The 43,480-nt window shown below is 40.6% G+C and carries 35 protein-coding genes; 22 read left to right on the top strand and 13 right to left on the bottom strand.

Annotation, left to right across the window (positions count from 1 at the left end):
- The coding region (locus EWM59_RS21385; RefSeq protein WP_130023295.1) for a beta strand repeat-containing protein at nt 1-4,729 on the bottom strand (4,729 nt) is incomplete at its 3' end.
- A 126-nt stretch (nt 4,730-4,855) separates the two neighbouring features.
- Nucleotides 4,856-5,224, bottom strand: coding sequence for a LytR/AlgR family response regulator transcription factor (locus EWM59_RS21380; RefSeq protein ID WP_165372261.1), 369 nt, complete (start codon nt 5,222-5,224; stop codon nt 4,856-4,858).
- Between the two features lie 414 nt (nt 5,225-5,638).
- Here EWM59_RS21380 and EWM59_RS21375 point away from each other — a divergent pair, with 414 nt between their 5' ends.
- The 7 genes from EWM59_RS21375 (at nt 5,639) to EWM59_RS21350 (ending at nt 9,740) form a co-directional block, all read left to right on the top strand.
- Nucleotides 5,639-6,091, top strand: coding sequence for a hypothetical protein (locus tag EWM59_RS21375; RefSeq protein WP_130023293.1), 453 nt, complete (start codon nt 5,639-5,641; stop codon nt 6,089-6,091).
- A complete protein-coding gene (locus EWM59_RS27765) occupies nt 6,082-6,243 on the top strand; it encodes a hypothetical protein (protein ID WP_165372260.1) in 162 nt (53 codons plus the stop codon). Before EWM59_RS21375 ends, EWM59_RS27765 begins: the two co-directional genes overlap by 10 nt.
- A 99-nt stretch (nt 6,244-6,342) precedes the next feature.
- Complete coding sequence (locus EWM59_RS21370) at nt 6,343-6,915, top strand: Crp/Fnr family transcriptional regulator (protein WP_130023292.1); 573 nt, start codon at nt 6,343-6,345, stop codon at nt 6,913-6,915.
- Between the two features lie 107 nt (nt 6,916-7,022).
- Nucleotides 7,023-7,652 (top strand): hypothetical protein, encoded by a 630-nt coding sequence (locus tag EWM59_RS21365; RefSeq protein ID WP_130023291.1) that lies wholly within the window; start codon nt 7,023-7,025, stop codon nt 7,650-7,652.
- A gap of 10 nt (nt 7,653-7,662) precedes the next feature.
- Entirely contained in the window at nt 7,663-8,094 is a 432-nt protein-coding gene (locus EWM59_RS21360; protein ID WP_130023290.1) for a DUF6326 family protein, read from the top strand.
- Between the two features lie 260 nt (nt 8,095-8,354).
- Nucleotides 8,355-8,744, top strand: coding sequence for a hypothetical protein (locus EWM59_RS21355; RefSeq protein ID WP_130023289.1), 390 nt, complete (start codon nt 8,355-8,357; stop codon nt 8,742-8,744).
- A gap of 105 nt (nt 8,745-8,849) precedes the next feature.
- Complete coding sequence (locus EWM59_RS21350) at nt 8,850-9,740, top strand: CPBP family intramembrane glutamic endopeptidase (protein WP_165372259.1); 891 nt, start codon at nt 8,850-8,852, stop codon at nt 9,738-9,740.
- A gap of 254 nt (nt 9,741-9,994) precedes the next feature.
- Here the strand turns inward: EWM59_RS21350 and EWM59_RS21345 are convergent, their stop codons facing one another.
- A complete protein-coding gene (locus tag EWM59_RS21345; protein ID WP_130023287.1) occupies nt 9,995-10,432 on the bottom strand; it encodes an energy transducer TonB in 438 nt (145 codons plus the stop codon).
- A gap of 199 nt (nt 10,433-10,631) precedes the next feature.
- On the opposite strand from EWM59_RS21345, the gene EWM59_RS21340 reads away from it, so the two are divergent.
- The 7 genes from EWM59_RS21340 to EWM59_RS21315 all read left to right on the top strand — a co-directional run bounded on the left by EWM59_RS21340 (nt 10,632) and on the right by EWM59_RS21315 (nt 19,745).
- Nucleotides 10,632-11,714, top strand: coding sequence for a tail fiber domain-containing protein (locus EWM59_RS21340; protein WP_130023286.1), 1,083 nt, complete (start codon nt 10,632-10,634; stop codon nt 11,712-11,714).
- Between the two features lie 130 nt (nt 11,715-11,844).
- Nucleotides 11,845-12,219, top strand: coding sequence for a glyoxalase superfamily protein (locus EWM59_RS21335; protein ID WP_130023285.1), 375 nt, complete (start codon nt 11,845-11,847; stop codon nt 12,217-12,219).
- A gap of 116 nt (nt 12,220-12,335) precedes the next feature.
- A complete protein-coding gene (locus EWM59_RS21330) occupies nt 12,336-12,701 on the top strand; it encodes a DUF6331 family protein (RefSeq protein WP_130023284.1) in 366 nt (121 codons plus the stop codon).
- A gap of 299 nt (nt 12,702-13,000) precedes the next feature.
- Nucleotides 13,001-17,212 (top strand): YCF48-related protein, encoded by a 4,212-nt coding sequence (locus tag EWM59_RS21325; protein ID WP_130023283.1) that lies wholly within the window; start codon nt 13,001-13,003, stop codon nt 17,210-17,212.
- A 450-nt stretch (nt 17,213-17,662) separates the two neighbouring features.
- Nucleotides 17,663-18,709 (top strand): vWA domain-containing protein, encoded by a 1,047-nt coding sequence (locus EWM59_RS21320; RefSeq protein WP_130023282.1) that lies wholly within the window; start codon nt 17,663-17,665, stop codon nt 18,707-18,709.
- A 328-nt stretch (nt 18,710-19,037) separates the two neighbouring features.
- Nucleotides 19,038-19,178, top strand: a complete 141-nt coding sequence (locus tag EWM59_RS27760) for a hypothetical protein (protein ID WP_165372258.1) — start codon at nt 19,038-19,040, stop codon at nt 19,176-19,178.
- Nucleotides 19,179-19,343: 165 nt separating this feature from the next.
- Nucleotides 19,344-19,745: a hypothetical protein gene (locus EWM59_RS21315; protein ID WP_130023281.1), complete on the top strand. Its 402-nt coding sequence runs from the start codon at nt 19,344-19,346 to the stop codon at nt 19,743-19,745.
- A 133-nt stretch (nt 19,746-19,878) separates the two neighbouring features.
- On the opposite strand, the gene EWM59_RS21310 is transcribed toward EWM59_RS21315, so the two are convergent.
- The 9 genes from EWM59_RS21310 to EWM59_RS21270 form a co-directional block, all read right to left on the bottom strand.
- Complete coding sequence (locus EWM59_RS21310) at nt 19,879-20,262, bottom strand: hypothetical protein (protein WP_130023280.1); 384 nt, start codon at nt 20,260-20,262, stop codon at nt 19,879-19,881.
- Nucleotides 20,259-20,750, bottom strand: a complete 492-nt coding sequence (locus EWM59_RS21305) for a phage holin family protein (RefSeq protein ID WP_165372257.1) — start codon at nt 20,748-20,750, stop codon at nt 20,259-20,261. Before EWM59_RS21305 ends, EWM59_RS21310 begins: the two co-directional genes overlap by 4 nt.
- Before the next feature lie 65 nt (nt 20,751-20,815).
- On the bottom strand, nt 20,816-21,346 hold the full coding sequence (locus EWM59_RS21300; protein ID WP_130023278.1) for an N-acetylmuramoyl-L-alanine amidase: 531 nt from the start codon (nt 21,344-21,346) through the stop codon (nt 20,816-20,818).
- A gap of 97 nt (nt 21,347-21,443) precedes the next feature.
- Nucleotides 21,444-23,909: a beta-galactosidase gene (locus tag EWM59_RS21295; RefSeq protein ID WP_165372256.1), complete on the bottom strand. Its 2,466-nt coding sequence runs from the start codon at nt 23,907-23,909 to the stop codon at nt 21,444-21,446.
- A gap of 26 nt (nt 23,910-23,935) precedes the next feature.
- Nucleotides 23,936-24,337: a hypothetical protein gene (locus tag EWM59_RS21290; RefSeq protein ID WP_130023276.1), complete on the bottom strand. Its 402-nt coding sequence runs from the start codon at nt 24,335-24,337 to the stop codon at nt 23,936-23,938.
- A gap of 27 nt (nt 24,338-24,364) precedes the next feature.
- The gene (locus tag EWM59_RS21285; protein ID WP_130023275.1) at nt 24,365-29,617 is read right to left on the bottom strand and encodes a phage tail protein; all 5,253 of its coding nucleotides are present in this window, start codon (nt 29,615-29,617) and stop codon (nt 24,365-24,367) included.
- Nucleotides 29,602-30,288, bottom strand: a complete 687-nt coding sequence (locus EWM59_RS21280; RefSeq protein WP_130023274.1) for a phage tail domain-containing protein — start codon at nt 30,286-30,288, stop codon at nt 29,602-29,604. Before EWM59_RS21280 ends, EWM59_RS21285 begins: the two co-directional genes overlap by 16 nt.
- A 253-nt stretch (nt 30,289-30,541) precedes the next feature.
- Nucleotides 30,542-31,144 carry a DUF416 family protein gene (locus EWM59_RS21275; protein WP_130023273.1) on the bottom strand — a complete coding sequence of 201 codons (603 nt, stop codon included), beginning with the start codon at nt 31,142-31,144 and terminating at the stop codon, nt 30,542-30,544.
- Between the two features lie 163 nt (nt 31,145-31,307).
- Nucleotides 31,308-31,550, bottom strand: coding sequence for a hypothetical protein (locus tag EWM59_RS21270; RefSeq protein WP_130023272.1), 243 nt, complete (start codon nt 31,548-31,550; stop codon nt 31,308-31,310).
- Nucleotides 31,551-32,023: 473 nt separating this feature from the next.
- On the opposite strand from EWM59_RS21270, the gene EWM59_RS21265 reads away from it, so the two are divergent.
- From EWM59_RS21265 to EWM59_RS21245, 5 genes are all read left to right on the top strand, one after another.
- Nucleotides 32,024-32,266: a hypothetical protein gene (locus tag EWM59_RS21265; protein WP_130023271.1), complete on the top strand. Its 243-nt coding sequence runs from the start codon at nt 32,024-32,026 to the stop codon at nt 32,264-32,266.
- Between the two features lie 205 nt (nt 32,267-32,471).
- Nucleotides 32,472-32,708 (top strand): hypothetical protein, encoded by a 237-nt coding sequence (locus EWM59_RS21260; protein WP_130023270.1) that lies wholly within the window; start codon nt 32,472-32,474, stop codon nt 32,706-32,708.
- A gap of 249 nt (nt 32,709-32,957) precedes the next feature.
- A complete protein-coding gene (locus EWM59_RS21255; protein ID WP_130023269.1) occupies nt 32,958-33,350 on the top strand; it encodes a response regulator in 393 nt (130 codons plus the stop codon).
- A 132-nt stretch (nt 33,351-33,482) separates the two neighbouring features.
- Entirely contained in the window at nt 33,483-37,295 is a 3,813-nt protein-coding gene (locus tag EWM59_RS21250; RefSeq protein ID WP_130023268.1) for a PAS domain S-box protein, read from the top strand.
- A 321-nt stretch (nt 37,296-37,616) separates the two neighbouring features.
- Nucleotides 37,617-41,234 (top strand): family 78 glycoside hydrolase catalytic domain, encoded by a 3,618-nt coding sequence (locus tag EWM59_RS21245; protein ID WP_229239407.1) that lies wholly within the window; start codon nt 37,617-37,619, stop codon nt 41,232-41,234.
- A 279-nt stretch (nt 41,235-41,513) separates the two neighbouring features.
- Here EWM59_RS21245 and EWM59_RS27755 read toward each other — a convergent pair whose 3' ends face one another.
- The gene (locus EWM59_RS27755; protein ID WP_165372255.1) at nt 41,514-41,663 is read right to left on the bottom strand and encodes a hypothetical protein; all 150 of its coding nucleotides are present in this window, start codon (nt 41,661-41,663) and stop codon (nt 41,514-41,516) included.
- Nucleotides 41,664-41,718: 55 nt separating this feature from the next.
- Between EWM59_RS27755 and EWM59_RS21240 the strand changes: the two genes are divergently transcribed.
- The 3 genes from EWM59_RS21240 to EWM59_RS21230 form a co-directional block, all read left to right on the top strand.
- On the top strand, nt 41,719-42,234 hold the full coding sequence (locus tag EWM59_RS21240; protein WP_130023267.1) for a hypothetical protein: 516 nt from the start codon (nt 41,719-41,721) through the stop codon (nt 42,232-42,234).
- 47 nt (nt 42,235-42,281) lie between these two features.
- Complete coding sequence (locus tag EWM59_RS21235; RefSeq protein WP_130023266.1) at nt 42,282-43,031, top strand: imm11 family protein; 750 nt, start codon at nt 42,282-42,284, stop codon at nt 43,029-43,031.
- A 64-nt stretch (nt 43,032-43,095) separates the two neighbouring features.
- A partial coding sequence (locus tag EWM59_RS21230; protein ID WP_207220044.1) for a hypothetical protein occupies nt 43,096-43,480 on the top strand: 385 nt, incomplete at its 3' end.

Here is a 43,480-nt window from a genome sequence, read left to right as displayed (position 1 = left end):
GTAACCCTGTTACTGTTGAACTGGCCGGACTGGTGCAACTACCTACTGTACAAGTAGCAGAAATACTATATGTACCCACACTTGAAAGCGTCAGACTCGTACCTGATGAACCATTCGACCAATTGACTGTCCCTGCACAACCGCTGGCCGTTAAGGTTAAAGTACTTGGTGCACACACCACTAAAGAACCCGGAGGAGTAATGGTTGGGGCTGTTGGTTGAGCTACAATTTGTAACCCTATTACTGTTGAACTGGCTGGACTTGTACAAGACCCAACTGTACAAGTAGCAGAAATACTATACGTGCCAACACTTGATAAAACTATACTTGTGCCTGATGAACCATTCGACCAGTTGACTGTCCCTGCACAACCACTTGCCGTTAAGGTTAAAGTACTCGGTGCACACACCACTAAAGAACCCGGAGGGGTAATGGTTGGGGCGGCTGGTTGAGCTACAATTTGTAGTCCTGTTACTGCTACACTGGCCGGAGAAATACAAGACCCAACTGTACAGGTGGCTGTAATGGTATAGGTACCTACACTTGATAAAACTATACTTGTGCCTGATGAGCCATTTGACCAGTTGACTGTGCCTGCACAACCACTGGCCGTTAAAGTAAGCGTGCTTGGCGAACAAACTACTTTCATAGCCGGGGCTGTAATCGTTGGAGCAGAAGGCTGACTGACAATCTGTAAGCCTGTGACTGCTGGACTTGGAGGACTGGTACAAGAGCCAACCGTACAAGTCGCAGTTATTGAATAAGTGCCTACACTTGATAAAACTATACTTGTACCTGATGAACCATTCGACCAGTTGACTGTTCCACCACATCCACTTGCTGTTAATGTAAGCGTACTCGGTGCACAGACTACTTTGGTAGCCGGGGCTGTAATCGTTGGTGCAGTTGGTTGAGCTACAATCTGCAAACCTGTAACTGCTGCACTGGCCGGAGAAATACAAGACCCAACTGTACAGGTCGCTGTGATACTATATGTGCCTACACTTGAAAGTGTCAGACTACTACCTGATGAACCATTCGACCAGTTTACTGTCCCACCACATCCACTTGCGGTCAGCGTTAAGGTACTTGGTGCACAAACTACTTTGGTAGCCGGGGCTGTAATCGTTGGTGCAGTTGGTTGAGCTACAATCTGTAAGCCTGCGACTGCTGCACTGGCCGGAGAAATACAAGACCCAACTGTACAGGTAGCTGTAATGCTGTAAGTGCCTACACTTGATAAAACTACACTTGTGCCTGATGAACCATTTGACCAGTTCACTATTCCATCACAACCACTTGCCGTTAATGTAAGCGTGCTTGGTGAACAGACTACTTTGGTAGCCGGGGCTGTAATCGTTGGTGCAGAGGGTTGAGCTACAATCTGTAATCCTGTGACTGCTGCACTTGGCACACTTGTACAAGAACCAACTGTACAAGTCGCTGTAATACTATAAGTTCCCACAATTGAAAGTGTCAAACTCGTACCTGATGAACCATTCGACCAGTTGACTGTCCCACCACATCCACTTGCGGTCAGCGTTAAGGTACTTGGTGCACAGACTACTTTTGGATTTGGTGCATTGATTGTCGGTGCTGATGGTTGGGCTACAATTTGTAGTCCTGTTACTGCTACACTTGCCGGAGAAATACAGCTACCCACGGTACAAGTAGCAGAAATACTATAAGTGCCTACACTTGAAAGCGTTAAGCTACTACCTGATGAACCATTCGACCAGTTGACTGTGCCTGCACAACCACTGCCCGTTAAGGTTAAAGTATTTGGCGAACACACCACTTTTGGATTCGGTGCATTGATAGTTGGGGCTGCTGGTTGAGCTACAATTTGTAACCCTGTGACTGCTGCACTGGCCGGACTGGTGCAAGAGCCGTCTGTACAAGTAGCAGAAATGGCATATGTACCTACCGTTGAGAGAGTTAAACTCGTGCCTGACGAGCCATTCGACCAGGTAATTGTGCCTGTGCAGTCGCTGGTTGTTAAAGTAAGCGTGCCTGGTGCGCAAACTACTTTTGGATTTGGCGCATTGATGATTGGGGCTGGAGGTACACTATTAACAGTTACTAAACTGGTTGCTACTCTGCCACTTTCACAATTACTACTTTTGCAGGATGCGTAATAAGTAGTAGCAGTAGTAGGGCTTTGATTCAAAGGAGAACCTGTACCAATCGTGCTTCCACCAGTTGCCTGCTTGTACCAGGTAATTGTTCCTGTATTGCATGAAGCTGTTAAAGATACTGAGTTACCTAAGCAAATAGCTGTTTGACTCACTAAAACAGAAGCAGGCTTTGCATTATCAAATATAAATGGTACGACAAATGTACAAGTGCCGTTGTTTACTTGGGTATATAAAGTTTGCGTACCTGATGGAATGGTATTATTTGCCACAAATATATTGCTGCCCGAAGTATAAGTACCTGCCTGAATTGTTGCCGCCACATTCGTATAAATACCATTTACAGTATAATTATTTGCTAAGGCACGTGTAAATATGGCGCAGGTATTGGTAATAATCATTCTGTTATTCGTAATTCCTGTCACACTATTGGCTTTCAGTACGCCATTATTAGTGAACGTACCGGTATTAGCAAAATCATACTCATCAGGCATTTGAATGAGGCCTGCATTGGTTGTGGTTGATCCATCATTGTCATAATTACCAGCTGTCATGATAATCTTACCACAGGCATTATTAGTAATGCCTGATCCGTTTAAGTTTGATATCCCAAAACCATTGGTAATAGTAATAGTTCCATCATTAATCAGCGTACCCTCATTCAAACTCAGAGCGTAGGATAATCCTGAGTAATTAATAGCTCCGTGATTCGTAATAGTAGACAAATTTCCGACAATATATCTTAATCCATATCCATCAGTGAGATTGATAATTCCTGTACTTTCATTGGTTATCGTAGCATTTGCATTAACATTAGCAACTATTCCGGAAATACTATTATTCAAATTCATTGTTCCACGGTTAGTAATATCTCCAGCAAAAATACTCATTCCGATACCAGATACAGCTGTACTGATAGTACCCTCATTGATGATAGATCCTCCATACGAAGTAATGGATGCTAATGATGAACTTGATACGCTTAAGGTAGCACCATTACTTACTGTAAGTATAGCACCTGCATTGACGTACAATTCCTTAATAGCAGGCACTGCACCTGAAATGACGGGTTGATTGCTCTGCAAACTAATAGCTACTGCGCTATTCGTATTATCTGGCACCCAGGCAGGGTTCCAGTTGCAGGGGTTATTCCAATCGGCACTTATAGCTCCTGTCCAGTAAATCGTTACATTGCCGGGAGATGTGCTAAGTGGCGTACAAGGTGTATAAGTAACAGAAACAGTGGTACTTGGGTCGCTTATACAGGTATTCGTACCTGTACATCGGGCAAAGAATGTTTTATTGGCTGCAATGGTGGGTGTATTGTCAGGTAGAGCAATGGTACTATTGGCTGTATCGTACCAACTGATTGTGGCCGGAGAATCGCAGCCGCTTGCTGTGAGCGTGGTTGTACCTGATACTATAAAATTTGATGGTATTGCTGTTGGGCTTGTTGGCGCCGATGGCGCAGTACTAAGGGTTACAGCATCAGTGCTTGCTCTGCTACTTACACAGTTTTCGCTTTCACAAGAAGTGTAATAAGTAGTATTAACAGCAGGGCTATGGCTCAATGATGAACCAGTACCAATGGCACTTCCACCAGTTGCCTGATTGTACCAGGTAATTGTTCCTGATGCACAAGTAGCCGTTAGCAAAACTGAACTACCTGGGCAAACGGTAGTATTATTAACCGAAATTCCTGTGGGAGCCAGACAATTGATTACCTGCGAAAGGGTATCAGAAGTGCTGGGTTCAACCGTACCATCTCCATTATATGTTGCGGTGATACTATGCGTACCAACTGTTAGGGTATTGGTTGAAAATGTGGCTATTCCTCCACTTAAAGCAACTGTGCTTAGTGTGGTGCTTCCATCCTTAAAAGTAACTGTACCAGTAGCCGAACTGGGTAAAACAGTTGCAGTAAATAGTACATTCTCTCCTTCATCAGCAGGATTGTTATCAGAGGTAAGCGTAGTTCCTTCGTTTGTGCCTAACCTATAACAAATAGTTCCACTAAAGTTTCTGTAGCGAAAATTTGTAGAAAAAGGATAGGCTTTACCAACCCCTCCTAAAACCATCAGATTTATATCAGTAGCTAATGTATCACCAGATGCGGCTGTGGTTACATAATTTACGCCACCACTAACCGTATTTGTTATATAAAAAGCATAGGTTTCGCCTGCAGGTATTACCACATCAACTAATATTGGAATACGGGTAGGTAGACCGGCGCCTTCCGATACAATATTATTCACAGAATCAATGCGTGTCCAACTGCCAGGCGTATCTTCAGTACCCAAATACGAGCCGGGATGATACCAGATTTCATAAGTGGCAGTACCAGCATATAGATTTGCGTCAAAGTATTTAATTGTAAGGGTATTGGTGGCTTTCACATCAAACATAATACCTCTTGAGCCATTATTCGTTGTATAGGTTGTTACCAGACTTAGGCCATCGCAAACAGCAGCGTCTGCAGTTGTTGGTAGGTAAGTGTTTATTTTTTTGGAAACAAAATCAGGGTCGTCTGAATGTACCTGGCTAAATCCTTTATAAGTACTAAGAATGAGTAGGAGGAATAAAAATTTTTTCATATGTGGTTGGTGATTCAAATTGTTATTGTGTTTGTCTGAAATAAAGCAGTAGTGTAAGAGAGGAGAGAAATCGTTGAAGGTAAAAATCTTTAAGAAATCCCCATTTCTTTCTAACACGAAAGTTCTTTAATGCTCATCGTTGATTGTTCTGGATTTTTTCAGAAAGCCTTTTATTCGTCTTCTCGAAATAATAATTGATTCATTATTGCCCATTCTGATAGTGGCAACTTCTTTCTGATAACTAACCATATAATTCAGGTTGATAATAACAGAGCGGTTCGGTCTGAAGAATGATTGATTGAACAAGCGTTGTTCAAAGGTTCTGAGTGTTCGGGAAGATAAAACAGAGCGGCCATCTTCCATTAAGATGTTTGTGTAATTAATGCAGGCTTTGAGCATTAATATCTCACTATACTTAATAGTCAAATGTCTGTCAATAGTCAGGAGCAATTCGTTGTTCATCGGGTAGAGGTCAATGGTAAATTTGAGAGGCAAAACTAAAGTATAATTTCAGGTGAGTGTTATCTCATTTTGGACATTCTTTTGCTCATTTTGAACATTGTATGTAAAAAAGCTATTTTTTTTAAGTTTTTGAGGCAAAAAGCTACTCTATACTTTTGCTGCACCTGTTGAGATATAAAGACCCTCAAGAGTTTTTCATTAGCTGAAATACGCCACCCTGAATCTTCTTTTTTGATTCTTTTTGTCATTTAAAAAGATCTTGACGGTTATTTACTCTGATAAAAATAGCAGGAGCTTTAGTGTAGTTGTTTAATCTATTACAAATATGAACATTCATTCCCTTATTTATCATTTCGTTAAGAGAACAAAAAATATTTAAATATCAGGTACTTAGCAGTAAAACCTTCGTTTCTTTTAGTATTTTTAGTCTGTCAAAACAACACTTCTATGATACTTTTGCAGGCTACTTTATTTTTAGGATTTTTATTGATACCACTTCCTCTCGTTACTTTTGCCCATGTATGTGGTTTACATGTATTTGTGCGGGCCATGCTCAAAAAGCAGGAGGATTTCAATACTGCTCAACGTGTAGGCGTCGGGGTGATTTTTCTGATTTTAGTTTACCTCGCCAAATATGCCATTGCTTTCTGGTCTTTATTATTTGCTCCGTTTGGGCTCATTGGCCTTAAATTTCCTGTGCTGGCTATTGTTATAGGTGTATTGAGCCTGATAGCATTACTCGTATTTGAAGCACAGAATATATACGAACAGTTTTTTAAAACCAACCAAACCCGTTTTTCAGCTAAATATTACGTGCTTTCAATGGCTATGAGCATAGTAGTGTTTGCCTGCACTATGGGCGGACTATACTGGTTTTTAGAAGATATACAATGGGATTGATAGCAAAGATGGCTATCAACTACAAACTATTAGCGCATTTGCTTTTAATCTATTCTTTGCGTTCGGCATTGAGTTCTTTTTTAGAAACAGGCACAAAAGATATATTGCTTGTCAGGAGCAGCTATGTCTTATACAAAAAAGAAAAGGACTGAACAGAAAATCAAAAGCAAAGAGTAGCTTTACTATGTTCCGAACCCTTGTTTTTTTCATACCTTTGTTTTTTGTAAATGCAGGATTTTGATTATTGAAAAATGGAAAAAATACTATTCGACTTTATCTCTAAATACATTTCACTTACAGATGATGAAAGGAACGTTTTACTTTCGTTAAACTTGTTTCACTCAGTAAAGAAAGGAACTGTTTTACTCAAAGAAGGACAAAAATCGAAAGACAGCTACTTTGTTCTAAAAGGCTGCATTCGGTCTTATTATTTTGTAGATGGTGAAGAAAGAACCACTGCTTTCTACACCGAAATGGAAGCCTTGACACCTGCTTGTGCCCTAAGTAAAACTCCGTCCGGATATTATATAAGTTGCTCAGAAGACACTCTACTTATTATTTCAAATGCGGATATGGAAGAAGAAGTAAACAGTAAATTTCCGAAGTTTGACATAATGTGTAGAATGTTTTCAGCGGAACTTTTAGCCAAACAACGAATAGACTTTGACGAGTTTAAAACTTCTTCGCCCGAACAACGATACCTGAACTTACTACAAAAAAGACCAGACTTACTTCAACGTGTTCCACAACATCAGTTAGCAAGTTATCTGGGCATCACGCCTCAATCACTTAGCAGATTAAGAAGTCGGCTTGTGAAGAAATAACACCTGTCCTTCTAAACTTATATGGCGAAGTCATTTATTAACTTTAGTTAACGAGTTATAGCATCCGGCTAATCTAATTTTGCAGTATCATTATAATAGTAAAAGATATGCAAAAGAAAGTTTTATGGATTGTACTTGCCGCAGTGCTGGCAAGCAGTTTACAGGTAAATGCACAATATGCCAAAACAGACAGCACCTATCATAAATGGTTTGTCGGGACTTCTTTATTTGTGTTATTCGGGAATTTTGACACAAAAAACCCTCCCAATTTTGTTCAAATAGATATTGGGTATCGGCTTACAGGTAAAGACGTAATTAGAATTTCTCCTAAAACCTGGAAATACGCATGGCCCAATGGTATCCACCCATTTTTAAATAAGGCTTACAAAAAACCGGAAGAAAAATTTCCCGGCTATGTACGTGAGTATGGGGTAACAGTTTCTTACGCCCGATTTTTATGGAAGGGTTTCTATGCCCAACTTGATGTGATGCCTACCTATCAGATTTTTGCGAATGAGAATGGAAATAAAATAGATAATGGTTTTCAGATTTTCAATTCGTACCGAATGGGCTATCACATCAAACTCTTCAAGGACAAGTTTTTCTTTCAACCGTCAGTTTGTATGACCCATCGGGCATATCACACCCAACTGCCTGATGGGTTTAAACAGTTGGATGACAAATGGTCTAAATTCATTTTTCCTGAGCCTGGACTTAATGTCGGATTTAACTTTTAGTAGAAAACTTATGAATACAGATAAAATACCACAAAACGCATTGCAAGACTTCAAAGTCAGCGTGAAACTAAAGATTGCTACACTATGGGCGAGTTTTATGTTTCTATATGCCTACGTTGATTATTTCCATTTATATATGCCCGGCTCCATAAAAGATATATTGGCAGGGAAAGTATTTGTATTTGATATTTCATACATCTTTCTACTGATAGCAATGATTTTGGTAACTATACCAACCCTTATGATTTTCCTTTCTATTGCCCTGCCGGCTAAAATAAATCGCTTGACAAACATAATCGTGGCAGCCGTATTGATTCCTTATATGTTGTTTAATTTGGCTGGCGAGGCTTGGTTGCATATGTATTTTGCTGCTGTGGTAGAAGTAGTTCTTCTATGTTTGATTATCTGTTCTGCGTGGAAATGGCCTCATATTGAAGCATAAAAAACCAGTAACGAAACTTTCCAATTGTTGGGGCAACTGGTTTTAGTAGTGAATGCAACCATATGCAGCCAAAGCAACTGAAATTGTTCTAATTCTGTATACCACTTATTTCAAAGAAGGGATTGCTTTAAACAAAAAGCAACGTAACATTCAAAAAGCAGAACCGATATTCAAAAGGTAGTAATCATTAAAAAAGTAGAAATGAAATTGAGAAAGTCATTATAAAAGAGTAAAATTTAAAAATTAACAGTATAAGGGTCATGAAAAAATTAGCTATTACATTAATTACAGTTCTTACCGTTTTTACCTCTTGCAGTAAAGATGACACTAACGTAACAAACAACTCATCACGCACGATTCGATATGAGCTAACAGGAAATTTTACAGGAAACAATATCATTACAGCCTACACCACGGCAAGTGGTGGAACCATTACTGAACAGATAGCATCGCTTCCCTGGACTAAAGAAATTACTTTCGATGCTGGTGTATCAGGAGCGAACATTACAATATCAGGTGCTGGTGGTATGGCGGGGCAACAAGCTACGCTTGTTATAAAAAGAGGCGGAAATCCTGTAGGGTCTCCTACTACCGCTACAGCAGATGCTGGGGGAACACTTATCATAGCAGCTCCTGTAATAGTTTTCTAAAAGAAAAAAATAAATAAGTATCCTTAATAACTGTGAAATCCTACTAAGGAACCTGTTAGTGGCAATTTTGACAAACTCCCTAAATTAATAATGAGACAAGAAATTATGAAAACAAAAAAACAAGTTTCCATCTACATTGCACTTTTACTGATTGTTAGCTGGTTAATTCAAATTTTAGCAATTTCTATTACAGGAGACATTAATAGTGATGCTGCAAGAATTTGGCTTGTAGGAGCAATGCTGTCACCGCTTATTGTAACAATATTTTTTCTCAACAGAAACATGAATTTAAGACAAAAACTTTTATGGAAGCCAAACTCAAAAATTTTTATCACTTCATTTTTCGCCATTCTAATTCCTATATTTATTGCATTTGCAGTTTTAATAATCATTCAACAATTCAACTACGGACAATCAGAATGGTTTAGTTTTTCAATTTCAAGTGTAAATATTACAGGGGGACCTTTTTTTTTAGGAAAAGGAATTCAATCTTGGTTAGTATTTGTAGCAAACATATTTGTTACTGGGGCAGCATTTGCCCTGCTGAATGCCTTGGTAGCTACAGGAGAAGAATTTGCTTGGCGTGGTTTGTTACAACCCTTACTTACAGACCAATTTGGTTTGGTTAAGGGCGTAACAATTTTAGGTTTTATTTGGTCAATGTGGCATTTGCCTGCTTTGCTCAATGGTTATAACTACCCAGACAATCCTGTTATTGGAAGTTTTATACTTTTTCCGATTAGGCTTATTGCGACATCATATTTTTATGCTTGGCTTACCCTAAAAAGTAACAGCTTTATACCTGCTTCAATTGCACATGGAGCATTGAATGGAATTCAGACAGCAATTGTTGCAAATATAAAAATGAATGCAAGTCAAATCTATGAAAATATGATAACAATAACATTGACAGTCATAATTGGATTAATATTTCTTGCTTTAACACATAGACAAATTTTAATAAAAAAAAAGAAAGTGTATAAAAACTGCCACTAACATTGTATTGGCAATAGTGGGGCGACAATTAAAAAAGCTTTTGCTATTCTATTGAGCCATTTGGTTTTATTTTCCCGTGCTTTTTTTACACCAATATTAAGCGCAACGTAATCATTTTCGCTCAGTTTAAAAGTATATTCAAATTGCATAGCTCATTCTTACACCCCTATTTGTCAGGCAAATATCAGTTTTTTGTTTCAGGATAGGTTTTCAGATTAATTAAATACAAGCATGAGTGATAGCCGGATAACTACTCAGCGAAGCGGTTCGTTTGCTTTGGTCATTAATCGGTTATTGTTTTTTATATAGTCCAGTTCATAATACACTTCTGTACTGACAGGCACTTTGTTGCTTATTTGTCCGGGAAGCCATTTGAAAGGATTGCTTGTTATCAGTTTATGTGCATACTCATCATAACCCTGCCCGATGCCTCTCCATATTTTAGGGTTTAGTATATTCCCCTCTTTGTCAACAACAAATACGAGGGTTACTCTTGTAGTTTTCTTTGTACTGGCCGGAGCAGCTTTACCAATCTTTTCGTTATGTGTAGCAAGCCATTCGGTAAATTCTGTAGTGGGCGATGGTTTAACTTTCAGCTCGCCACTTTCGCAGGAATAAACTTTAGTTTCCTGTACAGAGGCGCCCATCATACTTACAAGCAGGCAGAGAATAATAGTCAGGTTTTTCAGCATTTTTTAAAACTTTTTTGGTCAATAATCAACAAAAACACAGGTTATTAGTTTCATTCAATAATACTTCACAATAATAAAACATTCGGAGTAAATCTGCAACTTATCACGGCTTTCCGTAATTGACTACACGGTTTTCGGGTGATAATTTTACTACCAGAAACATAGCTCATTGTAACACTAATTTTCAAAATTATCAATCATGAAAAAACTCCTATTCTTCTCTTTGCTCATTAGCTTAAACACATGGGGTCAAACCAAAATTGAGGCTTATATTGACTCCTCTGAAACAGGCACTAAATCCGTCATTATAGGCTATAACAGAAAAACGAGTGATAACGGTGATGCACTCAGAGGTATCACGCTCACTAAATATGGCAGTGGAGTAGTTGGCGTAGGCTATGGATTTTTCGGAAAAGGCGTGTATGGCATTGCTGATTCGGGGACGGGTGCTGATAACGGCATTGGGGTATATGGCTTTTCACAGGTGTTTGAAGGGGTACATGGGTTGAGCAATGGCCCGTTCGGGATAGGTGTTTCGGGTGAGTGTTATAGTTATTATGGCGTATTAGGTACCACAGCTTACGGCAACGGGGTACGTGGCATTGCTACCCATGCCGGTATTGGCGGTTATTTTTCATCAACTTCCGGGCATGCCCTTATTACAAACAGTGGCAATGTAGGCATTGGTATCAGTGCACCAATTAATATTTTAGAAGTAAACGGAAGAGCAAGATTAAGACATACAGGCAATACGGCTGGTATCTGGATGAATAATTCTGCCAATAGCGCAAGTGTGGCTGACGGTGCTTTTTATGGCATGAAAAACGATACAGAAGCCGGAATCTGGATTGGCAATAACTGGCGTTTCTGGGTAAATAGTGCAGGCAATGGTTACCTTAACGGCAACCTGATTCAAACGTCTGATAAAAGGCTAAAAAAGGATTTTTCTCCTTTGCATAATTCCTTACAAACTATTGCTCAACTGAATGGCTATCATTACAAATGGTTGGAAGAAAGCCGTAGCAAAGACCTGCAAACAGGCTTAATAGCACAAGAAGTACAAAAGATTTTCCCTGAATTGGTACAAACAGACGAAAAAGGCTTCTTATCTGTCAACTATATCGGATTAGTACCTCACCTGATTGAAGCAGTAAAAGAACTCCGCAATGAAAATAATGCACTGAAAGGCAAAAACCAATCTTTAGAAAGCAGACTGGATAAAATAGAAGCCCTGCTGACAGCTCAACTACAACAGCTTGTGGATGGTGCGAAGAGTAAATAAGGGTTCATTATAGTCTTATCTAAACAAACCTTAGCTATTTATATATAGTTAAGGTTTGTTTTGTTATATTTACTTATCAAAACTCAACCTTAGTTTTGTCATTTCAGCTATTTAATTACCTACAAAAGACATGAAAATTATCCCGCTCTTTAAATGCCATCATATGCAGGAGGCAATAGATTTCTATACACAGGTATTGGATTTCAGGCAGAAATATCCTGAAGAAACAGCCAATGATGCCGTAGTAGATTTAATCAATGAAGAGGCCGAATTACAGCTTACCCAATATGAAAGCGATACCCTTTACGGGAGTGTGGTAAATATAGTAGTAACCGACATTGATGAAAGATTTCAACGCTATCTCGACAGAGGTCTGGATATTTCAGGCAAAACCAACTCGCCCGTACATCAGGAGCCAATAGACCAGACATGGGGTAGCAGAGAATTTTATGTAACCGACCCAAGCGGCAATACCCTGAGATTCAGACAATGGCAAAGGGAATAAGCATCAAAAAAATAGGACAAAATGATGTTTTGGTTTTAAGTTTGCTGATTCATAAGTGACTTTATGCTTTTTTTGCTTCTTAATAAACATAGCCTTATAAAAACCAAACATGCCAAATGAAAGAAGGAATCAGTATCAGTAAGACCGAATGGATTAAATGGGTCGATTTTGAAGAACCAAGAACAAAATCTTTAAATATTGATGGATTAATGGGTTCTGTGAAAGACTTATTGAATCGACTGGAGGTACATTGTGCAGCAGATTGCTGTGGGGTTGATGCCTTTAGTTTCTGGAAAGAAGATATAAAATCTGTTGCCTCAAAAATGGATAAAGGAAGTATTTTATCTGACCTGAAAAAACTAAAAGCCATCATTCCGGTTTTAGACAGCAACGAACTGGAAAGTATCCGGCTGAATACTGTTTTCCCAAAACCTGTTTTTACCCAATTAGTTGACCACATGATTGTTTCAATAGAAGGGTAGCCTCCTCCCTATCTGCTATTAATCTGTCAGCCATCAGAGCCTTGTTAAATTTATAATATTTCCTATAGCAGGGTTCCTGTTTGCATCTTTAATTTCCCTATCTTTGCCTCATTCTAAACATATCCAAAGGCTGTCTGATTGAAAAAGTATTCGCTGCATATCTTTTCCTGTTGCCATTTGAGTTTTATGCGTATTTGTATGCCATCTTAAAGATAGCAGGCAAACTATTGTGCTGTTCAGAAAAGATATTGTTTGATACTGATAATTGAAGGACATGGCTTGATACATACCTTGGTACCATGAAAAGGTTTTTTAGCCTGATTACTGTTTTTTTTGTTTTTGTACAAAGTGCTTTGCTTGCACAGACTTCGCCGCCTGTTATTACAGGTAGCTCTACTAATTTTTGTCCTCTTATAAGTACCACGCCTGTTACCCTTACTGCCACAGGTTGTGCCGGAAGTATCCGATGGAGTATCGGTACAACAGGCAGCGTTATTACTGTTTCTGTTGGTGGTACTTATGCTGCCAGTTGTATCACCAATAATGGTACAAGCACAAGCCTGCCCTACCATATCGAGTCTGGCAGTTCGGGCGTTTTAAGTCAGGTTGGTAATAGTTGCGCCAATAGTTCAGTGGTGTTGCAAACTTCTCTGCCGTTGAATACTTATCCTGAGTACAGCAGAGACGGAAATTTTCTTCCACATATCAATAGTTATACTTATAAGGCATTAGATGCCGGAAACTACACCTTTACGGCAGTACAAAAAGACATCACCATTTCAGGCAATCAGGCAACTAATTCTACCTTAAAAATTAACGATGTATTCTTTATCAATGCTAATAAAGGCTGGGCTGTGGGCAGAGGAACTTTTATACTTTCTACTACCAATGGCGGACAAACCTGGAATAAAACCTCTATCGGCCTTGATGTTGAGTTGAAAGACGTATTTTTTGTGAATGAACTAACCGGATGGGCAGCGGGCTATGGCAGTAAACTCTATAAAACAACCGATGGCGGTGCTTCGTGGGCACTACAGACCGTGAATGAAATTTTCAGTTATGATATTATTAATGCTGTATTTTTTACCGATATCAATAATGGCTTTGTGGCTGTAAGTAACCGATGGTATTACAGAACAACAAATGGCGGTGCTTCGTGGACACTGGCAGGTGGCGGAGGCAATACTGAAATGGTTGACTTATTTTTTGCCAACCAATATAATGGCTGGGTACTGACAGATGGCAGTATAAGAAGAACTACAGATGGCGGATGGAGTTGGGAGAGTATTTTTATTCAGAACCTTATAGCGTTACATACTTCTGATATTTTCTTTATTAATGCCTATGAAGGATGGATTGTGGGCGATAATGGCTATATTACACATACAACCGACGGCGGACAAACCTGGCAACCTCAGCAGTCAAATACCAATCTTAAGCTGAACAGAATTGTGTTTACCAATGCGAAAGAAGGATGGATTGTGGGTGAAAAAGGACTGCTTCTCTATACTAACGATGGGGGCAATTTCTGGATACGGAAAAACCTCGGTTCAGATAAAAATTTTACCGGGCTGTTTTTTACCGATGCCAAAACCGGATGGGTAAGTGGTGAAGAGGGTGTTATTAAGAAAATAACGGCTAATCTTATCAGATACTGCCCGTCAAACGCCATTGTGCTTAAACCGAGTCCGGCTGCGCCGCAGGTCTCAAAAGCCGCCTGTAATGCTACTCAGGTAGTCCTAACTGCTACCGGATGCACCGGGGTTGTGAGTTGGAGCAATGGGGCAACGGGGAGTGCGGTTACCGTTAATAGCAGTGGCACTTATACAGCGGCCTGTGTAGTAAATGGCTGTCGGAGCATAGATAGCAAGCCCGAGACTGTAAACATTGGCCCAAGCGGAACACTTATAGCCGACAATGGCAATACCTGCCTGAACGCAAGCCCAAGACTTTCAATGACTGGGCTTGGTTCTAACTACGGCTTTGAATGGCGTAAAGATGGAGTTCCGTTTGATAACGGCAACCGCACAGATTTTAATCCGACAGCTACAGGAACGTATGAAGTTGTTCCCTACCTGAAAGGAGAAAAATTCTGGGAATGGCAAGCACCTGACGTACCCAATTTTGCTGTTTTTGCCACGTCTATGTCGGCACCCAATAAGGCATGGGCAGTTGGCGAAAAAGGGTATATTATGTATTCGGAAGACGGCGGCACCAACTGGAAGTATATTCTGATTGATGCAACGCTGAGTTTTGATGATATACAATTTGTGAATGAGCAAACCGGATTTGTTGTGGGCTCAAAAGATCATGACCATTATATCATTAAAACAACTGATGGAGGTAAGCACTGGCAGAAAATATTTCTCAATAACTCGATTAATAGTTTATTGAAGATATTTTTTCTCGACGAAAATACAGGTTGGGCCGTAGGTACATCAAGAACTATCATGAAAACCACCAATGGCGGGTTGAACTGGTTTGCGCAATCGCATGACCCGTATAGCCAAGAGCACCTGCTTTCGGTTTTTTTTGTGAATAGTAACCACGGGTGGGCAACAGGTTCATTGGGGGTTATTCTGAATACCACAGACGGAGGTAACAGTTGGCATAACCAGACTTCACCTGATGTTTTTTCAGGTTTTTTTGATGTGGTGTTTCTTAACCAACAGAAAGGGATTATTGTGGGTGAAGACGGAGCCATTGTAAGAACCAACGATGGTGGTAATACCTGGAAACTTGATAGTGCGGCCAGAAGTAATTTTCGGCAAGACTATAACCGTATAGTATTTATTAATGAAACCACCGGATGGATTTTCGGAACAGGCTGTGTTTTAAACACTATCGACGGCGGAACTACCTGGGGAATCAGCAGAGTCGCCATGAATTCGAGTTATAAATTAGGCGGTGATTTTTATGATGCCCAACACGGCATGATGGGAGGCTCGGGCGGAACCATTATTGTTACTCATAACGGAGGACACTCATGGAATGCCATCTACCCTCCTGTGGTAGAAGCATACAAGGAGGTTTATTTCAGTGATGCCTACAATGGGCGAGTGCTTGGCGATGTTAATATAGGCACTACCAACAACGGAGGCAGAACCTGGACATTTACACAGCCTGTACCGCTGATTAATGATTTGCTGATTGACATTCATTACCTCAATAATAAGGTCTGGTTAATAACCAGTAAAAAAATCTATTATTCATCTGACGGAGGTCTTAACTGGACGGAGCAATATACGCAACCCAACTCTAAAACATTCAGCAGTGTATTTTTTAAAGACCAGAATAATGGTTGGGTAACAGGCAGTAGAGAACTCCTGTTAAAAACAACTAATGGAGGTACCACCTGGGCGGTCGTTCCTTTACCTACTGATAATGTTGTGCTTACCGATATTCATTTTATGCAGAACAAAGGTTGGCTCATAGGCGAACAAGGGCGTATGTACTATTCCGACGATTCGGGTGCTACCTGGACTTTACAGGAGAATATGACAGAGAGTTATATGGCCGATGTTTTCTTTCTCAATGCCAACGTGGGCTGGATTGGTACTGGTAATGAACTTTTCAGAACCACTAATGATGGAGTTTCATGGCAACGCATCAGTTATTATTCTTTTCCTTTCAGCAAGATTCATTTTGCTACGCCAGCCAAAGGGTGGGCATTATTAGGCGGGAAATTGGCGACCAGTTACGATGGAGGTATTTCATGGGCAATAGAAGCCCAATCTCCGGGTTTTAATGCAAGTATTTTTGCTTTAAACGAAGAAGCGGTTATGATAGTCGGAGGGGGTTATAACGGGATTCAGAAATTTTACAATGCACCCACTTTTTACTGTCCGACCAACAGCATTGTTATGAGTAATCCTAACCCTCCTACCCTGAGTTCGTTTACCACTGTGCTTTGCGCCAATAAAACCCTTACACTCACAGCATCTAATTGTTCGGGAACGGTTACCTGGAGTAACGGACAAACAGGGTCTGTGATTACTGTAAATGCCGCCGGAACTTACAGGGCTACCTGCACCACCAATAGCTGCGCAAGCAATGCCAGTAATGCCATTCAGATTACCCAGTCTGCCAATTGCTATGCCATTACTATTGCACCCGGCAATGTCTATGCCTGTCCGAATAAACCCATTACGCTAACCGCCAACGGGTGTCCGGGTAATAATGTAGTGTGGTCTAACAATATGTCAGGCAATACCATACAGGTAAGTTTAGCTACTGCCACCACCATTGAAGCCTTTTGCCGGAATGGTGGAAGCCAGACCGTGAGCATCAGTGTGGCTGTTGATGACCTGAACCTGACCACCAATCTGCAAGGAGGCGAACATTTTTATCAGGTAAATAAAAGTATCCAGTCGAGCAGTAGAATCAATACTAATGGCACATCGCCTGCTAAAGTTGATTATGTAAGCGGAAAATCTATTCTCTTGAAGCCTGGTTTTGAAGCCTCACAGCAGAATCTTTTTAAAGCAGAAATACGAACCTGTCAGAATTAAGCAGGCTTTATACAAAAAATACCTCCACCAGAAGCAGAGGTATTTCCTTAATCAAACAATTAACAATTTAACTGCTCTATGGAACAGCCTTAAAAGCGTATGCTATTAAGTTTTTTTATAAATGGCAGGGCTTGGCAGCCCTGTTTTTTATTTCTCTCAAATACCTGCCTGAAAGCGTATTATCCGTCACAGAATCTGTTACACTTTGTCAAACTTATTCAATCAAGCCGAAAGTACCAATTAAAAAATTATTAAGAGACGTTTTTACTACCCGTCAGTGGTAAAGTTTTATACCAGAAAGTTAGGCTGATAACTACCGTTAAATTTATTATTACCCCCCTACCATCACATTTGGCGTTTTTTTTCGTTAGAAATGCAGAGACCAAACACAAGAAATACTTAATTTGCAAGACTTTTACGTGCTTATACTAAATAAAACCTATTTTCACCATGACAAAGAAGTTTTTCCTTGGCGGTTTACTCATGCTCTGTGCGATTCTTTTTAACTCCTGCGAACCAGACAACAACCGCAATTGCCCCGATATTTTTTACGACGACCTGAAAATTACGGCTATTTCTGAGCCTAAAATTGTGCCGGGTACCAGCAAGCTGAGTATGATATTGAAAGTCAATATCAATTCAAGTAGTTTTCTTCCGGTGTCAGGTTTAACTACAGGTAACTTTAAGGTATATGAACAAGGCACCAACGACGAATGTGCCAATGCCATTTCGGAAAGCGAGGCCAACAAACAGTTTTCGCCAAGTCCGCAGAAATTCAGACATAATACCATGATAGTGCTCGATTTAAGTGCCAGTGTTACTTCTACGGCCTTAACACAGTTGAAAAGCTCTACTATCAGTTTTATCAATAATATTATCACTACTTCGGGCGACGATTCTTATCTGGTGAGTATTGCGTGGTTTGATGGAGAAGATAAGCTGAATACCCTTGTTGACTTTACGTCTGATAAAAACAAACTGACCAATGCAGTCCAGAACCTGAGTGCCAGTCTCTCGAAAGACCCATCGACTGATTTGTATGGCGCAGTTATCAAATCGGTTGATAAAGCAGAACAACGACTGAAAGATTTGCAGAAAGAAAGCTATATATCAGCCTATTCGATTGTGATATTTACCGACGGAACCGACCAGGCCGCCCGTTATTCGAAACAGGTTGCGCTTAATAAAGTAAATGGTGCCAACTCTAAAATCTCTTTATTTACCATTGGTCTGGGTACTGAAATCGACAAATCGGTTCTGACCACTATCGGTAAAAACGGGGCGGTTTTCCCACAGAACAAAAATGAATTGGAAGCTAAATTCATCGAACTGGCAAGGGTAGTAAGAGGCGAAGCCAACAGTTATTACCTGTTTGAATACTGCTCACCCAAAAGAGCCGGAAAAGTTGGTTTGGTGCTTGTAGTAGCCTACGACGCCAAAAAAGGCACCTACACGACCAAATTTGATGCAACCGGTTTGACGGGGAATTGTTTTTAGGCAATAAAAATTCTCCACTTGTGGCGCGAGCATCCTGCTCGCAGTTAGTTGACCGGGAATTGTTTTTAAGGGATAGAATTTTAGGTAAAACCCCTCTTCTGTTTTTGACTTGGAGAGGGGTTTTGTGTTAACTGTTAATTATAGGCTTTTATTAGATATACAGTTCTGTACCTATACAATTTCGTATATATACAAAACTGTATAGGTAAATCCCAAATCTACTCAAACAAAACAAATCGCCATTTGTTATATACATTATTCATTCACACAAAATCAGTAAGACAATGAACCCCACACTGGCAATAAAAAAGATGCGAATGGCAAAGAGATGGTTGTTATCACGTTTGAAGATGGCAAAGAGGTGATTACGGCGGTAACACCCGACGGTGACATAAAACTGATGGTTTTTAATGCTACTTTTGAGGTAAAACACAATGGTACCGAGAGTATGCTGCTGAAACTGAAATGAAAGGGCCTTTCTTCGTATATACAATTACAGTGAAGGCCATATAAGTAGTAAACTTTTGCAATATCAACAAAAGCTGTATAACTGGGTAATATCTGCTACAATAATTGACCAAGAGTTTGCTTGGTACGATTTTTTAGTAATTATATAGTAAATAATTCTACAATCATGAAAATTGCGCTTTCTGAAAAAAGAGCGTCGAATGCGATTCTCTTATCCTATCTTATCTGTGCACTTTGCACTATTTGTGCCTATTTTACTTTTGAAGGCAGATTCTTTGTTGTATCGCTACAAATTTCGATTCTGGTTTTTGTTTGTACCTGTATTGCTACAGCCGTAAAAGCATCGTCGGTAGATAATTTTTATTTACCTCCGGTTGAAGTACATATTTCTAACAAACGCTGGGAAAAATGTATTGACTGGTGGAACAATTTACCGGAAGACGAACTGGCTTACAATATCCGCAGACTGAATGAAATGAATACACGCAATGCCTATATTTTATTGAGAGCTTTTGAACACCTTGAACTGTTTGAAAAGTGTTCTATCATTAAAAGAGCCATTAGCTGAAGGGTTTAAGGGATAAAAAAAGAACTAACCCAATAGATTAGTTCTTTAGCTAAACCCAAAAAGTAAAATGTAGAATGTACCTACTCAGTCTATTTACGGTAAATATCCTTAAAAGGTTGCCTGTGAGGCTATTCTACAAAAACTTCCGTTTCTTTCTGGCTCGTTCGAGGTCTTTCCGGAGTTCTAATACCTTCGCTTCGAGCGTAGCTCTGTCTTTATTTATCTGAATGACGCTGTCTCGCATTACTACAATAACCGACTGAAAAGAGGTTGCCATACCCTGGGTGAGGGCATATAATTCGGTGGCATTCTTGGTATCTATCAGACTTTTGGCCAACCATGTTTTATGCAATTGTAGCGAATCCTGCAAGGTTTTTCTTTCGGCTTTCAACAGTTTGTTTTCCTGCACCAGTATCTTGCGCTCTTTTAATTTACTGAATGTAGTCTGCACCCAGATAGTTGCGGCAATGCCGCCTGCCAGGGCAAGGCCTGTCAGAATAAGGCTTAATCGGTTCATGTAGTTTCAGAATTAGTGTCTATTAATTTTTTGGCATCTGCGCCACCTGTATTGATGAAATTTTCTACTTTATCTATTACAGCATGAGGCGTATGGATACCAAATATGAGTGTAACATTGGTTTTGATAGACAGGAATTCGATTCCTGCAAAAAAAAGCATGGTGGTCATCATGGGTATATTCAGATAATAACTGTTGATGAATGGCACCCCGTCTTTGATATTCATCAGGAAGAGCATCATCGTAAATGTCCAGAGAGCTATCAGAAAAATAACATAGCCCAATACCTTTCGGGTAGCTTTTTCTTTCAGTACTTTATAATTGTACTGATTCTTTTGTTTGGCTAAACGTACACCTGTATAGGTATCAATGGCGATGAGCAAAAACAGGAAGATAAATAATATACCATCAACCTGCCACGACTCTATCACAAACTTCAGTAAAGTGGCTAATAAGGCAAAAAATGAAATCATATAGGGATGATTCATGATTTGCTGTTTAAAATTGAACATCATTGTTTTCATGCGGATACCGCTTTTATTGTGTGGAAATTTTACTCTATTTTTTGAGCTAACACTCGGGCAATTCCCTCTGCCAACAGGCCAAAGAAAGTATCATACTGCTGCCTATCATAGTTGTTTGAGAGAAAGCAGATTTCTATCAGCACATTTCGTCCGGCAGGGCGCATCATTCCCAGGCGTTTATGCTGACTGTCATGCTCTTTTTTCACTCCCCTGTTTCTGATTAGCAGGGTTGAGGCAATAGTGTTTACCAATTCAGTTGCCAGATTCAGTTCGGCAGCATTGGCATTATCAGCTACAAAAACCTCGCACCCGCTGGCGGTAGCTGCTCCGGCATTGAAGTGTAAATCGCAGATGATATCATCAGGTTTCGAGCGTTTGGTAATTTCGTTGATAGTCCGGTTTAAATCCCAGTCATCAGCGTCTGTCCAAACTTTCAATCCTTTATCGGTCAATAGTCTGGCGATAGCATTCCGAAGCCGGACGGTTTCATCAGCTTCCTTTCGCCCATTGTAAGTAGCACCGGCATCTTTTTTATGGTGTCCGGCTGTTAAAAATAACATGGCATTCTTTCTTTATGAATTATTTTTTAGTCATTGCAAAACCGTGTGGCAAATCTGCCAGTCCGAACACATTGACGATTACATTGCGTCGGAAAAATCAATTTCTATTACAATTCAATTTCACCTGCGGAATCGTAGTATTAGGAATGTTAGACACATCTAACACATAAGACTGTTCGCCATCTGCGGCAGATATAATCTGGTCTTTCAGATTGATTGAGTTTTGTCCATTGCCCGGGTCTAATATATCTATCAGGAACTGCAAACTAACCGTACCTGTATTGGTCATATAAATCGTATAAGGCCCGTCAGATTTAGGCAGATAAAAAACAGAGTCTTCCCCTTCTACGCCTGGATACCGCCTATCAGGGTGATTATTGTTTTCTTTCGGTTGATACCCCGTAAAAGGGTCTGGAGCTACACGCCGATAACCCGCCTTTTGTACGTTACTTACATACACAGTACCCGAATTACCCACAATCCGCCAGTTAGACTTGGCTAAATCTCCTGTACTGGGGTAAGTGATTGTATGAGTTGGCGAGAGGAATCTGAAATAATTCTGATTATAATTATTCAAAACTGCCTGATTCCCTGCCGCCACAGCATCAGTATAGCCAAAAGATTTGATAGCAGGTGAATGCAGACAGAACGTATGCAATGCCCCGTAAATACTTATCGGATACGCACAACCGCTTGTATTCTCCCCAAACCCAAAATCAGAACTCTGAATCATCTTGATTCGGGTAGTATTGCTCCCGCCTGCGGCTTTCCAGGCATTCAGCAGAAAATTCGGATTTTCTAATTGCTGTCCTACAGAATATTCTAACTCAATGCCCGGATTAGGCACCGGATTCGTATAAGTATCCATATACTGCTTTATTGCCGTTATTACTTGCAACATGGTAGGGTAATACTCATTATGGTTAGGTATTACCATCATATGCGTAGCGCCATTCTGAATGGCGCCATATGCCATTTGTAACAGTTTGTCTTTTACCTGTTCGGCATTGGCTGCACCATATTGTGTTGCTGCATCGTCGTCGCTTAGTTCTGTACCAAACTTACCTCCATACACCGAGCGGAACACATCTACCGTAATAGCCAAATCAGGGTGCGAGTTCATAATACCTAACTGAGCTTTCAGCATATCACTATATCCTCCCAATCCTCCCATTTCATTCACCAACAGCGACTGTCGAAGCGGTGAATAAATATCCGTAACAGACCCGAATTCCAGCACAAATTTTACTTTGCTCTCCGAATTATCCAGTATAATCTGACGCACGTCAGATAGATAGTTCTTTAGCTGTCTGTTATTGAATCGCCACCAGTCTTTACCCTTATTAGTGGCAAAAACAGCACACAACAGTTCAGGTGGTGTTTGAGGATTTGGAGTAGTGACGCCTGATTTAGGCGGCTGAATCACCGCAAAAGAGGCATTTGATTCACCCCATGAGGCGTTTAATTCCTCAATCGTCTCATATTCATTTTCCATGAAAGCACGGAAAGCAGCAATACTTGGCGGCGAGTAGTCATAAATAGTCGGGTGCAATACTTTTGTATTTCCCGAATATTTGTAAGGCTGATTCGTGAAAGTTCCTACACTGGCAGTTGTGGCCATTTCGGTATCTGACCCAATAGTAGTAACTATCAATCGTTCGCCGTTGATAACAATAGGGTTATTTTCATTGAATGTAGTCAGAAAAGTAGTGCCTGCGCCTATCAGGTTAGTATTGCCTGAGCCTGCTTCTGTCGAAACCACCCCCGGTCCTTGTTCATAGATATAAGGCTGATTTTCGTAATTATAGGCCGCTTCATTCTGTCCGGTCATCCCGTCAGCTGCCCATAAAACCCGTCCGTCTGTTCTGTCCCAATAACGGGCTATCAGTTTGCCTACAAATTCCTTGCACTTATCCAAACCTGCTTCATAAGATAACGACACATGGCCACTACCATACTGAATACGGGAAGGGTAGTTCATCTCGTCCTGCATCTGGTGCGTCCACAAATCATAATACCCATTTTCACCATAAAAAATAGCATCATCCAAATCAGTACAGATTCTAAAAGATACAGTTGTATCATCGGCAATACCCATTACATGGTCTACCAATTCATCGATGTCTGCCCATGAAGAATTATCATTGGCCACTAACTCAGCATAGGTAGGAAATATCAGCCCCATTTCTACCTTAATCAGATAGTCTCTGATGCCGTAATCATATACCTGTGAATAACGGGTTTTAGTATTTTCAATTCCTGTATCAACTACGTGCTGCTGGTAGTAGGTTATAAACTTTCTGGTGGCAAAAGTATCAATATCGCCACCCCCATACCCGTCAGGCCAGTTTAGTTCATCTATTGCCGTTTCCAAGTCATCAAAATACCCGTTCACGGCATTTCCACGGCTGACGGGGTTTGTGCCGACATTAATATGCGTACCGCTGGCATCTGTTCTGAGATAATAGTATCTGGTATCATAGGTGCCATTTGTATCATCTTTGCTTTTCACCCGATACAGACCCACATAATTTCCTTCTCCGTCAGAGAGGATAAAATTCATGAAAAAGGGTTTTGAATAAGGCATAATTAAATTAAATTAATTTTTCTGAAATAGGTAAGAGAAGACCTGAAAACACTATTGCCTTGTTCGTCCTTTTTGGCATCAATGTATTTGCTGTCAGTAGGAAATCTATTCAGGTCAAGTTTTGAGAACTCGCCTTCAAACTTTTGGTTTTTGAAGCTATCCCAAAGGACATTTGCTTCTTGCTGTTCTTTTGAAATCTTATCGTCCTTGTCAGAGCTCTCTGATTCCTGGATAGACTTTACTTTTTTATTCATCACCTCTGTAATGGCATTACGTTTTTCTCTGATATAGTCAGCCTTTTTACTTTCATCAACCAACTCAAGACTGTAAGACAAGGATACGCCGAGCATTTCTGCCAGAATATCAAGATTATTGCTCACTACCAATGCTTCAAGATTTGTCATATTGTTTTTATTTTTGGTTTTACAATTTTAATCTACTACTAAAGTCAATTTATGGTAATCCCCTGAAATGCTCACAGCGAAACGGGCATATCCACCTACTAATAAGTTGACCCCTTGCAGGTCGATAATTACATTATCCAAAACTATTGCTTTATCGTCGTTACCTGTACCCCCCGGGCGTTTACTTGAGCCTAAGAATATTCCTTCCCTTGCAGTCATGTTGAATTTATGGGTTTGAACATATAATCCTCTTTCGCCATTAGTTTGTGCCTTATATCCATAGATACGTGCATCAAAATCAAACGTCGAGACCTTGCCCCAATACAGATTCACATAAGAATCCATATTAATATCGTTGGTAATTTGTCCACCATTCCAGGTTAAATTACTCAGGTCGCTGGTGGTCAATATCCGGTGTTTGGTCAAATCATCTTTCAGATGATACAGATACCCGTCTTTGTACATTTCAAGTCCGAATGTCTTGGTAACGGTATCTTCCTGTCTGTAAGCGTGGATACCTAAAACGCCCTCATCAGGATTGACAAAGAAAAAGGCTTCTTTGTGTCGTTTGGCGTTATCATCTTCAATACCATACAAGAAAAAACCTCTTTCTCCTACGTTACTTTCAAGTAATACCGCATTTAAAGGGTCAATAAAGTCGCCTGTGTCGTCAAGTCTCAAATAGATACTATCAGCTAAGGTTTCTGTCAGGTAAACCGAATTATCGTAGGTAATTACCCCTGCTGTTGACTTTACAAGTCCCGTACCGTCGTCGAGTAGTGGTTGATAAGTTGCTGCGGCTGTTACTGCTGTAATGGCATCTGTTATGCCATACCCGGCTAAAGTCGTTGGATTAGTTCCGGCAGTTACACGTCCGTAAGTATCTACCGTTACTTTAGTATAATCTCCGGCAGTTACGCCGGAGGCAATCAGGTCAACCGTCCATGTACGGTTGCCACCTAAATCCTGCGCACCACCAGTAACAGAAACACGTCCGCTGGTGCCGTTAATGGTGATGGTTCTTGAAGTGCCTACTACATATCCCTGTGTGGCGTGATTATCCCAACTATAAGCTGTATTCCAGTTTGCAATATGTGTTGGGTCAAGATTGTTTGCAGTGGCAAAAGCTGAGAAAACCGGGTCGGTTTCTGCGCCAAAATCAACATCGTAAGTAATGGAAGTACTACCCAATGTGATGGCGGAGGTATTGGTATTGATGTAACGATAATTGGCATAAGTGCCAAACAAAATATAATGATAGGCTCCCCTGATTTCTGTGTCTGAATCTGCAGTCGTTGAACGTGTCCATGCACCCACAGAAGCAATGTACACCCCATTTTGTGAGGGTGTATTTTGGCCTGCTACCAATACAGGTTCAGCATTGCCCACAGCATACCCATTGATGGTTTGCAAGCCTGAAAGAGTGATATTCGATGTAGCAATAGTATAGACATTATCCCCTCTCTTAACCAAAGCCAGACTATCTACATACGCCTTATTCACGAGGTGATTAGCAGAAGTTGGCGCAATCGGGCATGAGGCAATCGCATCAAACTGTGAAGCTCCGGCCACTCTGAAAGTGCCATTCACATCTAACTGATAAGTCGGTGAAGGCTGATTAATACCTATTTTCCCATCAGCCAGAATTGCCAGACGGCTCACGGAATTAGTCTGCAAGTGTATGAACCCAGTCGCTGCGGTATTAGTAATGTACAGATTACTAACCTCATTGATAATAGAACCTTGGGTAGTGCCTGACAAACGATAGGCCGCAATAGCTCCTGATTGCACGAGTGCAGAGGCATTACTTGCATCATAGATATGTAGTTTCCTTACTGCGTTCCCTATTCCCAGGCCTACATTACCGTCTCTGTTAATTGCAATCGCATTGATGGCCGTTCCTGCACTATTCTTTGATTGAAAAACATATCCTGAACTGGCTTGCCCGGGTGTAAACAATAAGTCGGCCATACTGCCCGAAATCGTTGCTACAATAGAATTTTGAAAATACCCGATGGTGCTATCTAACACCAAAGGCGTAATACCCTTGGCATAGATAGATCCGTTCACAGTTAAGGTATGAGTCAGATTGCCGCTAAGGGTATTAATCCCTACTCTGTTAGTGCTGAAATTGCCTGAGATAAGAGGCCCTATGCCCGTCATACCGATATTCAGTCGGTTACTTACGTTTGTGGTCTCATAGTTCCCTGCACTCTTGCCAAGAAAAAGGTTATTGATGCCGGAGGTTATATTTGAATTACTCCCTGCGCCCGGACCGATAATTACATTAGAACCGCCATAATTCCCGGTCAGTCCTGCATTATGGCCAATGAAAATACTTTCACTTGTGCCTGTTGTAGCCTTGGCGGCATTACTGCCAATGAAAACATTAGAGCCGCCGATATTAGCATAAGCAGCCTGGTTGCCGATGGCGATATTGTCCGAGCCAGTAGTATTGGCATACAGAGCTTGTACGCCCATTGCCAGATTTCTGCTTCCGGTTGTGTTGGCATATAATGCTTGCACACCCAACCCAATCAATCCATTGCCTGAGGTATTGGTATATACTGAAGAATCACCAAGGGCAATGTTGCTATTGGCTGTATTGTTGAGCATAGCACGCCTGCCAATGGCAATGTTATACGAACCTGCATTGTTCTGCAATACTTCCAAACCTAATCCAATATTATAAGAACCGATATTCAATTCGCCTGCATGTGTACCAATATAGGTATTGATTCCACCTTTCAGATATAATCCGGCTTTTGCCCCAATTAGCGTATTATTCGAGTCGTCAGGCCCTCCATAGTTCGGTGTTCCGGTGGTTCCACCTCCTACCAAACCCCCTATGAATTTCCCTGCATCTTGTCCTATGGCTGTATTATAATCTGTATTCTTCGCATACATCAGGGCTTGCGTTCCTACAGCAACTGTACTATAATTACTTTCACCATACCGCATAGCCGATTGCCCGATAGCGACACTATACCCCCCATCAATTAGACCATTCATTGAATAATATCCAAGAGCTGTATTACCTCCGTACATATTCAACCCGTTTTTGATGCCATTATCAATCCCATCATTTTCCTCCATATTCAGGGCTAAGTTTCCTGAATTAATCCCAACGAAAGTATTGGCAGAGGGTGTGAAATTGTTATAATTGTGAATGAATAGTTCACCGCCCAGGTAGATTTTAGCCCCCGTATTCAGGCTTATATCTTCACTGATTGCCCAGGTATTTGTCCCTGTCCGTTTCGGGAATCCCGTTCCGGTGAACGCAGCAATAGCCGTCAAATCAGCATCTAATGGCTGTTTGTTATTCAAGGCAGTTTGCAGCCCTGTAATATCGCTGATTGCGTGCGTATGTGGAGATGGCGGAAAAATATCAGGAATATTAGTAAAGTAATCCCAGTCATTTAAAACCGCATTGTAATCAGGCAATGTATAAGTGTGGTCTGCTGTAATATCAGCCACAGAAAAATTACCCACAAAATTACTTTCATTCTCTAAGCCAAAACCTCCAACTATTTTAGTAAAAGTTTCATCAGCCCCAATAACTGTATTGCCACCTGTGTCAACTTTGAAAATATCTTTCCCCAAGCCAGGATTTTGAATACCAAAATCCTCTGTAGTTATCTTTACCTTGCCTTTTATATCAATCTCGCTGTCAGGCTGTCCGATTTCAATATCGAACATTTTCAGTATCTTTTTGACACGGGGAAGAATCTCGTTGAGAATCTCGGCACTGCTTTTTTTGTCATTTTTGGCTTTTGCCGGATCGTCCAATCCGAATAATTTCAGAAAATCCCGGTTGTAATGATTCTGCACAATAATGGTTCTGAGTGTACTTACCTGCGGCACATCCTTAATCGTAAGGCTGTATTTGTAGGGCCTTAAAATATCCCTTGTAAACTCAATAATCTGAATCCGGGAATTGATACCTAAGGCTGTATCTTCTATGTTTACCGAATCTCCAACGTCAAACACATTCAGATTTGTGGCTGTATCTCTGATATAAAACTCATCTAATTCCAGCGTGTATTTCACAGTCGGTACCGAATTATTATCCAGATACTCAGTTGCCTTTACCAATAATTCTTCTTCTGCCGCATTGATGTATGCCTGTGGCATCATAATATCTAAAATGACATAAGTATCCCCTACTTCAATCTGGAAAGCAGGTTCGGTTGATGAGGGTAATTGCAAGCCTTTCTGGTCCTGATTTACCAAAAGCGTAAAGGTTTTGGTAGTATGATTGTAATCTGATACCTCAAACTCATAACCTGCCAGATTTCCTGTCTGAAAACGCACTTTTGCTGTAGTTCCGGCAAGCAGATATAAAGTATTATCTCCTTCCTTTGCGTTCAAATCGAAATTCATACTTGCATCGCTGAACTGCAAACGATTTTCAGCATTGATTACCGAAACTGTCCCTGTACGATGCGGATAAATATCTTCAAAAACCACACTTCCTTCAAAAATCCCGTATAACCCTCTTGAAGTGCTATCAAGCAGAGGTAAATCTTCATCAATGCTTATCCTGAGTCGTGGCGAATATCCCTTATAGTCAGCAGGCAGGTTCTTACTGCTCCCATACGCCCAAAGGGTGTTTACCAGATTTTTGGTGTCTACATTTACACGGTCGAGCTTATACAAGCCTTTCCCTTGACCGTATTTAAAATTGTACTCCAGTTCTGTTCCTGCCTGACGGATATGCAGAATGTTTTGTATTTCTGTCTGCTGACAAGCAAACTGATACTGGTACTCCTCGCAAAGGCGTTGCAAAACAGCGAGACAATTCTCATTGTTGAACAGCAGATTCTTGGTCTGAGTCTCTTCCGGAAAATCACCTAAAGCCCATTTATCTGTGCCAAATACCCGATTCAGGTTATGAATCAACACGTTGAGAAATACTTCAATGGTACCTATCAGCGTAAAATCAGCCGAATTATTGAAATTAACTATGTCTGTATTTCTGTAAATAACTCGCAACATGTCATATTGCAGGCCTTCAAAAACAAGCTCATAGATATATTTTCTCTCACTTTCTTTGGTTACTTTCGGCAATTGATTGATTTTGTATTTTGGAAGTCCAAACACCTGAATATAATCACCAATCGCAAAATTCCTGACAGTAGCTGATTCTACGGTCATGGTAATTATATCTTCTCCTAATAAGGTTTTCTTGTGTTCAGCCTGTGTAATAACACTAACCTGACTATTACTATTAATAGCCTCGCTTTCGCCATCCGGTTTGTATATCAGTATTTGGTCCATATTGTTTGTGTGTCAGCAGCTATAAAATCAGAAATCTCTTCAATCACTCCGCAAAGCAGAATGTAGTAGGTGCCCGAAATGCTGTAATTGTGTGTTTTATTTACATCGGAACCAAATACATTCAGGGTCTTTTGCCCATCTCCCCAATAAATATCAATCGGGTTTGCACTGGCAAATTGAATACTAACGGTATTTCCTGTACGTACAAGCAATCTTTTAACTGGCGACGGCTCTATCAGCTTTAAAGTAAATGTGCCAAACATTTCTTCGCTGTGCCATTGCTTCTCAATAGTTATACTATCTGCTAAATAAACCATGTAAATCAGTGGCTTATTTTCAATGATACGTAATTCGAGTTTACGCAATTCAGGCTTCTGAAAGGCTTGCTGAAAAGCCCGCACTTTCGTAAAAAAATCCATCTTGCCCGATGCTTTAATAAAACACTCCAATTCTATTTCCCGGTTATTGTATCGTGGAGCAGATAAATCAACCACGGTTCCGTGCGAACCCGGCCAATTGACAGTTTGTGGTTCTTTGAGGGATGGTGCATCTTGCATACCACCGGAGGCACTGACGTACACGCCATATTCTGACAGGAAATTTTTCCCGTCAATGAGGTAAGATAGTGTGGATTCAGTGCCCGACAACTCATCTAAGATTTGTTCAGGCATCTTTTATTTTTATTTGATACAAATATACTATTTATACTTATATTATAAGTATAAAATCAGGAATTTATTTTTGGATATCGTACAGGGCTTCGGATAGAAGTGTTTGCTATTTTATAAAGAGTTGTAGAGACATTATTCTCAACGACCGCCAAGACGCATCGTTTTAGTTGCTGAGGCACAAGGAGTTAAAGAACATATCAGACTTGCCATACATCACAGCTTTAGCGGCACAGGTATAGCCACTGTTGATTTATCAGCTAACCAACGAAAGTTCAATAATCGGGCCATAACTATTATTCAGGTCTCGCATGGCAGATATAAAAGGCAAATCTATTTCTGCGCCTAACAATCGGCGTAGTATCTCGTGCTGGCGTTTAGTCTCCCGTTTCATATATTCGTGTTGTACTATTTTCTGGTCTGCATTTTCATCGGCAATGTCCAGTTCTTCCGACTCCTGTATGAACATATCAATGGTATCTCTTACAATAGAAGCAATATTAAGCACATAACTCTGGTCTTCGCTTAAAAGAAACTCTACGGCATCAGCAACCGCCGAACAGGTATCAAGGGCATAAGCCGCCAGGTCGCCCTCAAAATTCTCAACATTAGGTGTTATTTCTATAATTTTTTCGTAGATGCTGTCTAATTCTCCTTCATTTAGCTCAATATCCTGTAAATACTGATAAATCATAACAATGGCTTCTTCTAATATCTCTATATTCCCCCAGTTTACCGCACTACTGAACTGGCGATAATTAGGCAGTAATTTTTCACAGCTAAGCACCCCGAATAAAATCTGCTGCTTAAACGATAACTTTACTATTTTCTTTTCAATACTTTTCAGAAATTCGTCCATTTTCTTTAGGCTGTTAATTATCTCTTGCTGCACTTACAAAGTATGCAAGATAACGATATTTTATGGTAATTCAGTTAATTATAGTCAGGAACCGGAAGGATAGCCTTTGAAACAGCCATATACAGACTCAGGACAGGCAGATGCAGTATAGTTATGGACTCTATTAATCTACATAAATATTTACTTTTATGCGCTTCACAATCGGGCAGAAATAGGCATAATAATCAATATTTTCGGCATTGAGGTAGTGTATCAAACGCTGGAACTTCCGGGGGTCGTTCTTTCGGGTAAAAGTAATGGTTAGTCCTTCTCTGGCAGTACTGGGCGTAATCTCTTCATGAAGCAGGTCATACTTCTCTAATAAAAAGAGGACATCACCTCTCATACTGTTCCTTGTTATTTTCATAAACAATATCTTTTTATATCAAAAATAATGTACCTTGTAAGACTTACCAAGAAACGCTTACCCATTAATTCCAAGTAAAAACAAGCACTTATAAGAAGCGATAGAGAGCCGGCTAAAAAAAGAGAATGCCAATAGTCTGAAAACAAAAATAGAATATTATTGTAAACTCACAAAACGGGATAGATAAAATTCTTTCAGGAGAGGCGCACAGCCGACCAATAACAACAGCATTAAAAACCCTCATCTGATTTTTCATCAAGTTTCAAACAACCTTTTTCACCAATCAAAACATTTTGTTGAATTTTTCTGCAATTTTAATAGGAAAATTCTAAACATTCATTTACTTTTGTTTAAGACAAGCGCCTTACCCCTAATAATCCTATTATTTTTTACACGTATAATTCTTTTTCCCGATACCTGTAAACCTTTACCCTGCGGTAGTTTTTTCCCATAAACCTTTTTTTATTTTTGTCATGAAGCCTTATGAAGAATTCAAAAAGACTGTCTATGATGCTTTAGAAAACAGCCATCTACTGCCCGAAGAAATTACCGAGCAAGACTCAGCCATTACCTTATCTATCTCAAATGACGACGATACGCCTGAATGCTTAAAAAACCTGAGTCATATACTTGTATCTGAACAACTCCGTTTCAATTCGTCAATTTCGGTTTCTTCTCAGATACAAACCATTCGTATTTCAGTATTTAATTACTGAATTTTCTCCCTTTTAAACTTGTTCTGCGACCTTTTTTAGCAATGTACCTCCGTTTAATAACTTTATTTTCTTCTGCTTGATAACTTCTGCCCAATGGATTACATTTGAAATGTTTTATACCTTTTTAACCTGAATAGTTCTCATCAAGAGGCAACTATACCGCTTTTGCTAAATCATAAGCCCTTGGGCTGAAACCATTTACCTCATGAATTCACTCAGGTTATTGAAAGAGGAAGTTGTCAATATTTTATTGAAGTATCAGGTGATACATGTGTCTATGACCGACGATAGTACCACAGATAGCCTGACGATTATACTCGACCATCAGACACATTCATCAAAAATCAAAAAACTGATTGATTCATTCAAAGCCAAAAAAATTCCCTGTCAGTGTTCTTTCTGCCCTGACTCATGGGAGCTTTCGCTGACAGTTTCAGTTTAATCCTTTTAACCAAAAACACATTATTTATGAGAAACACCCCAATCAATTACCCATACTTCAGGTTGATAAACCTATAAACTGGCATTAATTTTGCTAACTTTTGCTTAACTACTTTGTTGTAATTTTCTGCCCAATTTTCTGAGTACTGAGTAATCAGTGCTTAACCGATATAACTTTTTTTAGAAAAGTCTGATTAGCCATCAGCACGGCTATTCATTAAACAGATAGCGGTGCAATTAATAATGATATATGATAAAGAAACTTCTTTGTGTTGACGACGATAAGATAACTTTGACTTTAATCAGGCTTGTGGTTGGCAGAGCATCTTTTGCAGAAGAAATTGTTACCAAAATGAATGGCAAAGAAGCATTGGATTATTATACCGAGTTGGCCCAGGGTCATGCAGAAGAGCCTTATCCCGAACTGATATTTTTAGACCTGAATATGCCTGTAATGGGTGGATGGGATTTTTTAGATGAGTTTGTCAGTAATTTTTATAAGGAGTTCAACCGTACTAAAGTTGTCATTCTTTCGTCATCGACTGACCCTGAAGAAAAAGCAAAGGCACAAAAATACCCGATGATAATCGATTATTTAGCCAAACCTCTGACAATTAATGCTTTAAAAAGTTTGATGGTGTAAAGATAAGAGGGGTAAAATTCACCTCATCCCAACCCTTCCGCGCGGGGTGAGGTCGAACGTCTCGCAGTTCAACATTTTTGCTGTTCATTGTAAAGGTATCTGGCTGATAAGGGTACAACAGAAACATGAAACATGAAACATAAATCGTCCATAGCAGACAATGTCTTTTCTGCATCGAAAAGCATAAAACTGCCCTCGGCACAAACCCCTCCGGGTAATCTGTTCGAGTGTAATGAGTGGCTGATGCAATATTCAGAAGAAAGTTTTGTAATAGTAGATACTCACTTGACGATTGCCAATTTCAGTCCGAACTTCAGCAAGCAATGTCAGCAATACTTAGGCAAAGAAGCCCTGAAAGGAAAAAGTATTCTTGATTATGCGCCTGCCGAAAAGGTTGAAGAAGCCCGGCAGTTCTATCAGAAAGTTTTGCAGGGCGAAACCACCGAAATAGATATAGAACTTACTGCCCCAAACAACGAAACCTATAATTGCCACAATAAATACAAGCCTATTACAGACGGCAATGGGTGCATTATCGGCGTTTATGTGTCTTCTGTTAATATTACACCTACCAAAAAGGCAGAATCGGCCCTGCATACACAAGAGAACAAGTATCGCACGATTGTTAAAAACTCTTTAGATGCTTTTTTCTTCAGCACACCCGAAGGTAAGATTCTTGATGTAAACGATGCCGCCGTCAAGATGTTCGGCTATAGCGTTCAGGAATTTAAGCAATTAACCCGCCAGCATGTAATTGACCATAAAGACCCCGCCTTTGTAGCTTCTCTACAAAAAAGACAACGCACCGGTAAAGTAAAAGGAGAAGCCACAGGTATCCGTAAAAACGGCGAAAGGTTTCAGGTAGAATTTTCTTCGGTTTTATACCATGATGCCAACGGCGAAACAAAAACGAGTACTTTTATCAGCGACATATCTGTCAGAAAAGATGCCGAAAAAATAATAGACCTGAGCGAGAAACGTTTCAGGGCATTGATAGAAAATGCCAATGACATCATTTTGCTGACAGACGAGGTCGGGAATGTCTTATACGCCAGTCCGGCTTTTGAACGGGTAACAGGTTTTAGTTTTCAGGATAGCTATGAAAACCGGGAAATAGTAGTGGCCAATATTCACCCCGACTATCAACAGCTCGTCAGAACCACCTATTTTGAAGCCCTGGCCAATCCGGGTGTGCCTGTCTCCCGGCTGATACAGTTCAGGCACCAATCGGGGCATTATGTATGGTTAGAAGGGGTCATTACTAATCTGCTGCACGATAAAAACGTAGGAGCTGTGGTATCTAACTACCGCGATATCAGCAGACGCATGGCTGCCGAAATCAAAGCCCATAAAATTGAGAGCCGATTTAAAGCACTGGTAGAAAATGCCGAGGATATTATTGTGCTGACCAATGAAGAAGGCGTTATTTCTTATGTAAGCCCAGCCTTTGAAAAACTGACCGGATTCAGTGCAGAAGAAGTAACTGGCGGGCTGAATCTGCCTTTGATGCACCCTGAACAGGCACAGGAAACCAGACCTTTTGTAGAAAGGTTGCTACAAAACCCAGGGGTATCTATTCCGAGACTTAACCGACTCAAACACAAAAACGGGTATTATATCTGGGTAGAGGGATACATGACTAATCTGCTGCACGACGAGAACGTCAATGCCATTGTATCAAACTACCATGACATTACTGACAGAATTCAGGCAGCCGAGCTTATCAGGCAGTCAGAACGTTACCTGACCACGATTTTTGAAAATACCTCAGAAGGATTTCTGTTGATAGACCAAGACCGGATAGTGCGTGCTTTTAATGGCAATGCCAAAAAAATTGGTTTTATGAACAGAGACAACGAATTGAAAACCGGGCATGATGCGCTTGATTTTATTGCTGATGCAAGAAAAGACTATGCCTTGGCCTTGTTTGAAAGAGCATTTGCCGGGGAAGATATTCATTATGACAGGCTGTATCAGGATGAGAACGGCCAAAACTGCTGGATTGATTTTTCGATAAAGCGTGTAATGGAAGACGATGAGGTTACAGGTTTGTGCATTACAGGGCGGGATATTACGGCAAGAAAACTGGCAGAAGAAGAGCTTATCAAAAGAGAATTGCGGTTCAGATCGATTCTGAAAAACAGCCATGATATGCTTTTCCTGTTTGATGCCGAAGGAAAAATAGAGTTTCTGACCCCTGCCATTGAAAAACTCTTCGGCTATCAGAATAATACCGAAGAAATACAAACTATTCTGGATAGTATCCACCCTGACGACTTTGAAAATGTAATGCAGCAGCTAAAGCTGTCGTTTGTGAGTCCCGATGTATTAGTGGCTGTTACTTTCAGAAAGAAAAAGAAAGACGGCACCTATGTATGGCTGGAGGGAACCCTTACGAATATGCTGCATAACCCTGATGTGAAGGTAATTGTAGCCAATTTCAGAGACATCACCGAGCGTAAACTCTTCGAACAACAGCAGGCATTGTTTGTTTCGCTCGTTAATTCGTCAGAAGATGCCATCTTTAGCCATACCCTTGATAATAAAATCCTGACCTGGAATAAGGGTGCTTCCAAGATATTCGGCTATACCGCCAAAGAAGTCATTGGCAAAGACTGCGAGATGATGATTCCACCTGATAAAGTTGAGGAAGATGAAGAAATTCTGAAAAAACTCAAAAAAGGCATTGCCACCGAGCATTTTGAGACCCGTCGCAAAAAGAAAAACGGTGAGTTAATTGATATATCGCTTACGGTTTCGCCTATTATTGATAGTAAAGGTACTATCACGGGTGCTTCTAAAATTGCCCGTGATATATCGGAGAAGAAGCGGACAGAAGATATTATCAAAAACAATGAAAAACGATTCAGAAGCCTTTTACAGAATAGTAACGATGGCCTGAGTCTACTGACGGTGGACGGCGTGATGCTTGAAATAAGCCCGATGGGCAAGAAGCTAACCGGATTCGATGAAAACGAAATGGTTGGCCATGCAAGAATGGATCTCATACACCCCGACGACCTGGAACACGTGTCGCAGGCATTTGTTGATGTGATTCAAGACCCTGAAAAAGTCATCAATTTTGAATACAAGAGCCTGACCAAAGACGGTACCTACAAATGGATGGAAGGCTGTTGCCAGAATCTGTTAAATGAGCCGACAGTGGGCGCAATCGTCATTAATTACAGAGATATTACTGACCGGAAAAACCAGGAAATAGAACGCGAAAAACTGATAAAAACCCTGCATCAGAACAATAACGATTTACGGAACTTCTCTTATATTACCTCACATAACCTGAGAGCGCCGCTATCGAACCTGATGGGCTTTATTGATTTATTAGATGATATTCCGATTGAAGACCCTACATTAAGAAGTGTTATTGAGGGTTTTAAAGCCTCTACCATCCAGTTGAACAGTACGGTAAACGATCTGGTAAAGATTCTGATTATCAGAGACAGCGACTCTATCGAACAAAAGGAAATCAGGTTCAGCCAGATGTTTAGTCAGGTCAAAAGCCAGTTGAGTACATTAATTGAGGAAGTAAAGCCCGACATAAGGGTACATTTTGATGAAGCCCCGAAAGTAGTTTTCAACGAAACTTATCTGGAAAGTATTTTCATGAACCTGCTTACCAATGCTATCAAGTACAGATCTTACGACCGCAAACTTAAAATCAGCATCACAAGCCGGAAAACTGACTCGGGTATTGTACTGACCTTTCAGGACAATGGCATTGGTTTTGATGTGGCCCGTCATAAATCAAAACTATTCGGACTTTATCAGCGTTTCCACGACCGACCCAATAGCAAGGGTCTGGGTTTATACCTCATCAAATCACAGATGGAAAGCCTCGGCGGTAGCATTGAAGCCGATAGTACGGTTAACGAAGGCACTACTTTTACACTCACGTTTCCGGGGCAATTAAAAGAAGTAACAGTCTGAAAGTTCTTTGTAAAAACGGTGCAGAGAAAGGAACAGGAAGAATGAAATTTATTCGTAGGGTTCAAAATTTTGAACCCCTACCGCCACGCCCTATGCCCTCCGCCCTTCCTCTACCCTATCCACTCATTCATCATGCACACCTGCGGCATTTATCTTCACACAGGATACCCCATGAAAGCAGAATCCGTTTTTTTATCTTATTTTATTGTCGTAATTTTTGACACCTGTTTAAACCTGAATTGAGCAATTGCTATTTGGATAAATTTACCATTGGCAGGCAATCTAAACAGGTGCCTTATTCTTAAATACTATTTACTCGTGATGATGAAACAAAAATTCTCTATTATCCTATTATTGATTTTGCTGTGTACAGGTCTTTCTTTCGGCAAAATCTCCTTAGAAAAACTGCAGGTCAATTACCAGACCACTCCCTTAGGCACCGATATACCCACACCACATTTCAGCTGGCAGATGAAAGCCCTTGATTCCCGAAGAGGCTATGCCCAGACTGCCTACCAGGTAGTAGTAACCGATGAAAAAAATCAGGTAGTATGGGATTCAAAAAAAGTAAGTGCTGCGCTATCACACGGCATTGCCTATACAGGTTCGGCCTTGCAGGCTACTACCCGTTATCGATGGAAACTGACCGTCTGGAATAATTTCAACGAAACTGCCACAAAAACAGACTGGTTTGAAACCGGACTGATGAACACAGCGATTTCGGCATGGGATGGGGCACAATGGATTGGCGGCGGTGCCGAAGACCTTGTGTTATATGCCCACGCTTTATCAGTTTTTAAATTTGAGTATGGAATCAGGTTAGACAAAAGTACCAACAGCACCAAAGCTGCTTTTGTATTTGGCGGCAACGATGCCCGACTAATGAACAAAGACCTGAATCTGATGGGCATGGAAACCCGCAGAAACGAAAACTATATCGCCCTTGAATTGGATATTTCGGGCGTGTCAGATTCACCTGAGGGACTGGCAAAACTGAATATCTATCGGGTAGGCTATGATAAAACCGACAGCAAAGAGAAACCTTTCAAAAGCCTTGATATACCGCAGTCGGTCATTAATCAGGCCAATAAATACGATAAACATACCATTGTGGCCGAATGTAATTTTGGTTTGTTTGAATTTTATATCGACGGCAAAAATAAAATTGCCGAAAAAACCAACCAGCCTCCCTCTCCTTTCGGCAACAATGGACTAAATGTGAATCCGGTGGGGCGTGGCAATAATTATATCAGTTTCCCGATGCTGGCAGATATTGGTTTTCAGACCAACCCCAATCAGACGGCCTATTTCTCTGACCTCGTTGTCAGAAACTTCCGCTTACCGTCTAATCCCCTATTCTCTGAAAACCTGACCGGACAAACCTACGAGGGGATTTTCAAAAATCAGGCACTCACAGTAGCCGACAATGCCTATAAAGTAAGCGGCAATGCCCTGATATTAGTTGACCCCAGCCGCAATGCCGCACCAATGTTGCGCAGTACTTTCAGTGCTCCCAACAAAGCCGTGAGCAAGGCAAGACTCTATATAACCGCCAGAGGTATTTATGAAATGTACCTCAACGGCAAGCGCATCAGCAATGATTATTTCAATCCGGGACTGACACAGTACAACAGTCACCAGATGTATCAGACGTATGATGTAACTAAAGACATACAGCCAGGCAAACGCAATGCTATTGGTGCGTGGCTGAGTGAGGGTTGGTGGTCGGGAAATATAACCTATTCAGGCGAAAACTGGAATTACTTTGGCGACCGTCAGTCGCTTCTGTGTAAACTGGTAATAAGCTATACTGATGGCACCCAACAAACCATTACCTCTAATACGGCCGACTGGAAATTATTTACCGAAGGCCCGATTCGTTACGGCAGTTTCTTTCAGGGAGAATTTTATGATGCCAATAAAGAACAGGCCATTAAGGGTTGGGCAACAGCCATCTACGACGATAAAAACTGGAAAAAAGCGAGCGAAGTGCCGTTGGAAGGCACGGCTTACATAGACGCTAAACCAGACCCCACCGGCCGACGCACACAGATAGAATACAGCCATATGAAGATTGTGGGTCAGGTAGGCGAAAATCCATCTGTGGTAATGACTCTCACCGCCAAATCGGTAGAAGAAGTGCGCCCGAAAGTATATGTGTACGACATGGGGCAGAACATGGTGGGTTTTCCGCAGATACAGATAAAAAACGGCAAAAAAGGTCAATTGATTACCATGCGTTATGCCGAAGTAAAATACCCAAGCCTACCCGACTACAAAGGCAACGAGGGCATGGTAATGATGGAGAACATCAGAGCCGCCCTGACAACCGACACCTATATACTGAAAGGTGGCAACGAAACCATTCAGCCACGTTTTACTTTTCATGGCTACCGCTATATCGAAATCACGGGTATTGAGAGTGCCATTCCTATCTACGAGGTCAAGGGCATGGTGGTAAGCTCCATTACCGGACTTGCCTCGGCTTATAGTACCTCTAATGATTTGGTTAATAAACTATGGCAGAATATTACCTGGTCTTTAAGAAGTAATTTTCTGTCGATTCCGACCGATACCCCTGCCCGCAATGAGCGCATGGGTTGGTCGGGCGATATTTCGGTATTTGCTAAAAGTGCTACCTACCTGACCGATGCCGATTTGTTTTTACGTCGCCACATGTTGGCCATGCGGGACATTCAGCCTGCCACAGGCCGATTTACCGATGTAGCCCCGATGGGTGGCGGTTTTGGTGGTACCCTATGGGGTAGTGCCGGAATCGTGATTCCGTGGGAAACCTATCAGCAATATGGCGACCTTACGATTTTAGAAGAAAACTATGAAGCCATGAAACGCTATATGGCTTTTCTGAAAACAAAATTAAATGAGCAGGGGATTCTGAACGAAGGACCTTTAGGTGACTGGTTGAGCCCCGAAAACAACAAGAATGACAATACGCTTTTCTGGATGGCATACTATGCCTACGACCTGGATATTATGGCAAAAACAGCCGGACTTTTGGGTAAAACCAACGAAGCGGCTGAATGGTTGATAGCCCGTGATGGCATCAAGCAATCGTTTAACCGGATTTATATTGATAATATAAGCCATAAAACCGTAAAATCGGGTGTAAAGACGGGCTTTATGGGGCCGCCTAATGAACGCAATGCCAACCAGGCATCAGACAAAGGGCAGCTAATTGATACACAGGCTTCTTATGCCATTCCGTTAGCATTGGATATTTTTGATGAAGCCAACAAAGCAGAAGCAATTAAAAACCTGACAGCCACTATTGCCCGACCAAACAAAGACGATAGCGGCGTAGAGCGTCCGTCTTACTCGTTGATGACAGGCTTTATCGGTACCGCTTCTATCATGCAGGCACTCTCAGACAACGGACAGCATGCTACTGCCTATAGGTTGCTTCAGCAAAAAAGCTATCCTTCGTGGTTATATTCGGTGGTAAATGGCGCTACTTCTATATGGGAACGCCTCAACTCTTATACCGTTGAAAACGGTTTCGGTGGCAATAACAGCATGAATTCATTTAATCACTATTCGTTTGGCGCAGTAGCCGCCTGGATGTACAACTATTCGCTGGGTATCCAAAGAAGCCCTGATATGGCAGGTTTCAAACAGTTTGTACTGAAACCTACCCCCGACCCCGACAAAAAAATGACATGGGCAAAAGGACATTACGATAGCATCTACGGTCGTATCAACAGCGAATGGAAAACAGAATCAGGCAAGTGGACATACAAAACCACCATTCCTGCCAATACAACAGCTACGCTTTATTTACATGCCAGTGCCTTAACCCAGATTAAAGAAGCAGGCAAAGCCCTCTCACAAAGCAGTGGCATCAGCGGTATCAGCCATGAAAACGGCACAGCCAAAATGACCCTTAGCAGTGGCAATTATGTATTTGAGATACGGGAGTAAGAGTTATTGAAATGAGGGTGTCTCAAAAGTAAAAGGGTGCAAAATATTATTTGGCTGCACACAACCCCACACCCTAAATCCCTCTCTGCGCGGCAGCCGCCCCAACTGTGGGGAGAGGGACTTTTTAGCCCTTCCCCATTGTTGGGGCGGCCGCCGCGCGGAAGGGTTGGGATGGGGTATTTTCCAAACGGTGCGCCGTAGCGATATTATTTGGTGCAAAATACATATGAGACACCCCCTACATTTACCATAAACAAATAGTTAGTTTATTTCACCCCCTCACAACGTATAAGTCACTTTCACACCTTTTATCCCCATAGTACCTGACCATGTGCTGGGAACCCCTCCGGTAGTTTCAGGTGAAATTCTTAAATGGCAGGTATAAAAATTGTTATTCACCCCACCATTCAGATTTTCTAAGCTCATCATTCCTTATCCTGAAAATGATTTACTTTGTTCCCTAATAATCTACTTAATACAACTCATGAAGTTTTATTTTTTAATAATCATATCATTTCTGCTGATTATAGCACTTGTGGCAGTGCTCATTTTATATCCCAGTCCCGAATTCGATTTTCATGGTGATTTGAAACTCAAACAAAGTTTTAAACAAATGGTAAAGCCTGTTACGGAAGGAAAATGCGACGGAGATTCAATTGTATTCAGACTTGATACCCTTACCAGATTTCAATGGGATAAAGTCTATTTTTTTTACGGCTACAATTCGGCTGTCATTTTTGAAAGTCGCATCGGGAAAAAAGTAATACCCAATGGTTTTATGGTGAATGCCCATGATAATTTTTTCGTCTTTGTCAAAAACAAAGAGGTAGTGAGTTTTGTGGGTTTCAAACCCAATATAGATGAATTCAGCTTTGTAAACAATGCCAGTCAGGAAACATACTACACACCCGAAAACGCCATTATGAGTTTTAAAAAAGTTTGTAACAATGCCCGCCAAGGCTACTGGAATATTCTGCAACCTATTGCAGTTGTGGAATAGGGTTATTGGAACTTATTTTAGGAGGAGTTAAGACATTTTAACCGATCATGACTTACCATATTATCAAAAACAATTCAGAACCCAATGTAGTAGGTGTGACTGATGGAGCAGGACAAGCCCATATTCCATTAGGGAATTTTTTAGAACGAAACCCTTGGTACAGAGCTATTTTTCATGAAACTGAATTAGCTGGAAAAAATTGGTGGAAATCATGGGCTAACATTACCCAATATGCTCAACCTTTGCATGAAGTCTTTATGGAAAAAAAGGCTAAACATACAGATTACATTGGTTTTTTATATCGAGGTTTTGTTGTCAATGACAAATTGAGAGAAATATTAGAGAGTAGCCACTTGCCTAAAAATCACCAATTTTTAGAAACAACTTTTGTTCAGAAACATAAGATTGTAGATGGCTACTGGTGGTTTGTTTATGACATGGAAACGGGGGATCAAACGGTTGATTTCTCTAAAAGTGAATACGATTTGCGTTATCACAAGCGGAATTTTGGGGAGGATTTCAAAGTCAATATTCAAACCTATCAAAACTACCTGAACGTTTTTTATGAGACAGGCAGTGCTGTAGGCGTTTCCAAATTAGTCTTTAATCAAAACTTTGACGAAGAATTAGATGTATTCGGAATGCAATTTTTAGGTTCAAAGAATTATGTTTCTGAACGGTTATTAAAAAAGATGGAAGCCGCCAACATAACAGGTTATGAGGCTATCTCACCCGAAAGAGCCAAAAGACGAGCAGAATTTTTAGGAGATATTTATACTGAGTTAGTTTTTTTATAACTCAGAAAGACTTAAATCAATGTGTCTTGTCCTGAAATAGGTTTACACAAACCTAAATAAAAACATGGCAAGAACAAAGACAAACAAAGGCTCAGGTTACAACCAAAACAAATTGCACTATGATTTAGATTTTAAATGGAGAGTATGCCAAGAATATCTGAATAGTTCAGAGACAAAAATAGCCATACAAAGAAGAAATGGTGTACAATGCAGAACAGCGATCGTAATATGGTTACGACAATTCGGTTTGAAAGATCAAATAAAGCCGTTATCTTTAAAAGAGCAACTTAGTTTACAAATGCCACAACCTAAACCAAAAAAAGTACAATTTGAGGAATCAGAGCTTGATAGACTTAAGAAGGAGTTAGCAGAAGCTAATTTAAGAGCTGAGGCATATCAGAAAATGATTGAGATAGCAGAGCAGGAATTTAAAATAGAGATCAAAAAAA

Source organism: Emticicia agri (assembly GCF_004168285.1).
In the GTDB taxonomy this organism is placed as follows: domain Bacteria; phylum Bacteroidota; class Bacteroidia; order Cytophagales; family Spirosomataceae; genus Emticicia; species Emticicia agri.
Note: the sequence above shows the minus strand (reverse complement) of the source record. Positions and strands in the feature narration are given on the sequence as shown.

Bases quoted from the DNA above. Each gene is read 5' to 3' on its own strand.
- EWM59_RS21375 (WP_130023293.1), top strand. From the start codon at position 5,639: ATGATACTTTTGCAGGCTACTTTATTTTTAGGATTTTTATTGATACCA.
- EWM59_RS27765 (WP_165372260.1), top strand. From the start codon at position 6,082: ATGGGATTGATAGCAAAGATGGCTATCAACTACAAACTATTAGCGCAT.
- EWM59_RS21370 (WP_130023292.1), top strand. From the start codon at position 6,343: ATGGAAAAAATACTATTCGACTTTATCTCTAAATACATTTCACTTACA.
- EWM59_RS21365 (WP_130023291.1), top strand. From the start codon at position 7,023: ATGCAAAAGAAAGTTTTATGGATTGTACTTGCCGCAGTGCTGGCAAGC.
- EWM59_RS21360 (WP_130023290.1), top strand. From the start codon at position 7,663: ATGAATACAGATAAAATACCACAAAACGCATTGCAAGACTTCAAAGTC.
- EWM59_RS21355 (WP_130023289.1), top strand. From the start codon at position 8,355: ATGAAAAAATTAGCTATTACATTAATTACAGTTCTTACCGTTTTTACC.
- EWM59_RS21350 (WP_165372259.1), top strand. From the start codon at position 8,850: ATGAAAACAAAAAAACAAGTTTCCATCTACATTGCACTTTTACTGATT.
- EWM59_RS21345 (WP_130023287.1), bottom strand. From the start codon at position 10,432: ATGCTGAAAAACCTGACTATTATTCTCTGCCTGCTTGTAAGTATGATG.
- EWM59_RS21340 (WP_130023286.1), top strand. From the start codon at position 10,632: ATGAAAAAACTCCTATTCTTCTCTTTGCTCATTAGCTTAAACACATGG.
- EWM59_RS21335 (WP_130023285.1), top strand. From the start codon at position 11,845: ATGAAAATTATCCCGCTCTTTAAATGCCATCATATGCAGGAGGCAATA.
- EWM59_RS21330 (WP_130023284.1), top strand. From the start codon at position 12,336: ATGAAAGAAGGAATCAGTATCAGTAAGACCGAATGGATTAAATGGGTC.
- EWM59_RS21325 (WP_130023283.1), top strand. From the start codon at position 13,001: ATGAAAAGGTTTTTTAGCCTGATTACTGTTTTTTTTGTTTTTGTACAA.
- EWM59_RS21320 (WP_130023282.1), top strand. From the start codon at position 17,663: ATGACAAAGAAGTTTTTCCTTGGCGGTTTACTCATGCTCTGTGCGATT.
- EWM59_RS27760 (WP_165372258.1), top strand. From the start codon at position 19,038: ATGGTTGTTATCACGTTTGAAGATGGCAAAGAGGTGATTACGGCGGTA.
- EWM59_RS21315 (WP_130023281.1), top strand. From the start codon at position 19,344: ATGAAAATTGCGCTTTCTGAAAAAAGAGCGTCGAATGCGATTCTCTTA.
- EWM59_RS21310 (WP_130023280.1), bottom strand. From the start codon at position 20,262: ATGAACCGATTAAGCCTTATTCTGACAGGCCTTGCCCTGGCAGGCGGC.
- EWM59_RS21305 (WP_165372257.1), bottom strand. From the start codon at position 20,750: ATGAATCATCCCTATATGATTTCATTTTTTGCCTTATTAGCCACTTTA.
- EWM59_RS21300 (WP_130023278.1), bottom strand. From the start codon at position 21,346: ATGTTATTTTTAACAGCCGGACACCATAAAAAAGATGCCGGTGCTACT.
- EWM59_RS21295 (WP_165372256.1), bottom strand. From the start codon at position 23,909: ATGAATTTTATCCTCTCTGACGGAGAAGGAAATTATGTGGGTCTGTAT.
- EWM59_RS21290 (WP_130023276.1), bottom strand. From the start codon at position 24,337: ATGACAAATCTTGAAGCATTGGTAGTGAGCAATAATCTTGATATTCTG.
- EWM59_RS21285 (WP_130023275.1), bottom strand. From the start codon at position 29,617: ATGGACCAAATACTGATATACAAACCGGATGGCGAAAGCGAGGCTATT.
- EWM59_RS21280 (WP_130023274.1), bottom strand. From the start codon at position 30,288: ATGCCTGAACAAATCTTAGATGAGTTGTCGGGCACTGAATCCACACTA.
- EWM59_RS21275 (WP_130023273.1), bottom strand. From the start codon at position 31,144: ATGGACGAATTTCTGAAAAGTATTGAAAAGAAAATAGTAAAGTTATCG.
- EWM59_RS21270 (WP_130023272.1), bottom strand. From the start codon at position 31,550: ATGAAAATAACAAGGAACAGTATGAGAGGTGATGTCCTCTTTTTATTA.
- EWM59_RS21265 (WP_130023271.1), top strand. From the start codon at position 32,024: ATGAAGCCTTATGAAGAATTCAAAAAGACTGTCTATGATGCTTTAGAA.
- EWM59_RS21260 (WP_130023270.1), top strand. From the start codon at position 32,472: ATGAATTCACTCAGGTTATTGAAAGAGGAAGTTGTCAATATTTTATTG.
- EWM59_RS21255 (WP_130023269.1), top strand. From the start codon at position 32,958: ATGATAAAGAAACTTCTTTGTGTTGACGACGATAAGATAACTTTGACT.
- EWM59_RS21250 (WP_130023268.1), top strand. From the start codon at position 33,483: ATGAAACATAAATCGTCCATAGCAGACAATGTCTTTTCTGCATCGAAA.
- EWM59_RS21245 (WP_229239407.1), top strand. From the start codon at position 37,617: ATGATGAAACAAAAATTCTCTATTATCCTATTATTGATTTTGCTGTGT.
- EWM59_RS27755 (WP_165372255.1), bottom strand. From the start codon at position 41,663: ATGATGAGCTTAGAAAATCTGAATGGTGGGGTGAATAACAATTTTTAT.
- EWM59_RS21240 (WP_130023267.1), top strand. From the start codon at position 41,719: ATGAAGTTTTATTTTTTAATAATCATATCATTTCTGCTGATTATAGCA.
- EWM59_RS21235 (WP_130023266.1), top strand. From the start codon at position 42,282: ATGACTTACCATATTATCAAAAACAATTCAGAACCCAATGTAGTAGGT.